The following is a 40,691-nucleotide window of genomic DNA, read 5'->3' as shown; positions in this document are numbered from 1 at the left end:
CCGCAACCAAATAAACAAACCGTCCGCAAGGGCGGTTTTTTTGTTTGGAAACGGAGACAGGGGAGAGCCTCGCATTCGCGGGGCTTTTTGCGTTCAATTGCTCAACATCATGACCATTTATGACTGGCGCGAAGACTATATCTTCGCTGGTCATGGTAGCTCGTCGTCCTGGCGGACCATAACCTGAAGGTCGCAGGTTCAAATCCTCCGCCGCAACAAAATCACTTCCCGAATGAAACACAAGCCTCGCCAAACGCGGGGCTTCTTGCGTTTTAACCTTGCTGAAACAATGCCCGACAGCCTGGCGAAAGATCCTCTCGACCTTCCGCCATTCCACCCACACATCGTCAGCAACATAACCCATTGGCAAAAGCGGCAAAGCAGCAGACGAAAAACAAAGAAGCAAACCGTCCGAAAGAGCGATTTTTTTGTTTGAAACCCGAAACAGCCGAAACCCTCAAAAAGCTAATATCCAAAAGCGCGCTGCTCAAAGCTCAAGGGCAAACAACACACTGACTTCCCGCAAACAATCAGAAAACCAAGGTACGCCAAAAAATCAAAGTGGACGCGCCTCATCTGGTCTTGTGGCCAAGAAAAACGGACCCTTTCGCGGAGATCGAAGGGCCCGTAATCAGGAAGAATAAGTCAAAATTGCTATTCAAGTGGGTCTTACCGCTTTCGCAGATCTTACCTGCCGGTTTCTTTCCGCCACTCTTCGAACTTCTGCAGGTTTTCTTCCTTGGTGGGTGGATACAATCCGATGATGGCAGCACCCTTGTTGACTTCTTCGAGAACGAAATCCTCGAAACATTCCATGCCAGTGCATTCATCGGCCAGTTCGTCGGCGAGATGAGCGGGAATGACCATAACGCCGTCGCGGTCGCCGACGAGGACGTCGCCCGGGAAGACCGGAGCATCGCCGCAGGAGATCGGGACGTTGATGTCGAGTGCCTCATGAAGCGTCAGGTTTGTCGGTGCGGAGGGCTTGGCGTAATAGGCCGGCATGTCGAGAGCGCCAATGCCCGTGGCATCACGGAAACCGCCGTCTGAAACGACACCTGCAGCTCCGCGCAAAGCGAGGCGGGTGATCAGGATGGAGCCGGCCGTAGCAGCACGAGCATCCTTGCGGGCGTCCATGACCAGCACCCAGCCTTCGGGACAGGTTTCCATGGCAACGCGCTGGGGGTGGTCCGCATTGCGGAAAACCGTGATCGGGTTGCGGTCTTCACGGGCCGGGATATAGCGCAGGGTGAACGCCTGGCCGACCATGTTTTCGCTCTTGGAAGCGACCGGAACGACGCCCTGGATGAACTGGTTGCGTAGGCCGCGCTTGTAAAGGGCGGTGGCAACAGACGCGGTGGAAACCTTTTTCAGCTTTGCGCGGGTTTCCTCGGACAGTACGTAATCGCTCATGAGTTCGCGAGCTCTCTCAGTTTGGCGGTTGATACAAAGGATTTCAGGTTTGCCATCTGGCGTTCCGTGAGGGGCCAGGCAGAGGGCGGCCGGGTTGGGCCGCAATCAGATCCAAGCAATTGAAGCGCGGACTTGACCGCAGTCACATTGGTGCCGCCCATCTCCTCGGCGCGAATGTCTTCAAAGACCTTCATTCCGTCGATGAGCGCCAACGCATCTGCTGTCCTGCCAGCTTCCAGGGCGGCATGGATTTCAAGCGTTCGCTCGGGCCAGACATTGACAAGGCCGGAGGTGAAGCCGCGCGCGCCGACGGCATAGAAAACTGGGGCCCAGACCTCTGCAAGACCGCCGACCCAGATGATATCCGGATTTGCGGCTGCCTTGGCAGCGGCCAGTTTCATGGGATTTGGGGTTGCCCACTTCACACCCTTTACGCCCGGCAATGAGCACAGATCTGCAATTGCACCGGTGCCGATGGCATCGTTGCGCAGGTAAAGCATCATCGGCAATCCGCCAGAGGCGTCACAGATGGCTTGGAGATAGTCCGAGATACCACGAGGGGACACGAAAGGGTCCGGCGGTTGATGGATCATCAGGGCCGCAGCGCCCGCATCCGCTGAAGCCTTGGCGAGGCGGCAGGCATCACGGATGCCACGCCCAACGCCTGCGATGACCGGAGCACGGGAGCCGACCATTGCAGTCACTTCGCGCACCATGAGGCAGGCCTCATCGGTGGTCAGGGCATAAAACTCGCCCGTGTTGCCGTTGACGACGGGTAGATGAAGACCCGCCGTGAGGGCGCGATCTATGATCGGCGCAAGACATTCAGGCGCAACGTCCCCGCTCTCATCGAATGGGGTTACCAGAATGCCGGAAACTCCGGTCAATGCCTGCGTCAAGTCCATGATCTTGCCTTGTCAGAGGACTGGAAGGCCCAGGCTTCCCAGTCGGGATCTCAGAAGATGTCCGGCTCGCCTGCGGAACGGCCGAAGTCGGATTGCAGGAAATCAAAGTCGCATCCCTGATCGGCCTGTGTCACGTGCTTTGAGAACATGTATCCGTAACCGCGCTCGAAACGCGGTTGCGGCGCCTGCCAGGCGGCGCGGCGGCGTTCCAGTTCAGCCTCGTCAACCAGCATGTCCAGCGTCCGGTTCGGCAGGTCGAGACGCACGATATCTCCGGTCTTCAGCAAGGCCAGAGGGCCACCGACATAGCTCTCGGGAGCCACGTGCAACACGCAGGCACCATAGGACGTTCCGGACATACGAGCGTCCGAGATGCGGAGCATGTCACGATACCCTTGCTTGATCAGCGCCTTGGGGATGGGCAGCATGCCCCATTCGGGGAAACCCGGTCCGCCGAGCGGGCCAGCGTTGCGCAAGACCATGACGTGATCCGGGGTGATGTCCAGGGTTTCGTCGTCGACTGCCTTCTTCATATCCGGATAGCTGTCGAAGACCAGGGCCGGTCCTTCGTGAACATGGTATTTGGGATCACAGGCTGCCGGTTTGATCACGGCCCCGTCCGGACAGAGATTGCCGCGCAAGACGGCCAGAGAGCCTTCCTGATAGACCGGGTTGGACAGGGGGCGGATGACGTCGTCATTGTAGACGACAGCGCCTTCCAGGTTCTCACCCATGGTCTTGCCGGTGACGGTCAGTGCGGAAAGATCGAGGCGGTCCTCGATCTGCTTCATCAGGGCGCGAAGGCCGCCTGCGTAGAAGAAGTCTTCCATCAGGTAGTCCTTGCCCGAAGGGCGGACATTGGCGATGAGCGGAGTGATCCGGCCGAGTTCGTCCAGGTGATCGAGCGTGAGGTCGACACCGGCCCGCCGGGCCATCGCGATCAGGTGAACCACCGCATTGGTGGAGCATCCGGTGGCCATGGCGACGACCGCAGCATTGCGGCAGGCCGCTTCCGTTATGATCTGATCGGGGGTGAGGTCTTCCCAGACCATGTCGACAATCCGCCGGCCGCAATCGGCCCCCATGCGCTGATGGTTGGCATCTACGGCCGGAATGGAAGAAGCGCCGGGCAGTGTCAGACCCATGGCATCGGCGATCGCGGTCATGGTTGAAGCTGTGCCCATCGTCATGCATGTGCCGGCAGAGCGGGCAATGCCGCCCTGAACGCCCAGCCATTCCTCGTCGGAAATGTTGCCTGCGCGGCGCTCGTCCCAGTATTTCCAGGCGTCAGATCCGGAGCCGAGGATTTTGCCCGCGTAGTTGCCGCGGAGCATTGGTCCGGCCGGAAGATAGATCATTGGAACGCCGGCGGAGATTGCCCCCATGACCAGCCCCGGCGTTGTCTTGTCGCAGCCGCCCATCAGCACCACCCCGTCGAGCGGGTGGGACCGGATCATCTCCTCCGTCTCCATGGCGAGCATGTTCCGGTAGAGCATGGAGGTTGGCTTGGTGAAGCTTTCATCCACGGATAGCGACGGCATTTCGACGGGGAAGCCACCTGCCTGAAGCACGCCGCGCTTCACGTCCTGAACGCGTTCCTTGAAATGGGCGTGACAGGTGTTGAGCTCCGACCATGTGTTCAGGATGCCGATGACGGGCTTGTCCCGGAAATCCTCTTCGGAATAGCCCAGTTGCATCATGCGCGACCGGTGGCCGAAGCTGCGGAGGTCATCTGGCGAGAACCAGCGGGCGGAACGGAGATCCTGGGGCTTCTTCTGGGGCATCGTCTTATCCAGTGAACGCGAATGTAAGCCAAATGACAAAGAGGGTGAAAAGTGCCCCGAAAAGCTCGGGCCAGTTTCCGAATTTGTGGTCGCGGTTTTCTTCCGCCTCGAAGGTCTCAGGAGCCATGTCCTCGTCCTGGCGCGTGAGGTCGTGGTCGCTTGATTTCATCGGAACCTCCTCAGTTCAGCATGGACGGCAGCCAGAGGGCCAGATCCGGGAAGAACAGGACCAGGAACAGACCGACAGCTTGCAGGGCAATGAAGGGAAGAACGGCGGCGAAGATTTCCTGCAGCTGAATGTCCTTGGGAGCGACTGACTTCAGGAAGAAGCAGGCGGGACCAAAGGGCGGCGACAGGTAGTAGATCTGGATGTTCATGGCGAACAGCACACCGAACCAGACCGGATCGAAGCCGAGGTCGACAACCACCGGGGCGAAGATCGGCACGGTGATGAAGATGATGGCGATCCACTCAAGGAACGTGCCGAGCAGCATAACGATCAGCATCATGACGACAATCACCATGATGGGCGCGATATCGAGAGAGGTCAGCAGACCCCGGAGGAATTCACCACCGCCGATCCGGTTGTAGATGCCGATCAGGGAGATTGCGCCCAGCACCAGCCAGATGATGGAACCGACGGTCAGAACGGTCTGACGCATGGCATCCCGGCTCATGGTCCAGGTAAGTTCCTTGCGAAGTGCCGCAACCACCAGAGCGCCCACTGCACCAACGGCTGCCGCCTCGGTGACTGTGGCAATGCCGGAATAGATGACGCCAAGCACCGCACCAATCAGAATGCCCGGAAGAATGACGCCTTTCAGGTATTTCAGACGCTGGAAGAACGGCAGTCCTGTTTCCGGAATGTCATAGATCGGGGCCAGCGCAGGGTTCAGGCGCACGCGGACCAGGATGTATGTGATGTAGAGCGCGGCAAGGATCAGGCCGGGTACGGCGGATGCGGCGAAAAGCTTGGTGATGGAGACCTGGGCCGCCAGACCGTAGACAATCAGGACCACGGAGGGCGGGATCAGGGTCGCAAGCGCCCCTGCCGCACAGATGATGCCGATGGAGAGCTTCCGGTCATAGCCGAGGCGCAGCATCTGAGGCAGCGCGATCAGCCCGAGCATCACGATCTCGCCGCCCATGATGCCGGACATGGCAGCCAGAACCACGGCGACGATACAGGTCTGGACCGCGACGGAGCCACGGAACCGCCCGCCCATGATCGCCATGGAGTCGAACAGGGATTTGGCGATGCCGGACCGCTCCAGCACATTGGCCATGAACACGAAGAAGGGAACGGCGATCAATTCGTACTTGTGCAGCACTTCACCGACATTGGCGGCGACGATGAAGAAGCCCGCACGTTCGCCGAAATAGAGGATTGCCGTCGCAAGGGAAACCGTGAGGGTGGTTACCCCGAGCGGCACGCCAAGGGCCATGAGCGCCAGAAGCGAGGCGATAATCGCCAGGGTGATGAGTTCAATGCCCACCGTCTAACTCCCCTTCGGTGCGCTGAAACCAGCGGATGATATTGGCCAGCAACTGCAGGAGGTAGAGCGCGCAGCCTGCGACGATCAAAGCCTTCAGGTAGGCGGGCTGGATGGAATTCAGCGCGGTGCCCGAGTGTTCCATGCGGGTGACGGCCTTTACTGCAGGCTCCCACAGGGCAAGGGACAGGATCAGGATTGCTCCGCTGGCGATCAGCATCTGAATGAGCCGGAAAACACGCCATACGGTGGGGCTGACAAGTGTCTCCACCATGGTGATCGAGATGTGCCGGTTGCGTTCGGTGACATAGCCGACGGCGAGCACCCAGGCCGACGCACAGAGGGTCATGGCCAATTCGGTTGACCAGACAGTCGGGCGGTCGAAGCCATACCGCATGACGACTTCAATTGCCGAAACCGCGATGCAGGCGAAGAAGAGTACGGAACAGCTTTGTCCAATGAACACGCTGACGCGGTCCATGCCATTGGCGTAGCTCGCAAGAAGGCGGTTCATCGCGATCTCCGGTTGCCGGGCTGATGGGAAAGATTTGAAGACAGCCACCGCCAGAGAGGCGGTGGCTGTTGAAGCCGGAAGGCTTATTTCTTGAAGAGACCGATTTCGGTCATGTAGGCGACGTTGGCGTCGAACGCTTCCTTGGCGAGCGGGGACTTTTCGGCGAAGATTTCCCACTGCTGGCGGGCAACCTCACGCAGCTTGTCACGGTCTGCCTGAGCCCAGTCGACGACCTCGATCTTGCCGGCGGCACTGTCCCGGGCTGCGAGCTCGGCGTCCTTCTTGGCCACTTCATCGGTCATTGCGGTCATGGCATCATACCACCAGGTCCGCAGGGCCGTCTGGTCGGCCTCGGAAAGGGCGTCCCATTTTTCCTTGTTGATGGTGAACTGCATGGATGGCATGGAGTGGATGCCCGGATAGAGCGGGAAACGTGCCACATCGTGCAGGCCGGTTGCGTCGTTGTTCACGTAGGCCGATGCATCTGCGGCATCGACGATGCCCTTTTCAAGCGCACCGTAAACTTCGGAGAAGGGGATCGAAACGGGCGAAGCGCCTGCGGCCTGGAACACGGCGGCAGCAAGACCTTCGGGAGAGCGGATCTTCTTGCCCTGGAGATCTTCAAAAGTGCGGATCGCAACGCGGGCCGGAAGGGATTCGCGCGAGTAGGGGCCGCAGGCCACGACATGAACTTCGCCGTTCGAGATTGCGTCGGCGGCTTTCTGCATCACGGCCTCACCGCCGCCATCCTTGCAGAAGCCCAGCATCTGAGCCGGAGTGTCATAGCCGGAAATCAGGTCGCCCAGAATGGCGAAAGCGGGTTCACGGCCGGCAAAGTAGTTCACGGAGGTGAAGTCACCATCAAGAACGCCTGCGGAAACTGCGTCAGGCGTTTCCTTTGCCGGCACGACGGCGCCGTTCGGCATCAGGACGATTTCGATGCGGCCTTCGGTCATTTCCTTGATCTTCGGAAGCCAGTTGTCGGTGATGAACTGGGTCGAAAAATCACCGGCGTTGAATGATGTCTGGATGTTGAAGGTTTCTGCCTGTGCGGATGTCGCCAGCAGGGCAACGGACGCTGCCAAAACGGCTTTCTTCGTCAAATTCATGTTTTCCTCCCAAAGGTCTCTTACGGGATCCTCAGCCCGTTATCTGATGTACTAATATATTAGTGCATGAGCGTCAAGGATGACCTATATTGGGAGAAGACGAATTCGGCGTATGTTTGGACCTGATGACACTGCAGAGCATGGAAATCGACGCGGACGGACAATGGATGGCCGATCCGGCACGCAGCCCCAAAATCAGGCGGATCTCCGCCAGCGAGCAGATTCACTCTGCCTTGCGGGAACGCATTGTCGCCCTGGAATTGGCACCTGGGCGCGGATTGTCCCGGCAGGAAATTGCGGAATATTACGGTGTGAGCCAGACACCGGTACGCGACGCCATGCTGAAGCTCGAGGAAGAGGGGCTTCTGACGGTCTATCCGCAATCGAAAACCGAAGTTTCGAAAATCGACATCGTTCATGCCCGGGAAACCCAGTTCCTGCGTCTCTCGCTGGAGCTGGAGGTCGCCCGCAAGCTGTGCCTCGCCGGACCGGACTCCGTTGCGGAAGCCAGGAAGATCCTCATGCTTCAGGAAGAGGCGGTCGGAGAAGAAGGCCTTGAAAGGTTTTCACGTCTCGATTGGCACTTCCACCGTGCCCTGTGCGAGGCAGCAGGTGTGGTCAATCTCTGGAGCCTGATAACATCCCGTTCCGGGCACATAGACCGGCTTCGCAATCTCAATCTTCCCGACCCCGGCAAGCCGGCGAACATTCTTCACTATCACCAGCTGATCCTGTCAGCGATCGCAGCAGGGGATGTGGCGGCCACCGAAGCTGCCGTCCGTGGTCATCTTGGCGGGACATTGTCTCAGGTCGAAGACATCATCGCCCGCTACCCTCAATTCGTCTGAACTCTGGGCAAAAAAAATCCCTCCGGCAGAACCGGAGGGACAGGACCGCCGCATGCTGCATGCGGCGTTGGGGGTTCTTGAGTGTCAGACACGCTCGAGGGCAATGGCGATACCTTGGCCGACTCCGATGCACATGGTCGACAGGGAATACTTGCCGCCCTTGGCCTTGAGTTCGAGCGCTGCAGTTCCGGTGATACGTGCGCCGGACATGCCGAGCGGATGGCCGAGTGCAATTGCGCCGCCATTCGGGTTCACACGGGTATCATCATCCGCAATCCCGAGAGCGCGAAGCGTCGCCAGGCCCTGCGAGGCAAAGGCCTCGTTCAATTCGATCACATCGAACTGGTCCTGGGTCATGCCGAGGCGTGCCATCAGCTTTTGAGAGGCCGGGGCCGGGCCGAAGCCCATGATGCGCGGGGCAACACCCGCCGCAGCGCCACCAAGAACGCGGGCAATCGGTGTCAGGCCATATTTCTTCACGGCTTCGGCCGAAGCCAGGATCAGGGCTGCTGCCCCGTCATTCACGCCTGAGGCATTGCCGGCGGTCACCGACCCCCCCTTGCGGAACGGTGCCTTGAGGCCCGCCAGGGCTTCCAGCGTGGTTTCGCGAGGATGTTCGTCCTTGTCGACGATCTTCGGATCGCCCTTGCGCTGGGGGATCGAAACCGGGGTGATTTCGCTGGCAAGGCGGCCGCTTGCCTGAGCCTCTGCCGCCTTTTGCTGGCTGCGCAGGGCGAAGGCATCCTGGTCTTCGCGGGAGACGCTGAAGTCCTCGGCGACGTTCTCTGCCGTTTCCGGCATGGAGTCGACGCCATACTGTTCTTTCATCAAGGGGTTGATGAAGCGCCAGCCAATGGTGGTGTCGTGGATTTCTGCCGTACGGCTGAAGGCGCTTTCGGCCTTTGGCATCACGAAGGGAGCGCGGCTCATGCTTTCCACGCCGCCTGCGATGATCAGCTCGGCTTCACCGGTCTTGATGGCACGGGCTCCGGTGATAACCGCATCCATGCCGGAACCGCACAGGCGGTTCATGGTGGTGCCGGATACCTCGACCGGAAGGCCAGCCAGAAGGGACGACATGTGGGCAACGTTCCGGTTGTCCTCGCCCGCCTGGTTGGCGCAGCCGAAGATCACATCGTCAACAGCGGCCCAATCGACGCCGGTGTTGCGGGCCATCAGCGCTCGCAGAGGAATGGCACCGAGATCGTCAGCTCGGACAGACGACAGGGAGCCGCCAAAGCGTCCGATTGGCGTGCGGATATAATCGCAAATGAACACGTCGGTCATATCAGAGCTCCGGAACGATGAGGTCGGCCGGCTGGCCATCAAGATGCAACTTCGCACCGGTCTGGGCCTGAATGTCTTCCAGACTAAGGGCGGCGAGCTTTTCGCGCAGCACGAAATGCCCGTTCTCGATATCCACGACGGCGAGCGACGTGTAGACGCGGGTGACGCAGCCGACGCCGGTCAGCGGCAGGCTGCAGCGTTCCACCAGCTTCGGCTTGCCATCCTTGGTGACGTGATCGGTGATGACGGCAACGCGTTTTGCGCCATGCACCAGATCCATCGCACCGCCGACAGCCGGAACGCCCTTGGGGCCCGTGGACCAGTTGGCGAGGTCGCCGGTCTCGGCCACTTCATAGGCACCAAGAATGGCGACATCCAGATGGCCGCCGCGCACCATGGCAAAGCTGTCTGCATGGTGGAAGAAGGCTGCGCCCGGCTTCAGGGTGATGGCCTTCTTGCCGGCGTTGATCAGGTCCCAGTCCTCTTCCCCGGCTGCCGGGGCCTGGCCGAAGCCAAGCACGCCATTTTCCGTGTGGAAGATGGCCTCGCGGCCTTCTGGCTGGAACTTGGCAACCATTTCCGGAAAGCCGATGCCGAGGTTCACATAGGCGCCGTCGGTGATGTCCTGCGCCGCGCGCCAGGCGATCTGCGCATTTGTCAGTTTGGTGGTCATGATCACTGCGCTCCGGGATAATGGGCTTCTGCGCGGTTCAGCGCTTCTTCCTGCTGCGGGTCGCGGACTTCGACCACTGCATCGACGAAAATGCCCGGAGTAATGACGGCTTCCGGGTCGATCCCGCCTGCGTCAACGGCCTGGCTGACCTGAACGACGGTCTTCGCAGCGGCCATGGCCATGATCGGGGAGAAGTTGCGGGCTGCCATGCGGTAGGTCAGGTTGCCGTGGGCGTCGCCTGTCTCAGCCTTGATCAAGGCGAAATCGGCTTTCAGCCAACGCTCCTGGACATAGGGGCGTCCATCGAATTCGGCGACCGGCTTGCCCTTGGCAAGGTCCGTTCCGTAGCTGGTCGGCGTATAGAAGGCAGGGATGCCTGCGCCGCCCGCACGGATCCGCTCGGCCAATGTGCCCTGGGGCACGAGCTCAAGCTCGATTTCTCCCGCCAGATAGCGCTCGGTGAAGACACGCGGATCAGCGGAGCGGGGGAAGGAGCAGACCATCTTCGACACGAGGCCCTGTTCGATCAGGGCGGCAATGCCGACATGACCGTTGCCGGCGTTGTTGTTGATGATGGTCAGGTTCTTCGGGCTGCCGGTCGCAAGAAACCGGTCGATCAGGGCATGCATCAGTTCGATTGGCGCGCCGGAGCCGCCGAAACCACCGATCATGACTGTCGCGCCATCGGGAATATCTGCCACGGCTTCGGTAAGCGTGGCGATGCGTTTGTCCATGATGTCCTCCGCGGAATTGGTGACCGGACCCTAATCCTGCGCCGGCTTCCTTGCGACGGGATTTGTGCAGATATTGACTTTTGTTTGCATGGTGATGATTTCTGTTCGCATGTTGAACAAAACGGATTTCATTGGCTCGCTGGCAAAGGGCCTCAAGGTGATCGAGGCTTTCAGGGCGGAGCGCCCGCGGCTGGCGATTTCCGACGTGAGCGAGATCACCGGGCTCGACAGGGCGACGGCGCGGCGGTGCCTCCTGACCCTGCACGAGCTGGGCTATGCCGCCTATGATGGCAAGTTCTTCACGCTCACGCCGCGCATCATGCGTCTGGGCATGGGCGCACTGGCGGCCTTGCCTTTGGCGCAGATGGTGCAGCCCTGGCTTGATCAGCTATCCGAACAGATCGGGCAATCCACGTCCGTATCTATCCTGGACGAGAACGAGATCGTCTATATCGCCCGTGCCGTTCAGCGCCGGGTGATGTCGATTGGCCTGATGCCCGGTTCGCGGTTGCCTGCTCACAGCACGTCCATGGGCCGCGTGCTCCTGTCCGGCCTGCCGGAAGCCGAAGCGCGGGCGTTGATTGAATCCTCCGACCTGACGCCGCGTACGGCCTTCAGTCTGACGGATCCGGAGGAGATCATGAAGCGGATTGGTCTTGTGCGCGAGCAAGGATACGCGGTGATCGATCAGGAGGTGGAGAGTGGCCTGAGATCCATCGCCGTGCCTCTTTATGGCAGCAGCGGCCGAATGGTCGCGGCCTTGAATACAGGCGTTGCGGCGGTCCAGGCAGAAGCCGGGGATCTTGTGCCGCTTTATCTTGCCGCGCTTCTCAAGGTGCAGGACGGTCTTCGAAGAGTTCTGCGATAGGATTTGCGTCCGGCTTTGATCCCGCGCCGGACGCAAGACGTGCTCAAGTGCGAAGAGCCGGAAGACCGACGCCGGTGCTTTCGAAACCGCCATCGGAAGCGATCACCTGGCCGGTGACGTAGCTTGCCTTGGCAGAGCAGAGGAAGACGATCACCTCACCGATTTCCTCTTCGGAACCATACCGGTTGAGCGGAATGGCGTCGTGATAGGCGGCGATGATCTCCGGCGTGTGGACAGCCATGGCCAGCTTCGTGCGCACCGGGCCCGGGCAGACGCAATTGGCGCGGATGCCGTATTCACCCAGCTCTGCCGCCTGCTGCTTGGTCAGATGGATGACGCCTGCCTTTGAGGTGCCATAGGCAACACGCAAGGTCGAGGCGCGCAGACCGGAGATCGAGGCGATGTTGACGATGGCGCCTTTTGTCTCCTTCAGAGCGGGAACGGCGGCCTGGGTCATCAGGAAGACACCATCCAGGTTGGTTTCCATTACTCTGCGCCAGCGGGCAAAGTCGGTTTCCTCGATCGGGCCGAAGTCGGCAACGCCTGCGTTGTTGACCAGCGCATCAATCCGGCCAAAGCGGGCGAGCACGTCCTTGAAGAGCTGGTCGACGGCATCGGGAATGGACACATCACACACGAAGGTTTCAACGCCCTGAAGGTCGGCGGCTGCCGCCTCCAATGCGGGAACGTCCCGGTCGATCATGGCCACCTGCCAGCCTTCGCGCAGGAAAAGCCGGGTGGTGGCAAGGCCGATGCCCCGGGCCGCGCCGGTCACGAGAGCAAGTTTCTGTGTCATGGGAAGGTGGTCTCCAGAAAGATCAGAGTGAGGCATTGCCCATCAGGATGGACATGCCGCCATCGACGGGAAGATCGGTGCCGGTGATGAAACCGGCCGCATCGGACGCAAGAAACAGCGCGGCCTCTGCCACATCCCAGCCGGTGCCCTGGCGCTTCATCGGCACCTGTGCAGCGCGTGCTGCGGCAACGGCAGCCGCATCGGTCGAGGTGGCAACGTGGGCCAGAACATGCGGCGTATCGATCATGCCGGGAACGACCGTGTTGGACCGGACGCCCCGGGCCGCGTATTCGGCGGCGATGCTTTTCGAAAGGCGGCTGAGCGCTGCCTTGGAGGTCTCATAGCCGACATAGGGGTAAGGGCCATTGAGATGGGCTGCGAGCGTCGTGATGAACACGATCGCGCCGCCTCCGTCTTTCTCCAGGACGGGCAGGGCTGCCTTGGTGATGTGGAAGGCCGCATCCAGATTGACCGTGAAGACCTTGCGCCAGTCTTCATAGCTCGTCGCCTCCAGACCGCCGCGCGTGCTGATCCCGACGTTGAAATGCAGGATGTCGAGACCGCCGAAATGGTCATTTGCCGCAGAGATTGTTGCTTGCGCAGCCGCAGGGTCGGTCATGTCGCCGACGAAGCTTTCGGCGGTGCCGCCTTCGCTGCGGATCAGGGCAACAGTTTCCTCGGCGGCTGCCTTGTCCCGGTCGACGGCGAGAACCCTGCCGCCTTCCCGCGCATAGAGAACCGCGGCTGCCTTGCCATTGCCCCAGCCGGGGCCGACAGAGCCTGCGCCAATCACGGCGATACGTTTCCCGGCCACTCTGCCGGACTTGGAGGTGGACGTCATTGCATCACCAGGTTTGGAAGCCAGAGCGCGATTTCAGGAAAGGCGATGACCAGGCCAAGAAGTACAAGCTGAACAAGAACAAAGGGCACGATGCCGCGATAGATATCGCTCATGGTCAGCATGTTTCCGGCCGCCCCCTTCAGATAGAACAACGCGAAGCCGAATGGAGGCGTAAGGAAGCTGGTTTGCAGGTTCAGGGATACCAGAATGGCAAACCAGTAGATCATCTGCGTCTTCTCGACATGGTCGCCAAGGTCCATCAGCGCCACCACAGGGGCGAAGATCGGCAGCATGATCAGGGTGATTTCGATCCAGTCGAAGAAGAAGCCCATGATGAAAATCATGACCATCATCGACATCAGCAGGCCCCAGTCGCCCAGGGGCAGGGCACGGGCTGTTTCAACGATGAAATGCTCGCCGCCGACTTTCCGGAAGATGTAGGAAAAGGCCGTCGCACCTACGAAGATGAAGAACAGCATGCCGAGGGAGACGACTGAGCCGTCCATGGACTCTTTCAGAGCCTTCATGGAGAGCCGCCCCCGCAGGAGCCCGAGCAGAAGGGCTGCGGCGACACCGACACCGGAGGCTTCGGTCGGTGTTGCGACGCCGCCAAGGATCGAGCCGAGGACGGCGATGATCATGATCAGTGGAGCGACGACGGACTTTGCCGTTTCCAGCCAGAGCCCTTCGGTTTCCTCTGCTGTGGGAGGTGGTGCCTTGGGTGCGAGCGACGGCTGAAGGAACGAGCGGACGACAATGTAGACGACGTAGCAACCTGCCAGGAGAAGGCCCGGGAGGAGGGCGGCAACGAACAGGCGGCCAAGGGAGACCGACAGGAGATCTCCCATGAAGACCAGCATGACCGATGGCGGAATGAGAATGCCGAGCGTTCCGGCCGAGGCAACGGTGCCTGCGGACAGACCCTTGTCATAGCCGCGTTCGATCATCGTCGGAATGGCGAGCATGGTCAGCATCACGACAGAGGCGCCGATGATGCCGGTGGCTGCGGCCAGGATCGTTCCCATCAAAATGACGGCGAGGGCGAGACCGCCGGGGATGGCGCGCATCAGCCGTTGAAGGGTCAGAAGCAGATCTTCCGCGATCCGGGTCTTTTCCATGATCAGCCCCATGAAGATGAACATGGGAGCTGCGACCAGAACCGCATTGTCGATGGTGCCGGAGAAGATCCGGTTCGGCAGAAGCGTGGCGTGAACCAGCTTCATGTCACCGGTCCAAAGGGCGAGAAGGCCGAAGACGAGACTGATGCCCATCAGCATGATGGCGACCGGCGCTCCGGAGAAGAGCAGCACGATCAGCGACAGGAACATGGCACCCGGCAGGATGGAGGAGACGAGCTCGAGCATGGCTTATCGCTCCCAGGGGTCTTGCAGGAGATCTGGACGGCGCAGGGCGACGATGGCCCTGAACAGCACGGCCAGTCCGCCGGAAATGGTCAGGATGGAGCCGATGGGGATCATGGACTTGATGATCCAGCGGTTCGGCAGGCCGACGCCGCCGGGGCTGCCTTCGCCGCGTTCGAAGGCGCGCAGGACGAAGTCATAGCCAAACCAGGTCAGCAGCAGCATGAAGGGAATGAGGAAGGCCGCAATGGCGAAGATTTCGATCCAGAGCTTGGTATTGCGTTGCATGTTGGCGGAAAAGACATCGATCCGCACATGGGCATTGGCAAGATAGGCCCAGCCGAAACACAGCACGGCAATTGTGCCATGGATGTGCCACTCAAGCTCCTGGAGCTTGAAGGAACCCGTTGAGAAAAAACGCCGGCCGACCACGTCGTAGATGATGACCGCCATGAGGACCAGCAGCAGCCATCCGCACAGACGGGCGGCAAGACGGCAGGGTGTGGCCAGCAAATCTGATAGCCGCAGCAAGGTGTTCATTGGATCTACCTGAAAAAGTGAAAAGGGGGCCGGAAGCAGCATTGCTCCCGGCCCTGCGGATCACTTGAGATAGGCGAGGTCAGACCAGGTCTTGAACGTCGCGCGGAAGTTGCTCAGGCTCTCCCAGGCGCGCTTGAAGTCCGGATCGGCTGCGGCCTGCTCGGCGGCAACTTCATCCCAGGCCTTGCTGAAGGCGCCCATCATCTCGTCATTCCACTGATGAACCTGAACGCCTGCAGCCTTCAGGTCTTCCAGCGGCTGAAGCTGCTTGGCTTCGCCTTCCGCTGCCGTCATGGCGACATTGGCCTGGCAAGCGGTCTGGATGACGGTGCGCTGCTGTTCGCTCAGGCCGTCCCAGACGTCCTGGTTGGCAATGAACGTGATCAGTGAAGTCTGCTGGTGCCAGCCGGGGAAGTAATAGTGCTTGGCGTATTCGTTCATCCCGACCGCCTTGTCGATGAGCGGGAAGGACACTTCCGCTGCATCGATGGTGCCGAGGCGCAGACCGGTCATGGTGTCGGCAACCGGCATGGACTGGGCTTCCACGCCCAGCTTGCCCATGACCGCGGCGCCGAGACCGAAGATGCGCATCTTCACGCCCTTGAGGTCTTCAGGCTTGTTGATTTCCTTGGCAAACCAGCCGGAAGCTTCAGGAACCAGAATGGCGCAGAGTTCGGTATGAATGTTGTACTTGGCGGTAATGTCCGCCCAGACTTCCTTGCCGCCGCCGTAGTACCACCAGGCCGTATAGGCGCGGATGTCCGGGCCGAAGGGCACGGCGGTGAAGATTGCAGCCGAAGGAATGATGCCCTGGGCAAAGCCCGGGCTGTACCAGCCGGCGTCAACGGCGCCGGTGGAAATCGCATCCCACATCTCGTTGCCGCCGACGATTGCGCCGGGTTCGTTGAACTCGATCTTGAGCTCGCCGTTGGTCAGAGCTTCGACCTGCTTCGTCAGATTGATGCCGCTGTCTCCCAGGAGCGGCAAGGACGACGGGTAGACGCTCTGCATGACAAGCGTCTCGGCCGAAGCGGAATAGGTGAGAGACAATGCCGCAGCAGCGGCAAGGGCAAAAGTCTTCATATGGTTTCCTCCCAACGCGCGTTCATCGTCGTGACTTAGCCTTCTCAGAAGGCGTATATCCATATAGTGGATGTATGCGCTGGATGAAGCGTAACGTCATCTGACAAGAAATGTAAGAGAAAAACGCCATTCTATTGCGCATTTTGAAAATTAGCTTCAGAATGCCATCAATTGGCAATTGGAAATATCCATAATATGGATACTGCGACGCAGCAAAAATCAGGTGATGCAGCGGGGGCTCAGAGCGTCGACAGGGCGTTGGGCTTGCTGTCTGCGCTTGCCCGCTCGGGTGGAAAAGCTGTCCCGATCAATATCTTGGTGGAGGAGAGTGGTCTCAGCCGTCCTACGGTGCGGCGCATGCTGCTAGCGCTCATTCGGGCAGGCTTCGTCGAGCAGGATGAAGCCAAGCGGACCTATGCGCTCGGGCCTGAAAGTTACGTCATCGGTCTGATGGCCAGCCGCCGTTTCAACCTGCTTGATCTGGCAATGGACAGTCTGATTGCTCTGTCGCGGGACAGCGGCGACACAAGTTTCCTCTCCATCCGGCGCGGATCTCATTCAATCTGCCTGCACCGGGAGGATGGACCCTATCCGATCCGCACCCACGCGCTTCAGGCGGGGCAGCGCCATCCGCTTGGCGTTGGCGCGGGAGCCATGGCGATCCTTGCCGCTCTCGGCGAGCGCGAGGGGGAAGAGGTCATTGAGGATACGGCCGAGCTGTTGGCCAGTGACTATCCGGGCTATTCCCCGGCCTTGCTACGGGAGCATGTGCAGGAGACGCAGGCCCGGGGCTGGTCGGTCAATCCGGGTCTTTATCTGCCGAACTCCTGGGCGCTGGGCATCGCCATCCTCGGTCCGGGAGGAGAGCCGATTGGTGCTCTGTCCGTGGCGGCCATCGATACGCGGATGACGCCTGAGCGCCAGCAGCTAATTGCAGATCTCCTGAAGCGGGAGAAACGCGTGATCGAACGGAAACTCAACAGAAAGCTCGATTTCAACAGTCCAAGCTCGGCTTAGCTGAAGGGACTGGTGCGGGAGGAGGACAAATGGAACACGCACAGATCGTGGGCTGGGCTCACACCAAGTTCGGCAAGTCCGAGACGCCAGGCCTGGAGGGGCTGATGGCGGAGGTGGTGCCGGCAGCACTGGACCATGCGGGGCTTGGCGCTGAAGATGTCGATGGCATCTTTGTCGGTGTCTTCAACAATGGCTTCTCGCCGCAGGCATTCGAAGGGGCCTTGGTGGGCATGGCAATGGATGGCCTGCGCAATGTGCCTGCAGCCCGGCTTGAAAATGCCTGTGCCACCGGGTCCGCAGCGCTTTATGCAGCCATGGATTTCATCGCCGCCGGACGCGGCAAGGTTGCCCTTGTGGTTGGCGCCGAGAAAATGACGGCCGTTCCGACGTCCCGGGCCGGGGACATCATGCTCAGCGGCTGCTACCGGGCCGAGGAAGACCAGGTGGAAGCTGGCTTTGCGGGAATCTTCGGCAAGATCGCCCAAACCTATTTTCAGGAAAACGGTGACCATTCCGAAGAGCTGGCGATGATCTCGGCCAAGAATCATCGTAACGGTCTGCTGAACCCTTACGCCCACATGCAGAAGGATTTTGGGGTTGCGTTCTGCAACACGGTTTCCGACAAGAACCCGCTCGTCGCGGGCCCCTTGCGGCGGACGGACTGCTCGCTCATTTCTGATGGGGCTGCGGCAATCGTGGTGGCCGCTCCTGAAGTTGCCGAAACGCTGAACCGGGCAATTGCCTTTCGCGCACGCAATCAGGTGAATGATGTACTGGCACTTTCACGGCGGGATGTGACCGAATTCCGGGGCGCACGCGGTGCCTGGAAAGCTTCTCTGGAAGAGGCTGGGCTGACCCTGGATGATCTCGACATGGTCGAGACCCATGACTGTTTCACCATCGCTGAGCTTCTGGAATATGAGGCCATGGGTCTTGCAGAGCGTGGCCAGGGTGGTCGGGTCATCCGCGACGGCGTCACGACCAGGGATGGCAAGCTCCCGGTTAATCCGTCCGGCGGGCTCAAGTCGCGGGGGCATCCCCTGGGGGCAACCGGTGTTTCCCAGCATGTGATGGCCGCCATGCAGCTCGCAGGCGAGGCTGGTGACATGCAGCTGGACAATGTCCAGCTTGCTGGCGTCTTCAACATGGGCGGCGCCGCCGTTGCCAATTATGTGTCCATTCTGGAGCGAGTGAAATGAGTACGCAGACCCCCAATAGGGACATGGCCCTTCCCTGGTCCACCCGCACCACCAACATCGCTCATTTCCTGACCCGCAATGCACGCCGTTTTGCGGATCGTCCGGCCATCATCTGGGGAGACGACACCTGGACCTGGGCAGATCTCGACAAGCGTGTGTCCGCTCTCGCCTCGGTGATGCGGGAGAAATACGGTGTCCGGCATGGCGACCGCATTCTGGTGCAGTCGCCGAACAACAACCAGATCACCGAAGTGATGCTGGCCTGTTTCCGGCTCGGCGCTGTCTGGGTTCCGTCCAACTTCCGCCAGGGGCCGGACGAGGTCGCCTTTCTGGGTCAGAAGGCGGAAGCGGCCCTGATGGTCTGCGAGGCAGGATTTCCTGCACATGCAGAAGCTTGCAAACAGGCCATTCCGGGCCTTGCCGGCGTGATTTCCATCGGTGTTTCGCAGTTCGGTCCTTCTTACGAAGACCTGATTGCCGGAGCCCTGGGCGTCGATGTGCCCAATGCGGATGTGGACCGGGACGACCCTTGCTGGCTGTTCTTCACCTCCGGCTCGACGGGGCGCCCGAAGGCCGTGGTTCTGACCCATGGCCAGCTGACCTTCACAATCGTCAATCACCTGAATGATCTCCTGCCGGCCTCGACGGTGGATGATGTCAGTCTGGTCGTTGCGCCCCTGTCTCACGGGGCGGGCATGCACCAGCTCAACCAGATCGCCGTGGGTGCCGTCAGTGTGCTGCTGCCTTCCGGGCGGTTCGATCCGGCCATGGCCTGGCAGATCGTCGAGCGCCACAAGGTGACGAACATGTTCACCGTGCCGACCATCGTGAAAATGCTGGTCGAGCATCCCTCGGTCGATGAGTTCGACCATTCCAGCCTGCGCTACGTCATTTACGCCGGTGCGCCCATGTACCGGGAGGACCAGAAGTTCGCCTTGAAGAAACTGGGCAAGGTGCTGGTTCAGTATTTCGGGCTTGGGGAGGTTACCGGCTGCATCACCGTTCTTCCCAGACAGGATCATCACATCGAAGATGGTCCGCAGGCCCGAGCCGGAACCTGCGGCATTGAGCGCACGGGACTTCACATCAGCATTCAGGATGACGACGGCAATCATCTGCCGGCCATGGCCAGCGGCGAGATCTGCGTGGCAGGTCTGGCGGTTTGCGCGGGCTATTACAAGGATGATGAAGCCAATGCCAAGGCGTTCCGGAATGGCTGGTTCCGTACGGGGGACCTTGGCCACATGGATGCGGAGGGATATCTCTACATCACGGGCCGGGCGTCGGACATGTATATCTCCGGCGGCTCCAACGTCTATCCGCGCGAAATCGAAGAGCTGCTTCTGACCCATCCGGCCTTGAAGGAAGTGGCAGTGCTGGGCATCCCGCATCCGAAGTGGGGGGAAGTCGGTCTCGCGGTTTGTGTCGCTGAAGAGGGGCACAGCCTCACCGAAGAGGAGTTGATGGGCGTGATTGCGGGCAAGCTTGCGAAATACAAGCTGCCGAACCATTTCGTCTTCCTCGATGAGATGCCCAAGACCGGCTATGGCAAGATCACCAAGAAGCTGGTGCGCGAAGAGCTGACGGCGCGGGGCCTGATGCCGGATGCAGGGACTGCCTCATGAGCCGTTCACACCTCATCCAGCATCCAGGACCGAAGACCTCGCCCCGCCGTCATGTTGTCCGGGGACTGTCCGCGCCATTGGCCTTCGAGCTGCCGGAAGGGATGACCCTGATGGCTGCCGTGGCTGCCGCCATGGACAAGGCGGGGTGTGACACGGCCGTGATCCGGCTCGATGGCCTGAAGATCGGTCCCTATAACTATGTCATGCCCGACAAGTCTCCCGATGACGAGCATGTGGCCTGGTACAGCCAGACCCACTCAGGTGAAGAGGCTGTGCTTCAGCAGGCAACGGCCATTGTCGGCCGGCGCAGTGGCGACTGGTTCCTCCATTGTCATGCCTATTGGGAAGACAAGAAAACCGGACGTCATGCCGGTCATCTGCTGCCCGATCAGGTCACGGTTGCAGCCAATTTCAAAGGGTCCGGTCACGGTTTTGTCGGTGGGTGTTTTGATGTCACGGCGGATGCCGAGACGAATTTCTCCTTCTTCCGGCCCAAGCCGCTGGTCGCCGCACCCCGGGTGAACGCGGCTATCGTCTGTCTTGCACCTCATGAGGATCTGGTGACTTCGGTCGCTGAGCTTTGTGCCGAACTGGGGTTCAGCAATCCCGAGGTGCTTGGGATCGGCAGCCTGATTGGTGCAGACTTCAGGGATGCGCCTTCCATGGCATCGCCAATCTCCGAAGTGCTGCTCCTGAAAGGCGCGAAGGGCGGGGGCTCCGGACAAGAGCCGCTTCTGCCCATGTTCTGCGTTGATCCGGACGGCAACTTCTTCGAAGGCGATCTCATCCGTGGTGGCGCACCGGTCTGCGTGACTTTCGAAATGATCCTTATCGGGGAGTAGATCCCGGTCCTTTGCCGGATTCGGAAGTCCATACCCGACGAAGGATCGGAGCCTGCAGATTTAGCCATGGCGCTTCTGGACAGAACCACGTTGCCCTCCATGTTAAGGCAAAGCGTGTAGTCTGCTTTTAGTGCCAGGCCCGTCTTGGGCTGCCCGATCAGAAGGGGAGTGGGACCGATGGCTGTAGCGGTGATCCTTGGAGCCTCCGGCGGCATCGGCGGTGCGCTCGAAGCCCGCCTCCGGCAGACGCGGCCAGACCTTGCGGTTGTCGGTCTGAGCCGGAAGACGACACTGGCGTTTGATGTGGGCAAGGAGGAGACGGTCGAGCAGGCAGCGGCCTATTGTTCCTCTCTCGGCCCTCTCGAACTTGTCGTGAATGCAACGGGCATTCTCTCGACACAGACAGCAGGGCCTGAAAAGAGCTGGCGATCCATTGATCCGGCCGAAATGATGGCGGTCTTCCAGGTGAATGCGATCGGTCCGGCGCTGGTGATGAAACACTTTCTGCCGAAGCTCAGCCGCGAAGGGCGGGCGGTTTTCGCCAATCTGTCTGCGCGGGTCGGCAGCATTGGGGACAATCATCTGGGTGGCTGGTACAGTTACCGGGCCTCCAAGGCTGCGCTCAATCAGCTTGTCCACACAGCATCTGTCGAATTGCAGAGAAGGAACCCGCAGGCGATCTGCGTCGCCCTGCATCCGGGAACGGTTGCCACCAATCTGTCCGAAGGCTTTCAGGCCACGGGGCTTGAGGTGCAGGATCCGGCAACCGCAGCGGCCCGGATCCTGAAGGTCATTGAGGGCTTGCAGCCGGAGCAGACCGGCGGCTTTTACGACCATCACGGCAAGGTGATCCCCTGGTAGGGGCTGGCGGCCGCGTTTTGCAGCCGCCCTGCCATGCGCTCAGCTTTCAGGCGTCCACAGACGCTTGAGGTCGAAGGCATGGATGTCCTTGAGCAGATCGACGAAGGCATGGGCCGCGCGGTCGAGAGACTGGCGTCCCTTGTCGGCCGTGGCGTTTGCGGCATTGCCGAGTGCGCCCTTGGCACCCAGATCCTGAGCCTTCCAGCCGAACTGCTGTGCACCGTGACCGCGCAGGTATTTGAACTCCTTGATGAAGTCCTGCTGGGCCGACTTGAAATCCTCCGCCAGATCCATGCGCACCAGTTCCGGATGGAGATGCAGCATGATCGAGGTTTCCACATCGCCGCCATGAATGCCGTAGGTGAACTCTTCTTCGGGGAAGAGACCTTCCGGCTGGCCAAAGCGGGACCAGGCGGTGGCCGTGACCAGCATCTCGTGCTTCACACGCAGTTCACGGGCGACAATGTCGATGATCGGCACGTTGCCGCCATGAGAATTGATCAGCACCAGCTTGCGGATGCCGGCGCGGGCTACGCTTTCGCCGATCTCTATCCAGGCCCGGGTCAGGGTGTCCCAGTTGAGGGTCAAGGTGCCGGGGGAGGAGATATGCTCGTTGGACTTGCCGATGGCCTGGGTCGGCAGGAAGGTTGCGGGCAGATCATCGGGCAGGAGTTCCAGCACGCGGCGGATCTGGCCTTCAGCGATTGCGGTGTCGGTGAAGACCGGCAGGTGAGGGCCGTGCTGCTCGATGGCGGCAACGGGAAGGATCGCAATCCAGTCGCGGGCAGAGGGATCCCGAAAATCGAGGGTGGTCATCTCATGCCAGTAGCGGCGCGGCAACGCAGTCATTGTCAGGTCCTTTGGTCTGATTTGTCCGTACCTTAGCGTGGCTTTGCCGATGCCGTCAGTGCGAAAATTTAGGCATCTGGCACTGCGCCTTCACGCAAAGCTGATCGGCGGGTTAAGGCCTGTTAACGAATCGATAGGGCCGATCGGCGATACTTTTCGCATGATTGCTGCACTTTTCTCCAACTCTCCCGCCAGTGCCCTGCGCGGCAGTGGGTTGATGGGAGATATCAAGACAGCCGCGGATGAGACGCTGGCGGTCAAGGGAGACGTGCGCGACAAGGAACCCGCAGCTGCCCCGGCAGTTCGAAGTCTGCGTGCCGGGAACGCGCCGACACTCTCCGGCGAAGCCATTCTGGCACTGCAGGCCGATGACACCGGACAGCCGGCCACCTCCCGCCGCCGTGGCGATGGACAGGACACCACGGGTGCCGAGTCTTCAGAAACCAGTTCTTCTGGCGAAAGTGATGAGACCAGAACCGTCGGCACTGCCGGTTCGGGCGGTCAGGAAACGGCGCAAGCCACTGGCCAGGGCGAGGAAGAAGATTCAAGTGATCCGCAGGAGCTGTCCGAGGAAGAAGAGAAGCAGGTCGACAAGCTGCAGCAGCGGGACAGGGAAGTGCGTGCTCACGAGGCAGCCCATGCCCGGACTGGTGGTCCTCATGCGGGCGCCCCTTCCTACACCTTCCAGCAGGGTCCGGACGGCAAGCGCTATGCGATTGGCGGCGAAGTTTCTATCGACACATCCGCGGAGCAGAGCCCGGAAGCGACCATCCGGAAGATGCAGACGGTCATCCGGGCCGCCACCGCTCCCGCCGAGCCTTCCTCGCAAGATCTGAAGGTCGCCCAGCAGGCGCGGGCACAACTGGCGGAGGCGCAGGCAGAGGCACGGACGCAGCAGGCCGAAGAGCTGCAGGGGGATGATGAAGAGACAGGTCCGACCGGCGGTCCGGAAGCTGGAAATGAGCCAAAGGCCAACGCCGGAAACGCGACCGCTGAGAGTGAAGACGCGGACGGCGGTTCGTCCGGTCAGGGCCGGTCTTCCGATCTCTTTGCGGCCATCCAGAGCTATCAGTCTGGCGGACAACTCGGCGCATTCGGCAACCGGCAACCTGCTTCCGCCGGTCTTTATGCCTGAGCCCTTGATCAACACCGCACTTTGCTTGGGGTGAGCGTGTTTCCCATCCTGTCCCGGGCTTGAACTCTCTAGCTCAGCTACCTAGGTTGTGCTCTCTGTAATTTGCCTTCCGGCACCTCCTTTCAGGTTTATAAAATGTCCGTTCGCCGTGCACGGCTTGCCGTTGCTTATGTCTTTTTCATGCTCGGCTCGCTTGTGGGTGCCTGGGCGTCCCGTATCCCGGACATTAAAGTCATCCTCGAGGTTGATGAGAGCGGCTTCGGTCTGATCCTGCTCTGCATGGCCTTTGGCGCCTTCTCCTCCTTCCCGATCTCCGGCCCCTTGATCGACCGGTGGGGAGCGGCCACGGTGGCGAAGATTTCGTCGATCTGCATCCTGTTCATCTTCATCGGCCTGACCTTCGGCACCTCGGTCGCCGTGATGGTCCCGATTGCCTATCTCAACGGGTTCGCAATGGGGGCGTTGGACGTGTCGATGAACGGCTGGGGTGCGGAGGTCGAGCAGGAACTGGGCAGGCCGGTCATGTCGTCCTACCACGGGCTGTACAGTCTGGGGGCGGGCGCTGGGGCTGCGGGCGGTGCCTTGGCACTCTGGCTGGAATTTGCAGTTCCCTTGCATTTCTATGTCTGGACCGTTGTTGTGCTGCCGGTGCTGATCTGGGCGCTGATGACGCCCTGGCAGTCGAAGACGGCTGACGCTGCAGGCCAGAAAGCGCCCATGTTTGCAATTCCCAAAGGCGCGCTGCTCTTCGTCGGCTTGATGGCCCTGATTGCCGCGCTGGGCGAAGGGGCGGTCACAGACTGGGCGGCGATCTATCAGATCCAGGAGCTGGGTTTCGACAGTTCCACGGCAGCCATCGGTTTTTCCCTGTTCTCCGTTGCCATGGTCATCATGCGTCTTGCGGGTGATCAGATCATTGCCCGGTTCGGACCGGTCAAGGTTGCCAGGGCCAGCGGCATCGCAGCTGCGGTCGGCACCTCTTTGGTGGTGCTTGGCGGGTCGGTCTGGGTTGTCTGGGTTGGATGCGTGATCATGGGGTTCGGCAATGCAGTGATCTTCCCGCTGGCCATGTCCCGAGCGGCGGCGGATCCGAACCTTTCAAGAGGCCGGGCGCTGGCCTCCGTTGCGACGCTTGGCTATGGCGCGTTCCTGTTCGGGCCGCCGGTGCTGGGCTTCATTGGCCATGCGCTGTCCTTGCGCATGTCCTTCGCGCTGGTCGCGGTTCTTGCCATCCTGATCACCGTGATGGCTGGAAACCTGAAGGTCGAGAAACCTCAGGCGGCCTGATTTCGGCGTCTGGCTCAGGTGGCGGGCAATCCGCCACCTGCTGAGTTGGGTCAAAGGCTTTCGAGGAAACGCTTGGCAGCCTGGCCGTGCTCGTAGCGCAACTGGCCAACGTCCATGCCGGTCGGAACGGTGTCGACCACCTTCCAGTCTCCACCGATCATGACCCGGTCCGCTTCATGGGCGCCGCACAGCACGAGGGCGGCAAGCGGGTCTCCCGCACCTGAGAAGCGCAGCTCATCCAGAGTGTAGAAGGCCATGTCGGCCATCATTCCCGGACGGATTGCCCCGATGTCGGAGCGGCCGAGGCACCGGGCCGAGCCTTCTGTTGCCCAGCGGAACGCATCGAAATGGGTCACGCTGGCCGCATCATAGGTCAGGCGGTTGATCATCAGCGCGTGGCGCACGCCTTCGATCAGATTCGAGTTGTCATTGGAGGCGGAGCCGTCGACGCCAAGACCGACCGGACATCCTGCGGCTTCCAGTTCCTTGGTGCGGCACTGGCCGGAGGCAAGGACCATGTTGGACGTCGAGCAGTGGCAGACCCCGACGCAGGCATGGCCAAGGCGCTTGACCTCGTCGTCGTTGAAGTGGATGCCGTGAGCCAGCCACACGCGCTCATTCAGCCAGCCGCATTCTTCCAGATAGTCCACCGGACGGCAGTTGAACTTCTCGAGGCAGTAATTGTCCTCGTCGATGGTTTCGCCCAGATGCGTGTGCAGACGGCAATCGAATTTTTCCGCAAGGGCTACGCTTTCGCGCATCAGCCGCTTGGTCACGGTGAAGGGCGCGCAGGGCGCAAGCGCGACCTGCAGCATGGAGCCCTTGGATGTGTCATGGTAGCGGTTCAGCACGCGCTCGCAGTCTGCCAGGATCGTGTCTTCGTCCTGCACGACCGTGTCCGGCGGAAGGCCGCCATCCTTCTGGCTGAGGTTCATGGAACCTCGGGTGATGGTCATGCGCACGCCGACCCGGGCGGCTTCCTCGGCCTGAATATCCATGGCCGCTTCCAGCCCGCCGGGGAACAGGTAGTGGTGGTCGGAGGCTGCCGTGCAGCCGGACATCATCAGTTCGGTGAGGGCGAGCCGTGTTCCAAGCCTGAAGGTTTCCGGCGTCACGTTCCGCGCCCAGATCGGGTAGAGCGTCTGGAGCCAGGGAAACAGCTCCTTGTTGATCGCCTGCGGATGGGCCCGTGTCAGGGTCTGGAAGAAATGGTGGTGGGTGTTGATCAGCCCGGGAATGATCACATGCCGGGAAGCGTCATATGTCTGGTCGACGGGAAGCATCGGCTCCTTGCCGGAAGCAATCAGCTCGACGATGACACCGTCTTCGACAACGACGCCGCGCTCGGCGCCGTCTGCGAGAATGGCAATGGGATCCTTGATCCATAGACGCATTCAGTCTGGTCCTTGTTCCTGGACCTGCAGGCTTAGATAGCGGTGAGTTGCCTCCCGCCCGAGTTCCGCACAGGGGTCGTTAAATGAGTAAGGCGCAGGGGATCCGCACCAGCCTGTCCTCAAGCCGGGGGATAGTGTTGAACTCGAACGGTTTGGAAGGCAAGCCCCGGCCTATTCGGCTTTCGCGGCGATGACCTCGATTTCAACCACGAACTCTTCCCGGGTGAAGCCGGAAACGATCATCAGGGTCGAGGCGGGGGGAGGACTCTTGGTGAACTCGTCGCGGGTCTTCATGTAGCCGCCCATGTGCATGCGATCGGTCACGAAGGCGTTTATGCGCACGATATCGCCAAGATCCATGCCGGCGGATTCCAGAATGGCCTTGATGTTCTTGAAACAGAGCCGGGTCTGGGCCTCCACGCCTTTCGGAATGACTTCGTCTTCCGTGATGCCGAGCTGGCCAGACGTGTAGACGATGCGGTGTCCTGCAGGGATTTCCACGCCATGGCTGTAGCGGGCAAACGGGGCGCGGATCGTGTCTGGCTGCAAGGGTCTGGTCATCGTTTCTCTCTGCTTTCCTGAAAGGGCGGGACCTTGATGTTCTGAAGAAACTAGGAGGCGGATTGCCGGGGGGCAAGGCTGCCTATTGAATATGCGGCGGGCAGGGGCTTGTCTTTATGCCTGAAAAATAGGCATGCTGCAGCCGGGGTGACGTCGGCTGGTCGCCTCTGGGTGGCGGAAGTCCTTTTTGCAATTTGAGGCAGGGGCGGAAAGCGGGGACTCCGCAGCGTGGTCTCCGGTTTGGCATGGGGTTTGCAAAAATGATCGGGCGTGATTGCCTGATCCGCTCCCAGGGCCTGTGGAGGCACAGCGGCAGAGCACAGAGCCGGTTGGCACCTTGCCGGCCGGGTGAGAGCTATAGGAGAGGTTGGACAATATGCGCATCCTTCAGACGATCGGGTTCACTGCAGCAGCGCTTCTGGCGTCCACGAGCGCCTATGCGCTGGACGAGGTAAAGTTCGGAACCAACTGGCTCGCTCAGGCTGAGCATGGCGGCTACTATCAGGCCGTCGCAGATGGCACCTATGAGAAATACGGTCTGAAGGTCGAGATTGTTCAGGGCGGGCCGCAGGCGGCAAACCGCGCTCTGCTTCTGGCGGGCAAGATCGATTTCTACATGGCGGGCAACATGCTGCAGCCGCTGAACGCGCTTGCCGAGGACATTCCGGTTCTTGAAGTCGCGGCGATCTTCCAGAAAGACCCGCAGGTTCTCATCGCTCATCCGGATCAGGGCCTCGAAAAATTCGAAGATCTGGCCAAGCTTCCGACCATCTTCATGGGCAAGGACGGCTTTGCTTCCTACTTCCAGTGGATGAAGTCTGCTTACGAAGGCTTCCGCGACGAGCAGTACAAGCCCTACACCTTCAACCCGGGTCCGTTCCTGGCCGACAAGCAGTCCGCCCAGCAGGGTTACATCACGTCCGAGCCCTATGCGATCGAGACGGAAGGCGGTTTCAAGCCGAAGCTTTTCCTCCTGGCGGATGCTGGCTTCGAGACCTACTCCACCCTGATTGAAGGCCGGAAGGACTTCGTCGAGGCGAACAAGGATCTGACCCAGCGCTTCGTCGATGCGACGATTATTGGCTGGTACAACTATCTCTATGGCGACAATGCAGCCGCCAATGAGTTGATTAAGAAAGACAACCCGGAAATCACCGACGGGCAGATCGCCTTCTCCATCGAGACGATGAAATCCTTCGGGCTGGTCGAGTCCGGGGAAGCGCTCGAAAAGGGCATCGGCTGCATGACCGATGACCAGCAGAAGACGTTCTATGACGCCATGGTCAAGGCCGGGGTTGTCAAGGAAGGCATCGACGTCAAGACGATCTACACGACCGAGTTCGTCTGCAAGGGTGTCGGCATGGACCTCAAGAAGTAAGCTGTCTCAAACAGGATTTGGCGTGGGGCCTGGATTCGGGGCCCACGCTGGGTGCTGACCTCTGAAAAACAGCCAATCTTGAAGGACCTTCACGTGTCTCAGAGCAATCCTGTTCCGGCTTCTGCCGGGACCTTCTCCGCTGACTCCGGCAGCCGCCGTCCGCTCGTGCGCCTGTCCGGTGTGTCCAAGGTCTTCTCCAACGGCACCACTGCCCTGCAGAATATGACCATGGACATCCGTCAGGGTGAGTTCATCAGCCTGCTCGGCCCGTCCGGTTGCGGAAAATCCACGGTGCTGCGGATCATTGCAGGCCTTGGGGATCCGTCCTCGGGCACCATCGAATGGCCGACCTCCGGTCATGACGCCAGTGGCAAGGCATTGCCGGAAATCAGCTTCGTGTTCCAGGAACCGACCCTGATGCCTTGGGCCACCGTGTTCAAGAACGTCTGGCTGCCCCTGCGGCTCAAGGGTATCTCCAAGCAGGAGGCTCATGACCGGGTGATGGAAGCGCTGGAAATGGTGGGGCTGGCGAAATTCGCCGACGCCTACCCGCGTGAACTGTCCGGTGGCATGAAGATGCGCGTCTCCATTGCCAGAGCGCTGGTGACCCGGCCGAAGATTCTGCTCATGGACGAGCCTTTCGCCGCGCTCGATGAAATCACCCGCTTCAAGCTGAACAATGATCTCCTGCACCTGTGGGAGAAATTCGGCTGGACCGTGGTGTTCGTGACCCACTCGGTGTTCGAGTCCGTCTATCTTTCCAATCGCATCGTTGTCATGGCCGCGCGGCCTGGCCGGGTCGTCAATGACATGTTGGTCGACGCTCCCTATCCGCGCGAAGAGGATTTCCGCACGACCTCCGTCTACAACGACTATTGCAGGGACGCGTCCGCCGCATTGCATGCGGCCATGGACGCGAATGATCATTTATGAAGGCACTTGAGGAACAGGAGCAGGTCCCGGCACCTGCCATTCTGGATGAACCGCAACCGGTCTTTGCGCCGCGGGACACGAATTTCGAACGGATCCTGAAATTTGTCATTCCGGCCGCGATGCTTCTGCTGCTGGTGGCGCTTTGGGGCTGGTATGTGGAGGCCTACAAGGTTCCTCATTACATTCTGCCGAGCCCTAAACGTGTTGCCATGTCGCTGTATGATGACTGGGGCACCTTGTCCGCCGCCTTGCTGGTGACGTTGAAGATCACCTTCACGGCTCTTGGCATCGCCCTTGTCGGCGGCGTTGGTCTCGCGGTGTTGATGTCCCAGTCCCGCTGGATCGAGCTGGCGCTCTATCCCTATGCGGTCATCCTGCAGGTCACGCCGATCGTTGCGATCGCGCCCCTGATCCTCATCTATGCCCCGTCCACCCAGTCAGCCTTGCTCATCTGTGCCTGGATTGTGGCCTTCTTCCCGGTGCTGTCCAACACGACGCAGGGGCTGAAGTCGACGGACCACAATCTTCTCAATCTGTTCGAGCTTTACGGCGCATCGTCCTGGCAGACCCTTGTCTATCTGAAGCTGCCGAATGCCTTGCCCTATTTCCTCGCGGGCTTGCGGATTGCCGGTGGTCTGGCCCTGATCGCTGCTGTCGTGGCGGAATTTGCGGCAGGGTCGGCAGGGGCGGGTTCGGGCCTTGCCTACCGGCTGCTGGAGTCCCAGTTCCGGCTCAACATTCCCCGGCTGTTTGCGGCGCTGATCCTCTTGTCCTTCACGGGCGTTCTGATTTTCGCGGCCACCAGTCTTCTGTCCCATCTGCTCCTGCGGAAATGGCACGAGAGTGCCCTGAAGCGGGAGAATTGAGATGGCGCGATTTGAAGATCTTGTGTCCGGCGATCTCAGGATTCGCAACGGCACGGTGCCGGCCTGTCTGATCGGCGGCAAGGACGCAGTCTCCATCGGTTCCGAGGACCTTGTGCGGGTCGATCTGGATGTGGAGAAGGGCAAGGTGGTGCGGCTGGCGCCCAAGGGACAACTGGACCAGACGGGTCAGGGGCTGCTTGATCTGGATGGCGGCATGATCCTGCCGGCGCTGGTCGACATGCACACTCATCTGGACAAAGGGCATATCTGGCCGCGGAGGCCCAATCCCGACGGGACTTTCGCAAGCGCGCTCTCCTCCGTTGGAGCGGACCGTATTGCGTCCTGGACGGCGGAGGACGTGCGCACGCGCATGGAGTTCAGCCTGAAATGCGCCTATGTCCACGGAACCTCGGTGGTGCGGACCCACATCGACAGCCTGCCGCCCCAGGATGAAGTGTCCTGGCCGGTGTTCAAGGAAATCCGGGAGGCCTGGGCCGGCCGGATCACCCTGCAGGGCTCCTGTCTCTTCGGGATCGACCGTCTGATCACCGAGCCTGAATTCCTGGGATCGATTGCCGGCCGGGTGAAGGAGGCGGGCGGCATTCTGGGCGCCGTGACCTACATGATCCCGGATCTGGAGACGCATCTTGATGCGATCCTGATGGCAGCCATGGAGCGCGGGCTGGACGTGGATTTCCATGTCGACGAGACAAAGGATCCGGAAGCGCGGACCTTGCGGGCGATTGCGGAGGCCGTTCTGCGGACAGGTTATTCCGGCAAGGTTGTCTGCGGTCATTGCTGCTCCCTTGCCCGGCAGGACGAAGCCGAGGCTGACGAGACCATGGATCTGGTCGCGAAGGCCGGGCTTGGTATCGTGTCCCTTCCCATGTGTAACATGTATCTGCAAGACCGGGAGGCAGGGCGCACACCGCGCTGGCGCGGGGTTACCCTGCTTCATGAAATGCGCTCACGCGGCACGCCCGTCGCCGTTGCCTCCGACAACACACGCGACCCGTTCTATGCCTATGGTGATCTCGATCTGATCGAGGTCTACTCCCAGGCGACCCGCATTCTTCAGCTCGATCATCCGATCGGCGACTGGATCACCACGGTCACAACCTCTCCCGCCCGCATGCTCGGGGTGGAGGCCGGTGTGATCGAATGCGGCCTGCCTGCGGATCTGATCCTGTTCCGGACCCGGGACTGGAGTGAACTGATGTCCCGTCCCGGTGGCCCCCGTCATGTTCTGCGGGCTGGCCGGAGCGTGACGGAGACCCTTCCCGACTACCGGGAACTCGACACTTTGATGCAGCACAGCGGAGCACTTGCATGAGCAACCTCGACCAACTCAAGACCGAGCTTGCGGGCCTGCAGCTTGAAGACAATCCGCAGATCGTGAAACAGAAGAGCCGCGATTTCTTCTGGTATTCGCCGGTGCTGAAGCAGCAGCTCGATCACGTGACCGGCGATCTGGTCGTCACGCCGAAAAGCGAAGAGGAGATCATTCAGGTCCTCAAGGCCTGCTATGCCCTCGACATTCCGGTGACCACCCGTGGCGCAGGAACCGGCAATTATGGTCAGGCGATGCCCCTGTCCGGCGGTGTGATCCTGAACCTGGCTGAACTCAACAAGGTCAAATCGATCCGGCCGGGGGTTGTCGTGGTCGAGGCCGGGGCGATCATTTCCAAGATCGATGAGGAATGCCGCGCCCATTCCGGTCAGGAGCTGCGGCTGCATCCCTCGACCTACCGCACGGCCACCATTGGCGGGTTCATTGCCGGTGGTTCCGGTGGTGTCGGCTCCATCAACTGGGGCGGTCTTCGCGACCTGGGCAATGTCATCCGCTTGCGGGTCCTGACCATGGAAGCCGAGCCGCGCGTGCTGGAGCTGACTGGGGAAGATCTGCACAAGGTCATGCATGCCTATGGCACAAACGGCATCATCACCGAAGTCGAAATGCCGCTGACGGCTGCCTATGACTGGGTCGATGTGCTGGTCGGTTTCGACGAGTTCATGGACGGCGTGCAGTTCGCAGATCGCCTGGGCAATCAGGATGGGTTGCTGGTCAAGGAAATCGCGCCGATTGCAGCGCCCGTGCCCCATGACTATTTCCTGCGGCATAAGAAGTTCATCCGCAAGGACCAGTCCGTCGTTGTCTGCATGGTTGCGTCCTTTGCCATGGACGCCTTTGCGGCCTTTGTCCGGCGGAACAGCAAGGCTTCCATCCTCTACCGCTCGGATCTGGCCGATGAAGCGGATGTAAAGTCCCTGCCGCCGGCCTATGAACTGGCCTGGAACCACACCACCTTGCGCGGGCTGCGGGTCGAGCCGGGGATCACCTATCTTCAGGTGCTTTATCCCTTCCCGGACCAGATCGAGAAGGTTCGCACCATGGTGGAGCTGCTCGGCGACGAAGTGCCAGCGCATCTGGAATATGTGCGCTTTGACGGCAAGATCACCTGCTTTGGCCTGCCCATCGTCCGTTACACGACGGAGGAGCGGCTGAACGAGATCATCAAGCTGCATGAGGATAATGGCTGCCCGGTCTTCAATCCGCACCGCTATACGCTGGAAGAAGGCGGCATGAAGCAGACGGATGAGGTTCAGCTTGCCTTCAAGAAGGAAGCCGATCCGAAGGGGCTGCTCAATCCGGGCAAGATGATTGCCTGGGAAGACCCGTCCTACGATTACAAGTCGGACAAGCTGTTTCTTTTCCCCGGTCTGCAGCCTGCCTGAAAAGGGTTGAAGATCTGACTTTGATGCCGGCCGCCCTGCGACTGTCGCGGGCCGTCCCTTTGGCATGCCTGGAATTTGAAAAAGGAAGATTGGAGCAATCGATGCGGGTTCTTCTTCTTTACGCCCATCCGGTGGAGACAAGCTTTGCTTCTGCGCTGCATGCGGAGGTGATCCGCGGGCTGACGGCGGCCGGACATGAGGTCGATGATTGCGATCTTTATGCTGAAGGCTTTGACCCGCGCCTCACCCGCGAGGAGCGCCTGGCCTATCATGACCTTGAGACCAATCAGGCGGGGGTGGCATCCTACGTGGAGCGGCTGCAGGCGGCGGAAGCCCTCGTGATTGTGACGCCGGTCTGGAATTTCGGGCATCCGGCGATCCTGAAAGGCTTCTTCGACCGGGTGTTCCTGCCCGGCGTTTCCTTCAAGATGCGCGACGGCAAGGTCCGGCCCAGCCTGCACAACATCCGCAAGCTGGCCGTTGTCAGCACCTATGGCGGGACGCGGCTCAGGGCCTTCCTGGTTGGCGACCCGCCGCGCAAGATTGCGACCCGCGTTTTGCGGGCTGTCATCAGACCGGTGGCACCCGTTGCCTATCATGCGCTTTATGACATGAACCGGGTCACCGAAGACAACCGCAAGGCCTTCCTGAACAAGGTCGGCCAAAGCATGGAGGCATTCTGATGAAGGCGCTGGTGATCTATTGCCACCCCTGCGCGGAGAGCTTCAATGCGGCGATCCGCAACAAGGTGACCTCGACGCTGGAGAAGGCCGGACATGAGGTGCGGCTCAGGGATCTCTATGAAGAAGGATTCGAGCCGGCCATGGGGGCAGACGAGCGCCGCCGCTACCATGACGAAGGGGACAATGTGGTGCCGGTCGAAAGCTATGTCGCCGATATCTGCTGGTGCGACATGCTTGTCTTTGTCTATCCGACCTGGTGGTTCGGTCTCCCGGCCATGCTGAAGGGCTGGTTCGACCGGGTCTGGGTGCCTCATGTCACCTTCGGCATGCCGACGGAGGACAAGGGCATGCGCCCCCTCATGCAGCATATCCGCAAGATCGCGGTGGTCACCACCTGTGGGGCGTCCTGGGCAGTGTCGAAATGGGTGGGGGAGCCTGGCCGCAAGACCATCATGCGCGGCATGCGCGCCCTTTGCGCTCCCGGCTGCAAGACGCTTTATCTGGCCCACTACAAGATGGACACGTCGACGCCTGAAAGCCGGAGCCGCTATCTCAATTTGGTCGCCAGAAAACTATCCTGTTTCTAAAAAATCACTTTCCTGCTTGCAGTGTCATTCGTCGGTTAAATAACCTGACTACGGTTGCGCCGCAAAACCGGGCGGAACCGGCCGGTACCGCTGATTCTGAGTCAGGGAAAGACCATGGCATTCAATCACAAGAAGAGCGTGACATTCAGGCTCGTTCAGGCTGCAAAGGCGCAACGCGCACGTTCGGGCAACCACCTTGCCCGTATCGGGCTTCATCCCGGTCAGGAGCTGGTGCTGAAAGTCCTGTTTGAGACGGACGGGCTGACGATGAGCCAGCTTGCCACCACGCTTGGCGTTCAGCCGCCCACGGTGACCAAGATGATTACCCGTCTTTCCGCGCAGGGCTATGTCCGCCGTCAGGTGTCTGATGCGGATGGCCGTCTGGCACGGGTCTATCTGACCGACGAAGGCCGGGGGCTTGTGTCCAATGTCGACCGCGCCTGGAAGCGTCTTGAGCGCGAAGCCATGGCGGGCATCGACGAAAAGGACCGCAAAAAGCTGCGTAAGTTGCTGCGGACGGTCGAGAAGAACCTGAGCCTGACCTCTCCGGAAGATGAAACCGATGAGCTTGATGCTGACGGCGAGCAGGTCAAGGACGTGGAGAAGGTGGAAGACCTGCAGCTCGTCTGACAGGGTCGGTATCCGCATTCACAGCAGAAACGGATAACCGCCTTCCAGCTTCAAAAGCGCGATTTTGGTATCTAGGCCTCCGGATCCGGAATAGCCGCCCAGTCCCTGGGCGGAAAGGATCCGGTGGCACGGTATGATCACCGGGATCGGATTTGCGCCGCAGGCTTGTCCGACCGGCTGAGCTGCCGATCCGATCTGGCGGGCAATTTCGCCGTAAGTGCGCGTCTCGCCAAAGGGAATGTCCAGCATGGCCAGGAAAACGGCCTGATTGAGCTCGCCTCCCTTGGGCGCGAGCGGCAGGTCGAAGCTGGTGAGACGTCCCTCGAAATAGGCCTTCAGCTGTGCGATTGCTTCCTTGAGCAGGGCTGTTGGCGCCTCGGGTCCTGCATCCTGCTGCCGTGACCAGCTGAGCCGGGTTATTTGTCCATCGGTTTCCTGAAGGCACAAGGGGCCGACCATGGTCTGGATCAGGGCTTCGGGCATGATTGTCTCCAGGTTCCTTGTGAAATTCCTGCCAGGACGGCCTCTGATCGTACTGATCTGAAGTTTGGGGACTTTCGGAGTGCGCTGCAACGCGCTAGCCTCAAGATCCCGGATGGCGCAACCAGTGCCATTGCTTCCAGGTTATATTCTCCATGACGACAGGACCCAAGGGCGCTTGCGCCAGCAAGGGACATTCAGCCAGCGCGGATCGTGCGGCATGAGCAATTCATCCGATAATGCTCAAGCGCCCCTCGTTGCAATCGGCCTGACGCTGCTTGCCTATCTCTGTTTCTCCTGTCTGGATGCCACTGCCAAGTATCTGGTCGAAACCCTGCCGTCGCTGCAGGTGGTGTGGATGCGGTTTGTCAGTCATGTGGTGTTGGCGCTGATCGTGTTTCAGGTCTGGAAACGGCCGGGCATCTTCCGCACCGGGCGCCCGGTGCTGCAGATTGTCCGGGCCTTCTGCCTGCTCGGCAGCACGGTCGGCAACTTCCTCGCGATCCGGTATCTCCAGCTGGCCGAGACCATGTCCATCATGTTCGCCGCGCCGTTCCTGGTGACGGCCATCGCGGGTCCCATGCTGGGCGAATGGGCCGGTCCCCGGCGCTGGGCCGCAATTGTCGTTGGCTTCATCGGTGTTCTTATCGTGATGAAACCGGGTAGCGGGGAAATGCATTGGGCTGCCATCTATTCGGTTGCGGCCATGGTCTCCTATGCCTTTTACGCCCTGCTGACCCGGATGCTGTCCGGCAAGGATTCTGCCACCAGCATGCTGATGATCTCTGCAGTGGTGGCGATGCTTGCGATGGCTCCGGCCGGTCTGTCGGTCTGGACTGCACCTCCCAGCCTGTTTCATTGGCTGCTGCTCATGTGCACGGGTGTCTTCGGCGGATTGGGGCACTGGCTGTTCATCAAGGCGAGCGCACTTGCACCTGTCCCGGTTCTGGCGCCCTTCAGCTACGCCCAGATCGTCAGCATGGTGGGTCTTGGATATCTGGTTTTCGGCGATGTTCCGACCACGAGCACCGTTATCGGCGCATCGATTGTCGTCTGTTCCGGGCTCTATCTGCTCTATCGCGAGAGAGTGCGCAAATCCTGATGGTCAGGGGCAGGATTGCCCCTGGATCACTCTAGGTTGACGTTTGCTGGAAACCCTGTCCTAATTGCCCGGCTGCCGCAACGATAGGCTCCATGAAAGGGAGAACCTTGTGCGGTGAACGGACGGGAGGATAGCGGATGTCATTGACCCGACGTGACTTTCTCGCCAGAAGCGCCGGCATGGCGGGACTGGCCGTTGCAGGTGCTGCAGGCCTTCTGCCTCTGATCGGCTCTGAAGCTTCCGCCAATGCGGCGGCCGAGGCCTATTTCAAGGGCTATGCCGAGGACAGCGGCTTCCGCTACAGGCTCACGAATTTCGACAAGATCCAGCCGGTCTGGCAGCGCCAGATGGTGAAGTATTTCAGCCCTGAGCCTCCGGGAACCGTGGTGGTCGATACCCGCAATCACTTCCTTTATGTCGTCTTCGAAAACAACACGGCCCTGCGTTACGGCGTTGGTGTCGGGCGGGAAGGATTTCAGTGGTTCGGCCGCGCGCGCATCGACCGCAAGGCGCTGTGGCCCCGCTGGGTGCCGCCCCCGGAAATGATCCAGCGGCAGCCTGATCTTCCCAAGCTGGTGGAAGGGGGAGCGGCGAACAATCCGCTCGGCCCGCGTGCCCTGTATCTCTATCGCGATGGCTCGGATCTCGGTTACCGGCTGCATGGCACGCTGGAGCCCTGGAGCATCGGCAAGGACGTGTCGAGCGGCTGTATCCGCATGTTCCCGGAAGACGTCATTGATCTCTATCAGCGCTGCCCGAAGGGCACCAAGGTTCTGGTTCTTGAACATCTGGGTGCGAACGCGGGCTGACTTTTCATCCGGCATCCTGCCGGGCAGGATTTTTAAACGGCGACCATGAAGCTGGGGGGTGGATTGAAAGCAATTGCAAAGAGGCGCTTGGGTGCGCAGGCTCTCATCTTGCTGGGGGCTTTGTCTCTCGCCGGGTGCAACACGGCAGATCTCAGCACTCCGGACGTGACCAATGCGACCGCTGCGGGGTTTGCCAATATCAAGCCGGGATCCGAAGAGGATTTCATGCTGAATGTGGGGCGGCGGATCTTCTTCGAGTCTGGTTCCGCCAACATCACTGATGAGGCCCGGATCAGTATCGAGCGGCAGGCAGCCTTTCTGAAGAAGAACACGGGCTGGCTGGTGAAAATCCAGGGGCATGCGGATGATCCGGGGGGCGAGGCAGCCAACAAGGCCTTGTCCACGAAGCGGGCCCAAGCCGTTTATGACGCCTTCGCGGCCCAAGGCATCGACCGCAAGCGCATGTGGGTCAAGGGCTATGGCATCGAGCGTCCCGTCACGAATTGCGATGACATTACTTGCCAGTCGCAAAATCGTCGCGTGGTCGTTAACCTGCGAGAGGAATTCGACGAATCGGCACCGCGCCGGTAGAGCTTGGCTTTGCTGCAGGTGTGGCGCTGCCCGGCCCGGGCAGCGCATGCAGGCTTGAGACATAGGCATGACCAACGATACGGGTGCCGGTAAACCGGCGGACAGTTCCTCTGACGGCAAAGAGACGTCAAACTGGCCGGATGGCGAACCGGACTTTCCGAAACCTGGCAAACGCCTGACGCTGGGCCATATCGCGGATCAGCTCGGCATTTCCACCGCGACGGTTTCGCTGGCCCTGCGCGACAGTCCGCTGGTCGCTGACGAGACGCGTGAACGCGTCAAGAAGACCGCAGAAGAAGTCGGCTATATATATAACCGTTCCGCTGCCTCGCTGCGTACGGCGCGAAGCCAGATTGTTGGCGTTGCGGTTCACGACATTCTCAATCCCTATTTCGCCGAGATCTTTTCCTCGCTTGAGGATGTCCTGGAAGAGCAGGGGCAGATGATCTTCATCTGCAACCACCGGGACGACGTGAAACGTCAGCGGGCCTTCATCAACACCCTGCTCCAGCACCGCGCCGATGGTCTCATCCTGTGCCCATCGGTTGGCACGACGGCGGAAGAGATCAACCGTCTGGTCGGTCAGGGCATTCCTGTCACCCTGATGTGCCGCGAAGTCAGCGGTGTCTGGGCACCGTCCATTCACGGCGACGATCTGGCTGGCTCCTATGCGGTTACCAAACACCTTATTTCACAGGGACATAGCAAGATCGCAATGGTCGGTGGCCGCCGGGGAAGTTCGGCAGGCCGGGACCGGAATGCTGGCTGGCGCAAGGCCTTGATCGATGCGGGGCTTGATCCCGATGCTCAGCTCGATATTCCCGAGATGATGACCCAGGCCGACGGGCGCAAGGTGGTGCCGGATATTCTCCAGGCGCGGGAACGGCCGACGGCGGTCATGTGTTTCAATGATCTGGTGGCTCTCGGCATGATGCCGGTTTTCCGGCGTATGGATGTTGAGCCGGGTCCGGATATTGCCATCACTGGCTATGATGATGTCGACGGCGCCGCAAGCCGCACGCCCGCGCTGACGTCCGTTTGCAATCATCCGGACAAGATCGGCCGCCTCGCTGCTTTGACCCTGCTGCGGCAGATTGCCGGAGAACGGGTGCCGCACCGGCCCATTCTGATCGAGCCGGAGCTGCGCATCCGCGAGAGTTCACCGCCGCATGGGGTGAGGCTGGGGCCGCGTCTGGTCGAATGATGTACTGCCCGACTGACCGGTTGTGGTCAGTTGTGAGCCGTCTTTACTTCGCGCACAGGCGAATAGACCACGCATTGGTTGCGGCCATTGTGCTTGGCTTCGTAAAGGGCCGTATCTGCCCGTTTCATCAGGCTGCCGAAGTCGAGATCTGACAGGGAGGCGGACATGATGCCCATGCTGCAGGTCACATCCCACTCCATGCCTTCCATCCGGCAGGCTTCGGTCACCGCGCCCCGCAGACGGTCGCAGACACGCAAGGCATCGTCCGGCCCGGTGTCATTGAGGATGATGCAGAATTCCTCACCGCCGATCCGGCCGAGAACATCCACCGCCCTCAATTCCCGTATCAGGATGCTCGAAAAGCGCCGCAGCACTTCGTCACCGGTGGAATGGCCAAACGTGTCGTTGATCTGCTTGAAATGGTCGATGTCGAGAACGACCACGGAGAAGGGCTTGCCCGTGCGGCGGAATCTCGAGACTTCCGTTTCTGCCCGTTCCAGAAAGGCGCGTCTGTTCAGCGCCGCAGTCAGGTCGTCGATGCTGGCAATCCGTTCAAGCCGGATCTGGGCGTCAAGCAGCGCCTTGTGGTCGCGCTGGCGGGCGATTTCGGTGCCGATCCAGTCGGAGAATTGCCGGATGATTTCCTTGTCCGTCTGGGTGAATTCCTCAGGACGGGGCGTGTGGCTGGTGAAGCAGATCGTGCCGAAACGCACACCATCCACCAGGATCGGCGCACCGATATAGGCCTCCAGGCTGAAACGCTCGTAACAGGGGTGCCCGGAAATCTCGGATTCTGCGGCGTGGGCGATCGCCAGCGGACCTGTGGCACGCAGGGTATGGCTGCAATAGGTCTCGCCCAGAGGCAAGGTCAGGCCAGGCTCGATTTCGCCACTGGGACATTCGACCCATTTCACGCAGTAGCTCTCGCCCTCGATGTGGCTGATGACGCCAAGCGGAAGATTGTAATAGTCACATCCGATCTTGAGGATGTGGTTGACCTTCTCGTCGCTGCTCAGATCGCGTGTCGATGTCACCTGATAGAGTTCGGCGAGGGTCCGCTCCACGCGTTTCCGGCCAGAAATGTCCTTGGAGAAGACGATCACACCGATGATGTCACCGGAGGCGTCCCGCTTCGGTGTGAAATCGATCTCAAGATCACGGATGCTTCCATCAGACAGTTTGTGCGAGATTTCCCGGCGCAGGGTCGCGCCATTCAGGGCTTCCTTGCAGCACGTCTCGTCGAGGCTGCGATCCTGGTCGGGATAGCGGTCCCGCAGGCAGGTTCCGATCAATGCCGACGGCTGACAACCATGCCAGGCTGCCCCATGTTCATTGATGAAAAGACAGATCCCGTCCCGGTCGACTTCGACAATGCTGCAGGCCAGACTGTTGGTGACCAGCTTGATGTTCTCATAGACCGCCGCGAGTTTGTGCTGGCTTTCCTTCAGCTCTGTGATGTCCGTTCGAATGCCGGCCGTTCCGCCCGTGCGGGTCTTGCGTTCGGAAACACGTAGCCAGCGTCCGTCGCCAAGCCTTTGTTCGATGACTTCGCCCGAGGCCTTCCGATGCCAGCGCAGACGTTCCTCGAGCCAGTCTTCCTTGGTGCCGCTGCCGAGGTGATACTGGCCGTTGTCCAGTCCGAAACGGAGAATGTCTTCGAAGCTTGTCCCGCG

The 40,691-nt window shown here is 60.5% G+C and carries 41 protein-coding genes (1 of these 41 only partly in view); 21 read left to right on the top strand and 20 right to left on the bottom strand.

All coding sequences use genetic code 11. The features are described from left to right. Positions 1-687 precede the first annotated feature (687 nt). From BUA94_RS13680 to dctP, 7 genes are all read right to left on the bottom strand, one after another. Positions 688-1,413, bottom strand: coding sequence for a ribonuclease activity regulator RraA (locus BUA94_RS13680; RefSeq protein ID WP_073013702.1), 726 nt, complete (start codon positions 1,411-1,413; stop codon positions 688-690). Next, positions 1,410-2,318, bottom strand: coding sequence for a dihydrodipicolinate synthase family protein (locus tag BUA94_RS13675; RefSeq protein WP_073013701.1), 909 nt, complete (start codon positions 2,316-2,318; stop codon positions 1,410-1,412). The genes BUA94_RS13680 and BUA94_RS13675 overlap by 4 nt, the downstream gene beginning before the upstream one ends. A gap of 50 nt (positions 2,319-2,368) precedes the next feature. Beyond that, positions 2,369-4,102, bottom strand: coding sequence for an L-arabinonate dehydratase (gene araD, locus BUA94_RS13670; protein WP_073013700.1), 1,734 nt, complete (start codon positions 4,100-4,102; stop codon positions 2,369-2,371). Positions 4,103-4,106: 4 nt separating this feature from the next. Continuing rightward, positions 4,107-4,271 (bottom strand): hypothetical protein, encoded by a 165-nt coding sequence (locus tag BUA94_RS23600; RefSeq protein ID WP_175558038.1) that lies wholly within the window; start codon positions 4,269-4,271, stop codon positions 4,107-4,109. Positions 4,272-4,281: 10 nt separating this feature from the next. Beyond that, positions 4,282-5,598, bottom strand: coding sequence for a TRAP transporter large permease (locus BUA94_RS13665; RefSeq protein WP_073013699.1), 1,317 nt, complete (start codon positions 5,596-5,598; stop codon positions 4,282-4,284). Next, on the bottom strand, positions 5,588-6,109 hold the full coding sequence (locus BUA94_RS13660; RefSeq protein ID WP_073013698.1) for a TRAP transporter small permease subunit: 522 nt from the start codon (positions 6,107-6,109) through the stop codon (positions 5,588-5,590). The genes BUA94_RS13665 and BUA94_RS13660 overlap by 11 nt, the downstream gene beginning before the upstream one ends. Before the next feature lie 83 nt (positions 6,110-6,192). Continuing rightward, positions 6,193-7,218 (bottom strand): TRAP transporter substrate-binding protein DctP, encoded by a 1,026-nt coding sequence (dctP, locus tag BUA94_RS13655; RefSeq protein WP_073013697.1) that lies wholly within the window; start codon positions 7,216-7,218, stop codon positions 6,193-6,195. A 125-nt stretch (positions 7,219-7,343) separates the two neighbouring features. Here dctP and BUA94_RS13650 point away from each other — a divergent pair, with 125 nt between their 5' ends. Then, a complete protein-coding gene (locus tag BUA94_RS13650) occupies positions 7,344-8,066 on the top strand; it encodes a GntR family transcriptional regulator (protein ID WP_084082030.1) in 723 nt (240 codons plus the stop codon). An 84-nt stretch (positions 8,067-8,150) separates the two neighbouring features. Here BUA94_RS13650 and pcaF read toward each other — a convergent pair whose 3' ends face one another. From pcaF to BUA94_RS13635, 3 genes are read right to left on the bottom strand one after another with little or no spacing between them, the layout of a single operon-like run. After that, positions 8,151-9,353, bottom strand: coding sequence for a 3-oxoadipyl-CoA thiolase (gene pcaF, locus BUA94_RS13645; protein WP_073013696.1), 1,203 nt, complete (start codon positions 9,351-9,353; stop codon positions 8,151-8,153). A 1-nt stretch (position 9,354) separates the two neighbouring features. Continuing rightward, positions 9,355-10,026 (bottom strand): 3-oxoacid CoA-transferase subunit B, encoded by a 672-nt coding sequence (locus tag BUA94_RS13640; RefSeq protein ID WP_073013695.1) that lies wholly within the window; start codon positions 10,024-10,026, stop codon positions 9,355-9,357. 2 nt (positions 10,027-10,028) lie between these two features. Then, on the bottom strand, positions 10,029-10,760 hold the full coding sequence (locus BUA94_RS13635; protein ID WP_073013694.1) for a 3-oxoacid CoA-transferase subunit A: 732 nt from the start codon (positions 10,758-10,760) through the stop codon (positions 10,029-10,031). Between the two features lie 109 nt (positions 10,761-10,869). Between BUA94_RS13635 and BUA94_RS13630 the strand changes: the two genes are divergently transcribed. Further along, on the top strand, positions 10,870-11,628 hold the full coding sequence (locus BUA94_RS13630) for an IclR family transcriptional regulator domain-containing protein (RefSeq protein WP_073013906.1): 759 nt from the start codon (positions 10,870-10,872) through the stop codon (positions 11,626-11,628). 43 nt (positions 11,629-11,671) lie between these two features. Here the strand turns inward: BUA94_RS13630 and BUA94_RS13625 are convergent, their stop codons facing one another. Genes BUA94_RS13625 through BUA94_RS13605 form a run of 5 tightly spaced genes read right to left on the bottom strand, consistent with a single transcriptional unit; the run spans position 11,672 to position 16,249 of the window. Next, positions 11,672-12,424, bottom strand: a complete 753-nt coding sequence (locus BUA94_RS13625; protein ID WP_073013693.1) for an SDR family NAD(P)-dependent oxidoreductase — start codon at positions 12,422-12,424, stop codon at positions 11,672-11,674. Positions 12,425-12,446: 22 nt separating this feature from the next. Then, positions 12,447-13,265 (bottom strand): SDR family NAD(P)-dependent oxidoreductase, encoded by an 819-nt coding sequence (locus tag BUA94_RS13620; protein WP_073013692.1) that lies wholly within the window; start codon positions 13,263-13,265, stop codon positions 12,447-12,449. Further along, positions 13,262-14,629, bottom strand: coding sequence for a TRAP transporter large permease (locus BUA94_RS13615; protein ID WP_073013691.1), 1,368 nt, complete (start codon positions 14,627-14,629; stop codon positions 13,262-13,264). The genes BUA94_RS13620 and BUA94_RS13615 overlap by 4 nt, the downstream gene beginning before the upstream one ends. 3 nt (positions 14,630-14,632) lie before the next feature. Beyond that, a complete protein-coding gene (locus tag BUA94_RS13610) occupies positions 14,633-15,166 on the bottom strand; it encodes a TRAP transporter small permease subunit (protein ID WP_073013905.1) in 534 nt (177 codons plus the stop codon). A gap of 60 nt (positions 15,167-15,226) precedes the next feature. Then, positions 15,227-16,249: a TRAP transporter substrate-binding protein gene (locus BUA94_RS13605; protein ID WP_073013690.1), complete on the bottom strand. Its 1,023-nt coding sequence runs from the start codon at positions 16,247-16,249 to the stop codon at positions 15,227-15,229. A gap of 195 nt (positions 16,250-16,444) precedes the next feature. Between BUA94_RS13605 and BUA94_RS13600 the strand changes: the two genes are divergently transcribed. From BUA94_RS13600 to BUA94_RS13580, 5 genes are all read left to right on the top strand, one after another. Continuing rightward, complete coding sequence (locus BUA94_RS13600) at positions 16,445-17,266, top strand: IclR family transcriptional regulator (protein WP_073013689.1); 822 nt, start codon at positions 16,445-16,447, stop codon at positions 17,264-17,266. A gap of 29 nt (positions 17,267-17,295) precedes the next feature. After that, entirely contained in the window at positions 17,296-18,465 is a 1,170-nt protein-coding gene (locus tag BUA94_RS13595; protein ID WP_073013688.1) for an acetyl-CoA acetyltransferase, read from the top strand. Then, entirely contained in the window at positions 18,462-20,090 is a 1,629-nt protein-coding gene (locus BUA94_RS13590) for an acyl-CoA synthetase (RefSeq protein ID WP_073013687.1), read from the top strand. Before BUA94_RS13595 ends, BUA94_RS13590 begins: the two co-directional genes overlap by 4 nt. Continuing rightward, positions 20,087-20,932: a hypothetical protein gene (locus tag BUA94_RS13585; RefSeq protein WP_084081995.1), complete on the top strand. Its 846-nt coding sequence runs from the start codon at positions 20,087-20,089 to the stop codon at positions 20,930-20,932. The genes BUA94_RS13590 and BUA94_RS13585 overlap by 4 nt, the downstream gene beginning before the upstream one ends. Before the next feature lie 177 nt (positions 20,933-21,109). Then, positions 21,110-21,793: an SDR family NAD(P)-dependent oxidoreductase gene (locus BUA94_RS13580; RefSeq protein ID WP_073013686.1), complete on the top strand. Its 684-nt coding sequence runs from the start codon at positions 21,110-21,112 to the stop codon at positions 21,791-21,793. 39 nt (positions 21,794-21,832) lie between these two features. Here the strand turns inward: BUA94_RS13580 and BUA94_RS13575 are convergent, their stop codons facing one another. Further along, on the bottom strand, positions 21,833-22,642 hold the full coding sequence (locus tag BUA94_RS13575; protein WP_073013685.1) for a creatininase family protein: 810 nt from the start codon (positions 22,640-22,642) through the stop codon (positions 21,833-21,835). Between the two features lie 160 nt (positions 22,643-22,802). On the opposite strand from BUA94_RS13575, the gene BUA94_RS13570 reads away from it, so the two are divergent. Together BUA94_RS13570 and BUA94_RS13565 are read left to right on the top strand one after the other, a co-directional pair. After that, positions 22,803-23,777 (top strand): putative metalloprotease CJM1_0395 family protein, encoded by a 975-nt coding sequence (locus BUA94_RS13570; protein ID WP_073013684.1) that lies wholly within the window; start codon positions 22,803-22,805, stop codon positions 23,775-23,777. A 135-nt stretch (positions 23,778-23,912) separates the two neighbouring features. Continuing rightward, positions 23,913-25,064: an MFS transporter gene (locus tag BUA94_RS13565; RefSeq protein WP_073013683.1), complete on the top strand. Its 1,152-nt coding sequence runs from the start codon at positions 23,913-23,915 to the stop codon at positions 25,062-25,064. Between the two features lie 50 nt (positions 25,065-25,114). Here the strand turns inward: BUA94_RS13565 and BUA94_RS13560 are convergent, their stop codons facing one another. Then, positions 25,115-26,458 carry an 8-oxoguanine deaminase gene (locus BUA94_RS13560; protein ID WP_073013682.1) on the bottom strand — a complete coding sequence of 448 codons (1,344 nt, stop codon included), beginning with the start codon at positions 26,456-26,458 and terminating at the stop codon, positions 25,115-25,117. Between the two features lie 171 nt (positions 26,459-26,629). Then, on the bottom strand, positions 26,630-27,019 hold the full coding sequence (locus BUA94_RS13555; RefSeq protein ID WP_073013681.1) for a RidA family protein: 390 nt from the start codon (positions 27,017-27,019) through the stop codon (positions 26,630-26,632). Between the two features lie 376 nt (positions 27,020-27,395). Here BUA94_RS13555 and BUA94_RS13550 point away from each other — a divergent pair, with 376 nt between their 5' ends. The 8 genes from BUA94_RS13550 (at position 27,396) to BUA94_RS13515 (ending at position 34,832) form a co-directional block, all read left to right on the top strand. Beyond that, positions 27,396-28,397, top strand: a complete 1,002-nt coding sequence (locus tag BUA94_RS13550; protein ID WP_073013680.1) for an ABC transporter substrate-binding protein — start codon at positions 27,396-27,398, stop codon at positions 28,395-28,397. 93 nt (positions 28,398-28,490) lie between these two features. After that, positions 28,491-29,330, top strand: coding sequence for an ABC transporter ATP-binding protein (locus BUA94_RS13545; protein WP_073013903.1), 840 nt, complete (start codon positions 28,491-28,493; stop codon positions 29,328-29,330). After that, a complete protein-coding gene (locus BUA94_RS13540) occupies positions 29,327-30,196 on the top strand; it encodes an ABC transporter permease (RefSeq protein ID WP_084081993.1) in 870 nt (289 codons plus the stop codon). Before BUA94_RS13545 ends, BUA94_RS13540 begins: the two co-directional genes overlap by 4 nt. A 1-nt stretch (position 30,197) precedes the next feature. Continuing rightward, on the top strand, positions 30,198-31,529 hold the full coding sequence (locus BUA94_RS13535) for a cytosine deaminase (protein WP_073013679.1): 1,332 nt from the start codon (positions 30,198-30,200) through the stop codon (positions 31,527-31,529). Further along, positions 31,526-32,932, top strand: coding sequence for an FAD-binding oxidoreductase (locus BUA94_RS13530; RefSeq protein WP_073013678.1), 1,407 nt, complete (start codon positions 31,526-31,528; stop codon positions 32,930-32,932). Before BUA94_RS13535 ends, BUA94_RS13530 begins: the two co-directional genes overlap by 4 nt. A gap of 101 nt (positions 32,933-33,033) precedes the next feature. Continuing rightward, the gene (locus BUA94_RS13525) at positions 33,034-33,615 is read left to right on the top strand and encodes an NAD(P)H-dependent oxidoreductase (protein WP_073013677.1); all 582 of its coding nucleotides are present in this window, start codon (positions 33,034-33,036) and stop codon (positions 33,613-33,615) included. Beyond that, positions 33,615-34,202, top strand: a complete 588-nt coding sequence (locus BUA94_RS13520) for an NAD(P)H-dependent oxidoreductase (RefSeq protein ID WP_073013676.1) — start codon at positions 33,615-33,617, stop codon at positions 34,200-34,202. The genes BUA94_RS13525 and BUA94_RS13520 overlap by 1 nt, the downstream gene beginning before the upstream one ends. 114 nt (positions 34,203-34,316) lie before the next feature. After that, entirely contained in the window at positions 34,317-34,832 is a 516-nt protein-coding gene (locus BUA94_RS13515) for a MarR family winged helix-turn-helix transcriptional regulator (protein ID WP_073013675.1), read from the top strand. Positions 34,833-34,850: 18 nt separating this feature from the next. Here the strand turns inward: BUA94_RS13515 and BUA94_RS13510 are convergent, their stop codons facing one another. After that, the gene (locus tag BUA94_RS13510) at positions 34,851-35,315 is read right to left on the bottom strand and encodes a methylated-DNA--[protein]-cysteine S-methyltransferase (protein ID WP_073013674.1); all 465 of its coding nucleotides are present in this window, start codon (positions 35,313-35,315) and stop codon (positions 34,851-34,853) included. A gap of 217 nt (positions 35,316-35,532) precedes the next feature. Here BUA94_RS13510 and BUA94_RS13505 point away from each other — a divergent pair, with 217 nt between their 5' ends. From BUA94_RS13505 to BUA94_RS13490, 4 genes are all read left to right on the top strand, one after another. After that, positions 35,533-36,414: a DMT family transporter gene (locus BUA94_RS13505; protein WP_073013673.1), complete on the top strand. Its 882-nt coding sequence runs from the start codon at positions 35,533-35,535 to the stop codon at positions 36,412-36,414. A 137-nt stretch (positions 36,415-36,551) separates the two neighbouring features. Then, positions 36,552-37,223, top strand: coding sequence for a L,D-transpeptidase (locus tag BUA94_RS13500; protein ID WP_073013672.1), 672 nt, complete (start codon positions 36,552-36,554; stop codon positions 37,221-37,223). 63 nt (positions 37,224-37,286) lie between these two features. After that, entirely contained in the window at positions 37,287-37,814 is a 528-nt protein-coding gene (locus BUA94_RS13495) for an OmpA family protein (RefSeq protein ID WP_235860561.1), read from the top strand. A 67-nt stretch (positions 37,815-37,881) separates the two neighbouring features. Beyond that, the gene (locus tag BUA94_RS13490) at positions 37,882-39,018 is read left to right on the top strand and encodes a LacI family DNA-binding transcriptional regulator (protein WP_084081992.1); all 1,137 of its coding nucleotides are present in this window, start codon (positions 37,882-37,884) and stop codon (positions 39,016-39,018) included. 26 nt (positions 39,019-39,044) lie between these two features. Here BUA94_RS13490 and BUA94_RS13485 read toward each other — a convergent pair whose 3' ends face one another. Beyond that, positions 39,045-40,691, bottom strand: partial view of a diguanylate cyclase gene (locus tag BUA94_RS13485; protein ID WP_073013670.1) — the 3' portion only. 540 nt of this gene lie beyond the right edge of the window; only the last 1,647 of its 2,187 coding nucleotides appear in the window; its start codon lies off the right edge, out of view; its stop codon occupies positions 39,045-39,047.

This window comes from Roseibium suaedae, assembly GCF_900142725.1.
Taxonomy (GTDB): domain Bacteria; phylum Pseudomonadota; class Alphaproteobacteria; order Rhizobiales; family Stappiaceae; genus Roseibium; species Roseibium suaedae.
This window is presented reverse-complemented; position numbering and strand designations above follow the sequence as displayed.

Excerpts from the sequence above, each read along its gene's own strand:
- BUA94_RS13680 (WP_073013702.1), bottom strand. The coding sequence starts at position 1,413 with ATGAGCGATTACGTACTGTCCGAGGAAACCCGCGCAAAGCTGAAAAAG.
- BUA94_RS13675 (WP_073013701.1), bottom strand. The coding sequence starts at position 2,318 with ATGGACTTGACGCAGGCATTGACCGGAGTTTCCGGCATTCTGGTAACC.
- araD (WP_073013700.1), bottom strand. The coding sequence starts at position 4,102 with ATGCCCCAGAAGAAGCCCCAGGATCTCCGTTCCGCCCGCTGGTTCTCG.
- BUA94_RS23600 (WP_175558038.1), bottom strand. The coding sequence starts at position 4,271 with ATGAAATCAAGCGACCACGACCTCACGCGCCAGGACGAGGACATGGCT.
- BUA94_RS13660 (WP_073013698.1), bottom strand. The coding sequence starts at position 6,109 with ATGAACCGCCTTCTTGCGAGCTACGCCAATGGCATGGACCGCGTCAGC.
- dctP (WP_073013697.1), bottom strand. The coding sequence starts at position 7,218 with ATGAATTTGACGAAGAAAGCCGTTTTGGCAGCGTCCGTTGCCCTGCTG.
- BUA94_RS13650 (WP_084082030.1), top strand. The coding sequence starts at position 7,344 with ATGACACTGCAGAGCATGGAAATCGACGCGGACGGACAATGGATGGCC.
- pcaF (WP_073013696.1), bottom strand. The coding sequence starts at position 9,353 with ATGACCGACGTGTTCATTTGCGATTATATCCGCACGCCAATCGGACGC.
- BUA94_RS13640 (WP_073013695.1), bottom strand. The coding sequence starts at position 10,026 with ATGACCACCAAACTGACAAATGCGCAGATCGCCTGGCGCGCGGCGCAG.
- BUA94_RS13635 (WP_073013694.1), bottom strand. The coding sequence starts at position 10,760 with ATGGACAAACGCATCGCCACGCTTACCGAAGCCGTGGCAGATATTCCC.
- BUA94_RS13630 (WP_073013906.1), top strand. The coding sequence starts at position 10,870 with ATGTTGAACAAAACGGATTTCATTGGCTCGCTGGCAAAGGGCCTCAAG.
- BUA94_RS13625 (WP_073013693.1), bottom strand. The coding sequence starts at position 12,424 with ATGACACAGAAACTTGCTCTCGTGACCGGCGCGGCCCGGGGCATCGGC.
- BUA94_RS13620 (WP_073013692.1), bottom strand. The coding sequence starts at position 13,265 with ATGACGTCCACCTCCAAGTCCGGCAGAGTGGCCGGGAAACGTATCGCC.
- BUA94_RS13615 (WP_073013691.1), bottom strand. The coding sequence starts at position 14,629 with ATGCTCGAGCTCGTCTCCTCCATCCTGCCGGGTGCCATGTTCCTGTCG.
- BUA94_RS13610 (WP_073013905.1), bottom strand. The coding sequence starts at position 15,166 with ATGAACACCTTGCTGCGGCTATCAGATTTGCTGGCCACACCCTGCCGT.
- BUA94_RS13605 (WP_073013690.1), bottom strand. The coding sequence starts at position 16,249 with ATGAAGACTTTTGCCCTTGCCGCTGCTGCGGCATTGTCTCTCACCTAT.
- BUA94_RS13600 (WP_073013689.1), top strand. The coding sequence starts at position 16,445 with ATGGATACTGCGACGCAGCAAAAATCAGGTGATGCAGCGGGGGCTCAG.
- BUA94_RS13595 (WP_073013688.1), top strand. The coding sequence starts at position 17,296 with ATGGAACACGCACAGATCGTGGGCTGGGCTCACACCAAGTTCGGCAAG.
- BUA94_RS13590 (WP_073013687.1), top strand. The coding sequence starts at position 18,462 with ATGAGTACGCAGACCCCCAATAGGGACATGGCCCTTCCCTGGTCCACC.
- BUA94_RS13585 (WP_084081995.1), top strand. The coding sequence starts at position 20,087 with ATGAGCCGTTCACACCTCATCCAGCATCCAGGACCGAAGACCTCGCCC.
- BUA94_RS13580 (WP_073013686.1), top strand. The coding sequence starts at position 21,110 with ATGGCTGTAGCGGTGATCCTTGGAGCCTCCGGCGGCATCGGCGGTGCG.
- BUA94_RS13575 (WP_073013685.1), bottom strand. The coding sequence starts at position 22,642 with ATGACTGCGTTGCCGCGCCGCTACTGGCATGAGATGACCACCCTCGAT.
- BUA94_RS13570 (WP_073013684.1), top strand. The coding sequence starts at position 22,803 with ATGATTGCTGCACTTTTCTCCAACTCTCCCGCCAGTGCCCTGCGCGGC.
- BUA94_RS13565 (WP_073013683.1), top strand. The coding sequence starts at position 23,913 with ATGTCCGTTCGCCGTGCACGGCTTGCCGTTGCTTATGTCTTTTTCATG.
- BUA94_RS13560 (WP_073013682.1), bottom strand. The coding sequence starts at position 26,458 with ATGCGTCTATGGATCAAGGATCCCATTGCCATTCTCGCAGACGGCGCC.
- BUA94_RS13555 (WP_073013681.1), bottom strand. The coding sequence starts at position 27,019 with ATGACCAGACCCTTGCAGCCAGACACGATCCGCGCCCCGTTTGCCCGC.
- BUA94_RS13550 (WP_073013680.1), top strand. The coding sequence starts at position 27,396 with ATGCGCATCCTTCAGACGATCGGGTTCACTGCAGCAGCGCTTCTGGCG.
- BUA94_RS13540 (WP_084081993.1), top strand. The coding sequence starts at position 29,327 with ATGAAGGCACTTGAGGAACAGGAGCAGGTCCCGGCACCTGCCATTCTG.
- BUA94_RS13535 (WP_073013679.1), top strand. The coding sequence starts at position 30,198 with ATGGCGCGATTTGAAGATCTTGTGTCCGGCGATCTCAGGATTCGCAAC.
- BUA94_RS13530 (WP_073013678.1), top strand. The coding sequence starts at position 31,526 with ATGAGCAACCTCGACCAACTCAAGACCGAGCTTGCGGGCCTGCAGCTT.
- BUA94_RS13525 (WP_073013677.1), top strand. The coding sequence starts at position 33,034 with ATGCGGGTTCTTCTTCTTTACGCCCATCCGGTGGAGACAAGCTTTGCT.
- BUA94_RS13520 (WP_073013676.1), top strand. The coding sequence starts at position 33,615 with ATGAAGGCGCTGGTGATCTATTGCCACCCCTGCGCGGAGAGCTTCAAT.
- BUA94_RS13515 (WP_073013675.1), top strand. The coding sequence starts at position 34,317 with ATGGCATTCAATCACAAGAAGAGCGTGACATTCAGGCTCGTTCAGGCT.
- BUA94_RS13510 (WP_073013674.1), bottom strand. The coding sequence starts at position 35,315 with ATGCCCGAAGCCCTGATCCAGACCATGGTCGGCCCCTTGTGCCTTCAG.
- BUA94_RS13505 (WP_073013673.1), top strand. The coding sequence starts at position 35,533 with ATGAGCAATTCATCCGATAATGCTCAAGCGCCCCTCGTTGCAATCGGC.
- BUA94_RS13500 (WP_073013672.1), top strand. The coding sequence starts at position 36,552 with ATGTCATTGACCCGACGTGACTTTCTCGCCAGAAGCGCCGGCATGGCG.
- BUA94_RS13490 (WP_084081992.1), top strand. The coding sequence starts at position 37,882 with ATGACCAACGATACGGGTGCCGGTAAACCGGCGGACAGTTCCTCTGAC.